Annotated in this window: 35 protein-coding genes and 2 pseudogenes; 16 read left to right on the forward strand and 21 right to left on the reverse strand. The window is 56.4% G+C overall.

From position 1 onward, the window contains the following. Positions 1-103 precede the first annotated feature (103 nt). Positions 104-1,096, forward strand: coding sequence for an IS110 family transposase (locus tag ACERI1_RS18090; protein WP_373619859.1), 993 nt, complete (start codon positions 104-106; stop codon positions 1,094-1,096). Between the two features lie 399 nt (positions 1,097-1,495). Here ACERI1_RS18090 and ACERI1_RS18095 read toward each other — a convergent pair whose 3' ends face one another. The 3 genes from ACERI1_RS18095 to ACERI1_RS18105 form a co-directional block, all read right to left on the reverse strand. Then, positions 1,496-1,834, reverse strand: coding sequence for a thioredoxin family protein (locus ACERI1_RS18095; protein ID WP_373619860.1), 339 nt, complete (start codon positions 1,832-1,834; stop codon positions 1,496-1,498). A 633-nt stretch (positions 1,835-2,467) separates the two neighbouring features. Continuing rightward, positions 2,468-2,707: a glutathione S-transferase N-terminal domain-containing protein gene (locus ACERI1_RS18100; RefSeq protein WP_373619861.1), complete on the reverse strand. Its 240-nt coding sequence runs from the start codon at positions 2,705-2,707 to the stop codon at positions 2,468-2,470. Positions 2,708-2,831: 124 nt separating this feature from the next. Further along, the gene (locus tag ACERI1_RS18105) at positions 2,832-3,950 is read right to left on the reverse strand and encodes a Gfo/Idh/MocA family protein (protein ID WP_373619862.1); all 1,119 of its coding nucleotides are present in this window, start codon (positions 3,948-3,950) and stop codon (positions 2,832-2,834) included. Positions 3,951-4,306: 356 nt separating this feature from the next. Between ACERI1_RS18105 and ACERI1_RS18110 the strand changes: the two genes are divergently transcribed. The 3 genes from ACERI1_RS18110 to ACERI1_RS18120 all read left to right on the forward strand — a co-directional run bounded on the left by ACERI1_RS18110 (position 4,307) and on the right by ACERI1_RS18120 (position 7,481). Beyond that, positions 4,307-5,620, forward strand: coding sequence for a hypothetical protein (locus ACERI1_RS18110; protein WP_373619863.1), 1,314 nt, complete (start codon positions 4,307-4,309; stop codon positions 5,618-5,620). Positions 5,621-5,839: 219 nt separating this feature from the next. Continuing rightward, positions 5,840-6,733, forward strand: coding sequence for a hypothetical protein (locus ACERI1_RS18115; protein WP_373619864.1), 894 nt, complete (start codon positions 5,840-5,842; stop codon positions 6,731-6,733). Then, the gene (locus ACERI1_RS18120; RefSeq protein WP_373619866.1) at positions 6,696-7,481 is read left to right on the forward strand and encodes a hypothetical protein; all 786 of its coding nucleotides are present in this window, start codon (positions 6,696-6,698) and stop codon (positions 7,479-7,481) included. Before ACERI1_RS18115 ends, ACERI1_RS18120 begins: the two co-directional genes overlap by 38 nt. A 105-nt stretch (positions 7,482-7,586) precedes the next feature. On the opposite strand, the gene ACERI1_RS18125 is transcribed toward ACERI1_RS18120, so the two are convergent. From ACERI1_RS18125 to ACERI1_RS18135, 3 genes are all read right to left on the reverse strand, one after another. Further along, positions 7,587-7,805, reverse strand: coding sequence for a hypothetical protein (locus ACERI1_RS18125; protein ID WP_373619867.1), 219 nt, complete (start codon positions 7,803-7,805; stop codon positions 7,587-7,589). Between the two features lie 276 nt (positions 7,806-8,081). Then, entirely contained in the window at positions 8,082-8,807 is a 726-nt protein-coding gene (locus ACERI1_RS18130; protein ID WP_373619868.1) for a helix-turn-helix domain-containing protein, read from the reverse strand. A gap of 336 nt (positions 8,808-9,143) precedes the next feature. Beyond that, positions 9,144-9,398, reverse strand: coding sequence for a universal stress protein (locus ACERI1_RS18135; RefSeq protein WP_373619869.1), 255 nt, complete (start codon positions 9,396-9,398; stop codon positions 9,144-9,146). Between the two features lie 205 nt (positions 9,399-9,603). On the opposite strand from ACERI1_RS18135, the gene ACERI1_RS18140 reads away from it, so the two are divergent. Next, positions 9,604-10,818 (forward strand): AI-2E family transporter, encoded by a 1,215-nt coding sequence (locus tag ACERI1_RS18140; RefSeq protein WP_373619871.1) that lies wholly within the window; start codon positions 9,604-9,606, stop codon positions 10,816-10,818. Between the two features lie 251 nt (positions 10,819-11,069). On the opposite strand, the gene ACERI1_RS18145 is transcribed toward ACERI1_RS18140, so the two are convergent. Together ACERI1_RS18145 and ACERI1_RS18150 are read right to left on the reverse strand one after the other, a co-directional pair. After that, the gene (locus tag ACERI1_RS18145) at positions 11,070-11,441 is read right to left on the reverse strand and encodes a cupin domain-containing protein (RefSeq protein WP_373619872.1); all 372 of its coding nucleotides are present in this window, start codon (positions 11,439-11,441) and stop codon (positions 11,070-11,072) included. Positions 11,442-11,486: 45 nt separating this feature from the next. Then, the gene (locus ACERI1_RS18150) at positions 11,487-12,725 is read right to left on the reverse strand and encodes an RNA-guided endonuclease InsQ/TnpB family protein (protein ID WP_373619873.1); all 1,239 of its coding nucleotides are present in this window, start codon (positions 12,723-12,725) and stop codon (positions 11,487-11,489) included. A gap of 135 nt (positions 12,726-12,860) precedes the next feature. On the opposite strand from ACERI1_RS18150, the pseudogene ACERI1_RS18155 reads away from it, so the two are divergent. Continuing rightward, positions 12,861-13,534 (forward strand): annotated as a pseudogene (locus ACERI1_RS18155) (IS6 family transposase). 245 nt (positions 13,535-13,779) lie between these two features. Here the strand turns inward: ACERI1_RS18155 and ACERI1_RS18160 are convergent. Next, the gene (locus tag ACERI1_RS18160) at positions 13,780-15,033 is read right to left on the reverse strand and encodes a saccharopine dehydrogenase family protein (RefSeq protein WP_373619874.1); all 1,254 of its coding nucleotides are present in this window, start codon (positions 15,031-15,033) and stop codon (positions 13,780-13,782) included. A 126-nt stretch (positions 15,034-15,159) separates the two neighbouring features. Here ACERI1_RS18160 and ACERI1_RS18165 point away from each other — a divergent pair, with 126 nt between their 5' ends. From ACERI1_RS18165 to ACERI1_RS18175, 3 genes are all read left to right on the forward strand, one after another. Further along, positions 15,160-15,570 carry an EamA family transporter gene (locus ACERI1_RS18165; protein WP_373619875.1) on the forward strand — a complete coding sequence of 137 codons (411 nt, stop codon included), beginning with the start codon at positions 15,160-15,162 and terminating at the stop codon, positions 15,568-15,570. A gap of 108 nt (positions 15,571-15,678) precedes the next feature. Beyond that, positions 15,679-16,842 (forward strand): MFS transporter, encoded by a 1,164-nt coding sequence (locus ACERI1_RS18170; protein ID WP_373619877.1) that lies wholly within the window; start codon positions 15,679-15,681, stop codon positions 16,840-16,842. Positions 16,843-17,013: 171 nt separating this feature from the next. Then, positions 17,014-17,442 carry a universal stress protein gene (locus tag ACERI1_RS18175; RefSeq protein ID WP_373619878.1) on the forward strand — a complete coding sequence of 143 codons (429 nt, stop codon included), beginning with the start codon at positions 17,014-17,016 and terminating at the stop codon, positions 17,440-17,442. A 200-nt stretch (positions 17,443-17,642) separates the two neighbouring features. Here the strand turns inward: ACERI1_RS18175 and ACERI1_RS18180 are convergent, their stop codons facing one another. Genes ACERI1_RS18180 through ACERI1_RS18190 form a run of 3 tightly spaced genes read right to left on the reverse strand, consistent with a single transcriptional unit; the run spans position 17,643 to position 20,865 of the window. Next, on the reverse strand, positions 17,643-19,286 hold the full coding sequence (locus ACERI1_RS18180) for a BCCT family transporter (protein ID WP_373619879.1): 1,644 nt from the start codon (positions 19,284-19,286) through the stop codon (positions 17,643-17,645). Further along, positions 19,283-19,747, reverse strand: a complete 465-nt coding sequence (locus tag ACERI1_RS18185) for a Rieske (2Fe-2S) protein (RefSeq protein WP_373619881.1) — start codon at positions 19,745-19,747, stop codon at positions 19,283-19,285. The genes ACERI1_RS18180 and ACERI1_RS18185 overlap by 4 nt, the downstream gene beginning before the upstream one ends. Before the next feature lie 5 nt (positions 19,748-19,752). Continuing rightward, positions 19,753-20,865: an amidohydrolase family protein gene (locus tag ACERI1_RS18190; RefSeq protein ID WP_373619882.1), complete on the reverse strand. Its 1,113-nt coding sequence runs from the start codon at positions 20,863-20,865 to the stop codon at positions 19,753-19,755. Between the two features lie 278 nt (positions 20,866-21,143). On the opposite strand from ACERI1_RS18190, the gene ACERI1_RS18195 reads away from it, so the two are divergent. From ACERI1_RS18195 to ACERI1_RS18205, 3 genes are all read left to right on the forward strand, one after another. Further along, the gene (locus ACERI1_RS18195) at positions 21,144-21,914 is read left to right on the forward strand and encodes an IclR family transcriptional regulator (RefSeq protein ID WP_373619884.1); all 771 of its coding nucleotides are present in this window, start codon (positions 21,144-21,146) and stop codon (positions 21,912-21,914) included. Positions 21,915-22,005: 91 nt separating this feature from the next. Then, positions 22,006-23,448 carry an aldehyde dehydrogenase family protein gene (locus ACERI1_RS18200; protein WP_373619886.1) on the forward strand — a complete coding sequence of 481 codons (1,443 nt, stop codon included), beginning with the start codon at positions 22,006-22,008 and terminating at the stop codon, positions 23,446-23,448. Positions 23,449-24,130: 682 nt separating this feature from the next. Further along, positions 24,131-24,892, forward strand: a complete 762-nt coding sequence (locus tag ACERI1_RS18205; RefSeq protein ID WP_373619887.1) for an IclR family transcriptional regulator — start codon at positions 24,131-24,133, stop codon at positions 24,890-24,892. Positions 24,893-25,201: 309 nt separating this feature from the next. Here ACERI1_RS18205 and ACERI1_RS18210 read toward each other — a convergent pair whose 3' ends face one another. From ACERI1_RS18210 to ACERI1_RS18235, 6 genes are all read right to left on the reverse strand, one after another. Further along, the gene (locus ACERI1_RS18210; protein ID WP_373619888.1) at positions 25,202-26,794 is read right to left on the reverse strand and encodes a zinc-binding dehydrogenase; all 1,593 of its coding nucleotides are present in this window, start codon (positions 26,792-26,794) and stop codon (positions 25,202-25,204) included. Further along, entirely contained in the window at positions 26,766-27,095 is a 330-nt protein-coding gene (locus ACERI1_RS18215) for a hypothetical protein (RefSeq protein WP_373619890.1), read from the reverse strand. The genes ACERI1_RS18210 and ACERI1_RS18215 overlap by 29 nt, the downstream gene beginning before the upstream one ends. A gap of 237 nt (positions 27,096-27,332) precedes the next feature. Then, a complete protein-coding gene (locus tag ACERI1_RS18220; protein WP_373619892.1) occupies positions 27,333-28,916 on the reverse strand; it encodes a BCCT family transporter in 1,584 nt (527 codons plus the stop codon). Between the two features lie 141 nt (positions 28,917-29,057). Beyond that, complete coding sequence (locus ACERI1_RS18225; RefSeq protein WP_373619893.1) at positions 29,058-31,226, reverse strand: acetate--CoA ligase family protein; 2,169 nt, start codon at positions 31,224-31,226, stop codon at positions 29,058-29,060. Positions 31,227-31,361: 135 nt separating this feature from the next. Then, positions 31,362-32,171, reverse strand: a complete 810-nt coding sequence (locus ACERI1_RS18230) for an IclR family transcriptional regulator (protein ID WP_373619894.1) — start codon at positions 32,169-32,171, stop codon at positions 31,362-31,364. 505 nt (positions 32,172-32,676) lie between these two features. Beyond that, positions 32,677-32,838 (reverse strand): hypothetical protein, encoded by a 162-nt coding sequence (locus ACERI1_RS18235; protein WP_373619895.1) that lies wholly within the window; start codon positions 32,836-32,838, stop codon positions 32,677-32,679. A 562-nt stretch (positions 32,839-33,400) separates the two neighbouring features. Here ACERI1_RS18235 and ACERI1_RS18240 point away from each other — a divergent pair. The 4 genes from ACERI1_RS18240 (at position 33,401) to ACERI1_RS18255 (ending at position 38,494) form a co-directional block, all read left to right on the forward strand. Next, positions 33,401-34,519 (forward strand): amidohydrolase family protein, encoded by a 1,119-nt coding sequence (locus tag ACERI1_RS18240; RefSeq protein WP_373619896.1) that lies wholly within the window; start codon positions 33,401-33,403, stop codon positions 34,517-34,519. Between the two features lie 5 nt (positions 34,520-34,524). Next, positions 34,525-34,911, forward strand: a complete 387-nt coding sequence (locus ACERI1_RS18245) for a Rieske (2Fe-2S) protein (protein ID WP_130501850.1) — start codon at positions 34,525-34,527, stop codon at positions 34,909-34,911. A 124-nt stretch (positions 34,912-35,035) separates the two neighbouring features. Continuing rightward, positions 35,036-35,452 (forward strand): hypothetical protein, encoded by a 417-nt coding sequence (locus ACERI1_RS18250; RefSeq protein ID WP_130501851.1) that lies wholly within the window; start codon positions 35,036-35,038, stop codon positions 35,450-35,452. Between the two features lie 162 nt (positions 35,453-35,614). Continuing rightward, a complete protein-coding gene (locus ACERI1_RS18255; RefSeq protein WP_373619898.1) occupies positions 35,615-38,494 on the forward strand; it encodes an anaerobic glycerol-3-phosphate dehydrogenase subunit C in 2,880 nt (959 codons plus the stop codon). Between the two features lie 38 nt (positions 38,495-38,532). On the opposite strand, the gene ACERI1_RS18260 is transcribed toward ACERI1_RS18255, so the two are convergent. From ACERI1_RS18260 to ACERI1_RS18270, 3 genes and pseudogenes are all read right to left on the reverse strand, one after another. After that, positions 38,533-40,503 carry a hydantoinase B/oxoprolinase family protein gene (locus tag ACERI1_RS18260; RefSeq protein ID WP_373619899.1) on the reverse strand — a complete coding sequence of 657 codons (1,971 nt, stop codon included), beginning with the start codon at positions 40,501-40,503 and terminating at the stop codon, positions 38,533-38,535. Positions 40,504-40,505: 2 nt separating this feature from the next. Then, entirely contained in the window at positions 40,506-42,530 is a 2,025-nt protein-coding gene (locus tag ACERI1_RS18265; RefSeq protein ID WP_373619901.1) for a hydantoinase/oxoprolinase family protein, read from the reverse strand. Between the two features lie 652 nt (positions 42,531-43,182). Continuing rightward, a pseudogene (locus ACERI1_RS18270) lies at positions 43,183-43,569 on the reverse strand (ISH3 family transposase); the annotation flags it as partial.

Here is a 43,569-nt window from a genome sequence, read left to right on the forward strand (position 1 = left end):
AATGACCGGTCCTAGCCCGTGGAAGGAAGAAGAACACTGTGCCACAGAGCACGTATAGGTGCCTTTCCGATTCACGCGCTATCAGCCCCAACGGAGGCGTTCAATGTACCTTGGAATCGACACCCACAAACGGTATTCGCAGGTTGCCATCGTTGACGGCGACGGCAACCTGCAAGACGAGATTCGCTTGCCAAACGACCGTCTTGCCGAACTCGCCGAACAGTATTCTGGTGGTGAAGCTGCTATTGAAGCGTCGGGCAATTATCGCCCGATCTACGAGATGCTCGACGAGCATCTCGACGTTACCCTTGAGAATCCTTCTAAGAACCGGATCATCGCCGACGCGACGGTCAAGACCGATCGCGTCGACGCTAAGCGACTTGCTCAGATGCTTCGGGCAGATATGCTCGCTGAAAGTTACGTTCCACCGGACGAGATCCGCACACTGCGGGATCTCGTCCGGACACGCAAGTCGCTCGTCGAATCACGGACTGCCGAGAAAAACCGCGTCAGAGCAGTCCTCACGCGTACGGACAACACGTACGATAGCGAGCTATTCGGTCCAACTGGGCGAGAGTTCCTCGCAGAACTCTCGCTCAGTCATCCCGATCGGACAATCATTGAGGCACACCTCTCGGTGATCGACGCCTACGACGAACAGATCGAGGCAGTTGAAGAGAAGATCGAACAAGAGGTTCTGGAATCGCCAGCAGCCCAGCGGCTGCTGTCGATTCCGGGAGTTGGGCAGTATACTGCCGCTGTTATCGTTGCTGAAGTCGGTGAGGTCGATCGCTTCGACAACGACAAGCAACTCGTGAGCTATGCCGGACTTGATCCAATGGTTCACCAGTCTGGCGACAAGGAAATACGCGGCAGCATCAGTAAAGAGGGCTCAGCGCCGTTGCGCTGGGCCCTCGTTCAGTGTGCAAACATCGCAGTACGGTGTGATGACTACTTCGGGAACTTCTATACTCGGCTAAAACAACGGAAGAACCACCAGGTAGCGATTGTTGCAACAGCTCGGAAAATGCTTGTCTCAATCTTCTACATGCTCACACGAAAGGAAATGTACGATCCACCGGGGGTGAGCGCCTGAGAGGCGGCCAGCATCTCAGGCGCGACCTGCTCGCGCTCTCAACAGCAACGGCACCGCAAACAAGAAGTCCCCCGCCTGCCGGGTGTTTCACTTCTCGAAGTCACTGCTTTCCAGCGGTTCTCACCCCTTGTTCGGGTGAGCGCAGCGCCCACCCGAACAACTATCACCGATCAAGTGGAAAATTCGCTTGCAGGATTTTCATAGGTGCAGGATTTTCATAGGTAGTCTCAACAGGCATTATTCGCGGCATCAATCTTGAACAAAACCAATGACTGGCAAAACTACAGGCTCATACGCGAATTGAGAGCTGTATAATCGTCAGGTAGAGGGTGTGAGACGTATTTTATGACACGCTGACGGTCTGCAAGTGAATGCTCGTAGCGACTGTGTCACATCTTATCAGACGACGAGTTGTTGTACCGAGTCAGCGTCTTGCACACCGATAAGACGGCCAGCGGGTTCTCCCTGCTCGAATCCGATAACAGTTGGAATCGAACTGACGTTGAAGCGAGCAGCGATCTGCGGGAACGCATCGATGTCGACTTTGACCACGGGAGCATCGATAGCGTTCGAAACCGCCTCCATCGTCGGCTCCATCATCTGACACGGTCCACACCAGTCAGCGTAAAAATCGACGAGCACTCGAGCCTCACTTTCGAGGATACTGTCGAATTCGGATTCTCCCTCGATTTCGCGAACTGCTGTCGCCGTTTCGGTCGATTCTGTCTGGTTAGCCATATCTGACAGTCGCACTATTCCATTATAACGCTGAGCGAACCGTTCAGTTAGGAGGTTACGAACACGTAATCGGCCCCTGTAGACAGAGTCAATCTCCAGCCTAAGGTCCGGTAGTCAATAATGCCGGCATCTTGTCCAAGTCGGAGTAGCTATATAACCCATCGCCTGGCCGCTTTACCTCGCTTCTGAAGCATCGCGCTGAGAGATGGCTCGCGACGCAATAGTTATTTGATTTCCTTGACTACCAAACGAAATATTCCTATGCGAAGGCAATAGGTGGACGGTAGTGTGAGCGTTGTGCACGCCCGGATGTGATTTGTATTGCTGTCTCTCCACAAAACGAGACGAGGAATCAATCATGCCTGACTGCCGTTCCTGCGGGAAGTTCGTAACGCCCAGATTTGCACGAGTGTTTGGTAACAATGATCACGAAGTCTACGGCTGTCGCCAGTGTTTGCCAGTTGCCGACCTTGTCGACGGTAGTATCGCAAAGCCAGACGACGCGTGATACTGGCGGACAAAACGAATGGTCAATGGACCGCTCGGGTTCGACCGTCTCCGGTGGAGAAATCGTGCGATCAGGACGTAGCGACAGCCGACCGAATCAAACCGCTTCTATTCGAGAGAGCACGTTCAGCCGTATGTTCGTTCGAGGTACGCCACGATATCGGCGCTTTCCGCCATGCCAGTCACACCGTTTTCGGGATCGACAAGCACAGGAACCCCGGATTGACCGCTTACTTCCTTTACTTCTGAACGACGGAATCGAAGCAGTGAGACGCTGTAGCGTTCGTATTCCAGGTCGAGTGCATCGAGCTTCCGCTCGACTTTTGCGCAGTATGGACATTCAGTAAGGCTGTAAAGCTTCAACATTGGTCTCTCTGCTATCCGATTCGAACGTGGGGCAGAAAAAACACGGCCAGAGCTATTGGTAACGTAGTTACGACTTGGTTATCGACCAATCGTCGGAAGTGAGTATAGTTGGCCCCGGACACCGCTAGACCGGTGTTTCTTCGTCCACAGGAGCAAGTGAGACCGGGTAACCGGCCTCCTCAGAGCGGTAGACGGTGTCGACGATCTTCTGGACGGTCAGCGCCTGGTCGAACGTATTACATGCTGGTGGTTCATCGGTAGCGACGGCCTCGAGGAACATCTCGAGTTGTGTTTCATGCGGCGTCCGATGTGGCGTGGCCGTGATCTCGGATGTTCGATAGTGAGGCGTTCCACGAGTACTCGTGTGGTGGATCGTAAGCGAATCGCCGCCGAGTTCGAACGCTGCGCCACCGTCTGTTCCTCGGACGATAACGTCGTTACGCGACGTTTGCGAGGCCGCCCACGCTACTTCGACGCTGATCGTACGGTCATCTGCGGTTCTGATGAACGCGCTGGCGGAGTCGTCCACCGCGAAGGTCGTCTCATCGACGTCCCAGTCGCTGGATTCAGGATGGTCGGGATCGACGTACTGTGGCCGCCAGCCGAATTCGGAGCGGCTGATCCCTGTCGCCTCAACGGCTCGAGGGAATCCAAGCACGTAGAGGGCAAGATCGATCGCGTGAACACCGATATCGATCAGTGCACCGCCACCGGCGAGTTCTGGGTCCGTAAACCAGGAATCTCGCCCGGGAATGCCGCGACGTCGAACGTAATTAACCTGTACGTGCGTTACGTCGCCGAATGCGCCGTTGGCCTGGTACTCCTTGAACACGGTCGTCGCTGGCGAAAATCGGTTGTGGAAGCCGACCATTCCGAATCCGTCGGTCGTCTGTTCCGTCTGGGCGATCCGCTTGGCGCTCTCGAGCGTGTGTGCGAGGGGCTTCTCGATGAGCACATCTAATCCGCGTTCGAGTGCCGCCACGGCCGTCGGCTCGTGGAACTTGTTCGGCGTCGCAATGAGCACGGCGTCTAGCTCCTCACCTTCGTACAGCGCCTCGTGAGTTTCGTACGTCCGCGCGGCGAACTCCTCGCCAAATCGGTCTCGCGTCTCCGGATCGATATCCGCTCCGCCAACGACACGATGTCCGAGGGAATCGACCGATCGGGCGTGTTGCACTCCCATGCCACCGAGACCGACGACGCCGACGCGAGTCGGTTCGTTCGTCGTTGCTGTTTCTGTCATGGTTACTATCCACCACCTACTTACGTCTAGTTGGCTAAAAGAGTTAGCGCACCACACGGTAAGTGGGTTACGTTGTCCTCAGTTCACTGCCCCGTACCTTCCAATCCGGTCATACCAGTCATCCTCACCGTTCCTCGAGCCCTTCTTGGGTCAGCTCCGTCTACTGCATAAAAAGAGATCCGCAGTCATGTATCCTCGGCGAACGGTCGAGATCGAACACACCGTGGCGAGTTGTTTCGGTTTTCCGTCGTGTGTGACTCTTGGAAAGACTATCTCCTTAACGAGCAGACGTCGATAGTGTGTTTTCGACACACGGGCGCTTTCATTATTTGTTTTCGCAGAGTCAGTACTCGAGTGTGGGCAATCGCAACAACGGGAAAACCAGTTACGAGAACGACCGGTCTCGCACGAATCCGGCAGCGACGAACCCGTTCCGGAACGGGATCGATCGACGGCGAGTACTGCGATCGTCGGCTGCTATTGGTACGACTGCGACGCTAGCCGGCTGTCTGTCCGATACGAACGGGGAGCGAGCCCCGACGGTATACGTATTCAACAACGGTGATCGAACACTGAGCATCATCGACGCAACCACTGACGAACTGATCGAGACGGTCTTTATCGAGACGACTGCGTCGTTCCCGGCCAATCAGTACGGCACCGGCGTTGATTCGGAGTACGATACCCTCTGGCTCAACGTCTCCGGCGGCGTCAAAGCTCTCGATCAGCACACGTTAGACGAGGTTACGGAAATCGAGACCGGCTTCGGACCGAACTATCCCAACTTGACACCGGCTTCGGACTCCTTGCTCGTCGCTGCCGGTGGAACGACAACCCTCGAACCCAATCTGGACGACCCCGACGATCACGTCCTCGTCCGAATCGACGCTGATCGTGAGAGCGACACGTTCGGCGAGGTTACGGGCGAAATCGAGGTCGGGTATTCCGGGCCGTGTGATATGACGCTCGGCCCGGACGGTGAGTACGGATTCGTGGCTGACATCGCCAACGAGACACTGACCGTGCTTCGCGTTGACCCGTTCGAAATCGCCGCCCGGATCGACGTCGGCGAACCGGCAGGCGACGGACACGTTCTCCCGTTCATGTGTACGGCATCGTTCGATGGGGACCTGCTCCTGGTCGAAAACGGCGAAGGAGAACTCGGCTCTGATCCGGATATTCCGCGCGAGGGATCTGAGAGTATCTGGGATATTTCCGACCCCGAGAATCCAGTCGAACTCGAGCGGATCACCCGTGACGACGGGTTATCCGCACCGCCGATTACGAGTGAGATCGGTCCAGGTTCCGACGTCGCATACGTTTTCACACCCGACATCGACGCCGTCACGGTGATCGATCTCGAGGAACGAGTTGTCGACCGCGAACTCGAGATCGGCGGGAGTGCAATCGCTGGTGCGTGGGGACCTGCTCGTGAGAAACTATACGTCCCGGTCCAGACTGCGAATCACGTCGCGGTGATCGATCACGCCCAGCGCGACGTACTCACGACCATCGAAACTGGCGAGTCTCCAACGGGTGCTGTCGGTGGGATGGTTCGACCCGAGACGACCACCGGCCAACGACTGCGGAGTTCACTGGCGACACTTGGGCTCTCAATCGGAGATCAGGAACCGACGTTCTGTCCAGACGACAACTGCTATTGTGGGTAAGGTCGGGCCTATCTTCGCTCGGGTTCAGTCTTCAGCTGTGGCAGCGATACTGTCTGTATTCAACCATAGTGATATGAACGAAGCAGACACGCACGTCGCGACGATACAGCGATGCTCACTAAACAAAACCACGCTACATACTAATTGTTCGGCGACCGTGTGCCGATTATCCACAGGCGAGGTATGGTCTTATCGTTCGTCGTCTATCGTCTACTCGTCATGGAATTTGACAGACGGCACGTACTTCGTCTCGGCGGTATCGCGACAACCGGAATGCTTGCGGGCTGCTTTGGCACGAGCAGCGAGCAAGACGGAAATGGGTCGGACGACGAGCAGGATGGTGATGATGGAACCACCGGCGGACGGTCGTACGGCTGGCAGGATGCAACCTGGGATTCCTACTGGTACTCCCTTTACAACATGAGTACCAACATCTCGATGAGTGGAAACGGCGTCTTGTTCCCACACAACGACGAGCAGCAAGCCCAGTTCGATCAGCGGTTCCCGGCGATGCTCGAGGCGGCTGGACAAGAGCAGCCGCCAGTCGCGAACGCCAACCTGAACATGGCTGCGTTCACCGAAGGCGATCCGTCGTTCACCCAGCAGCCGGTGCTCGAAGACGAAAGTGGGCGACCGGATGCGAGCACGCTCGAATGGGACAAATCACAGTCCTCCGGCGTGGTCAGTCCGTCCTCATTGGCCTGGACTCATCTGAAAGGCGTTACGTGGGCGAAAAACTTCGAGGCTCACTTCGACGTACTGCCGGACGACCTCGCAGCGGAGTTTCGCTCGGAAGTCCTCTCGACGCTCGCCCAGATCGGGATCAACGCGGCACTCATCGCCGGCGGGCCACAGGAGAACGGTGCCTTGACGACCGGTGACGATTCGCTCGAGTTAGTTTCGGGTTTCCGGCCGAGCGGTCCGGAAATCACCGATGCGACGCCGCGCGTCCACCATCACTCGGCGATGCTCTGGTTCCTCTCGGAGATGGTCAGCCTCGCTCAAGGAGGCTGGTTCGGCTACGAAAACCCCGAACCGCTCATCCTGCAGAGAAATTCAACAGCTCACCGACGGGATGTTCCAGGCGACTCGCTCCCAATTCTCCCCGGCTGACATCGCATCACAGTCGACGCGACAGCTCGGACAGACGCTCGGGGCAGTTGGATGGTACGGCACCCAGGCCGGTAGTGGCGAGTTGCAGTCGAACGCCGTCGAATACGCGAACGCCCTCGCAGAGCAGGTTGACGCGAACCTCGACGACAACGGGCTCGTTAACAACGGCTCTACAAATCAGGCTGCAACGCAGGGGATCATTGGGCAGGGACTGCTGTGGGCATCCGAACTCGACAGTGTCGATCACACTGATACTGCCACAGACGTGCTCGGATACATGACTGACGAACTCTGGGACGGTGATGCGGGAACGTTCAAATCAGGATCGAACGCAGATACGTACACGATCACCGCTCGGGACGCTGGCGACATCACCGGCGGCCTCAATGCAGCGGACGCCGTGCTCGAGCTAAGCGGCGTGAAAGATACGTTCGCCCGCTTTTTTAACCAGACCTTCAATCGCGGCCGACTGCAGCGTGCCGAGCGTCCACAGTCTCGAGACGAGAACGCGGAATACACGCTTCCGTTACCACCCGAGGCCGGTGGCGAATACGGACAGGCAGCCGTCTACAACACTGCAGTCGAGTACGATCCCGCCGCTGACGAGTGGTCCGTGACCGATGATCGCTTCAATACCGAGTGGGCGCTGTACCTCGCGAACCAGGATATCTGGATCGGACAGTGGGCCGGTGACTTCTACCAGGGTCGTGGCCGGCCGTGGCACTCCGATTCACCCCCAAGCGAGTGACACCGATGGGTTTTCTTGGCGTTTCTCGCTAGCTTGCGATCGGATCTCGAGGATAGCTTGTGAACAACCACTCAGTAGACGTGTAAATCTGACGATACGACTCGATCAACAACAACCGCTTTCGTCGGGTACCCATTTGCATGCGTCGCCCGTTGTCACGTCGTTCTCGTCGATGTAGGCCGAGAGACACGCGTAGTTGCAAAAGTACGTCGGCGATCCACAGTCGTCAGTACAGTCACGGACGCAGATCGGGTCGTGGTCGAAGAGACGCGAGCCACAATACGCACACTCCTCCTCGGCGTCGGGTGCAACGGTCGTGGACATACCCGAGCTACGAGACAGGTCCGGAAAACATTTTTCAGACCGCTCTTGTAAACGAAGAAAGCGGCTTTCGAATTCACGTTGGTGAGTACGATCGGAGTCCGGAGCCAGCCCCAGAACAGTTACGACTCCTGCGCGAGGAGATCGATCCACGAGGTATCATTCGCTGAACCCACCTCCGAGTGTCGGATACGGACTCCTGTCAGTCAGTTCGGGTGCAACCGCGACCGCCCTGCGGGTGCGCCCGTAAATGGTTACGGCAGACCGTATGGGACCCCTTCACTCTTGCCGGTCGCTCGATGTTTCGTCCTGTAACTCCATCTGCGCTTCGACGTCGTTCAGTACGCGAACAACTCGGCGGAGAACCTTTCGTTGGCTCCGACGAAGGTTCTTCGAGGCACCCATCCTCGAGATGTCGAACTCTCCGGCAACGTCGTCGAGGGTCGCTCCCCGCGGCGTCGAAAAGTACCCCTTCTCGACTGCGGCCTCGAGGGTCTCGCGCTCCCTGTCGGTGAGATTCTGGAGCGCCCGAAGCATCGCACCGAGGGACTCGACGTTCTGAAGAATATCGAAGAAGTCGTCGATGTGGACCGAGTCGTCACCCTTAACCGTGAATTCGTTCGAGGAATCGAGTTCCGAGAGAGCGTCGTCAGCAAACGTCTCTCTATCGAAACCGACGTTCCAGATCTCACTTCCGTTTCGAATCACGAACGGGCCCGTCACATACCCATCGTTTTCACGGATCGTCTGCATGGCGTCAGTTTCGTCGATTCGCGACCGGATGAGCGCCGTGTTCTGTTTCCGAGAGAGGAGTTCATACCCCTGAAGCATCTCGTAGCCGTTGAGCGTCTCGAGTGCACCGTGTAGCTCTTTCGAGTTCCCCCCGATCGCAAGCAGTCGCGTCTCGAGAGTCCGATCCGCCTGGTTGAAGTCCCAATGTTGGGTGTGAAAGGCGACATCATGTTCTCGAGTGGTCCTGATGTACGGGCAATCGTACTGGACCATGTCAAGCTTTAACATGTTCATCTTGCAGAAATCTTGTGATCCAGCCGTATAGCGTTTTCTAAACCCGAATTGTACTGCCAATCGTTCGTGGGAGACGACGATCAAGCAGGAACTCTCGAATGGATAGAGCCAGATATCGAGGCTAGCTACCGGCTCTCGAACGGAGCCTTGCGACAACGTCGATACAAGATGCAGGTGGTTCGGTTGTTGTATGTCGTGGTGGGTATACAGTTACAGAACGTATGGTGGCATCTGTACTGTCGACGTACCCTGACGCGGAGATATCGAGCAACAACAGGCCGAGGACGAGAACATCCCATCTCTCGTTAAATCCAGTCAGACCGAACTCAGTACTGCCACTGGACAGGGCACGTTGTTGATCACGTATTCGACGTAGGGGCGGAAGAACGCTCGCTGGAAAATGGGCCTGGTGTTCGTCCCCATCACGATCACGGCAGCACCGTTTCGATCCGCGATGTCGACGAGTTCCACACCGGGTTTGTCTGATACCGTGACCGTGGTGACGACCTTCGGCCCGAGTTGTCTCCCGAGTTCTGCATCACGGTCGCCGATTCGATCGCTGATGTCCAACGTTGGCTACGTCGTATAATAGTTCATCCTTTGAGGGAGTAGTTGACAATTGTGGGATAGTATAAATAGGTCGACACGCTCCCGCGGCACGATTCAACGGTCGACCGTACACAGCTCCGCCATTGTGCCATCTCGAAGTCCGTTTCCCAGTAATTCAGGACGAGGGCACAATTTCGTTAATAATAGTCCCGTGGTATTACAGCCCATGGACGAAACCGATTCACCGATGCGGAACGTCCGCATCTGGGCAGCGCACGAACACCTCGGGTGGTGGATTCTGGGGATTGTGTTACTGGCCGTGTTGGGACTCGTCGTCGACCAGTACCTCCCATGGCTCGTCTCCGGGTTGTTCATCTACTACGTCGCACGTCCCATCACGCAGCGACTCGAGCAGCGGATCGCCTCGCCGACCCTCGTCGCGGTGCTGACGCTACTCCTGATCGTCGTCCCGATCGTGGTGATGATCGGCGCGATCCTATTGGTCGCGCTGGGGCAACTCGTAACCGCGGTCGCGGATCTGCCGGTCGACAGGATTCTCGCGCAGCTGCCGGTTCAGATCTCGGAGCTCCCGAACACGCCCTCTGAGGTGTACGACACGACAGTCGTGTTGATCCAGGACCCATCGGTGCAGAACCTGCTCGGATCCGTCGGTGGCGCGGTCGGCGCCATCGGTGCGACACTGTTCAATATGTTCATCTCGCTGCTGATCGCGTTCTTCCTGCTGGTCAGCGACCGGAACATCGCCGACTGGTTCGAATCGAACGTGTTCGGTGAGGATAGCTTGGCGACCAACTACCTCTCGACCGTCGACCGAGGACTGGGTTCGATCTACTTCGGCTACACGATGACGATCTTCGCGGTGATCATCCTCTCGGCGGTCATCTACACGGTGTTTAATCTCTTTGCGCCCGGCGGACTGGCGATCCCCTCGGCGGTGCTGTTCGCCGTCGTTACCGGCCTCTTTACACTCGTACCGCTCGTGGGCCGGTCGATCGTCTATTTCGCGATCGCCGCGACGCTCGCGGTTCAGGCGGCGGCGGTCGATCCGCGATTGCTGTGGTTCCCGCTCGTGTTCCTCGCGGTCATGATCGTCGCGTTCGACAACCTCGTCCGGACGTACATCCGGCCGTATCTCTCCGGGCGACTGCTCAACACCGGGCTGGTCATGTTCGCGTACCTCTTCGGGCCGCCGCTGTTCGGCTGGTACGGAATCTTCCTCGGGCCGTTCCTGATGGTATTCATCGTGACGTTCGTCCGAATGATCCTCCCGGTGCTGGCCAATCCGGAGCGCGAACGGGTCGACGCCGACTCAGAGCACACGCTCGACGAGTTTTCCGAGAGCATCGCCGGTCGGGAAGGGGAGCAACCGTCCGAAACGGATCACTCCGACCTTGGGCCCGAGGGAGATCCGACTGTGTGATACGGCCTGCTACCACTACTCCATCCAAAATGGACTCTATCTTCCGGGTTCGAAGCATGAAACACTGATTCCAGACTAATCGGCAACCCGAGATGGGTAAGAGGATCCGTGGTTGTGACATCCTTCAGGCGGTGAACGGTGCGATTTCCTCCGTGGGAGTCCCAGCCAGTCTACAGAAAAATACAGCCGAGTGCCTCGGGCGTGACCCTAAGGGAGATCACACGCAAGAAGTAAAAAACGAAGAGAGGTTTTTAGGAACTCTCCCCCATTTTCTGCTGAACGTGGTCGAGGACCTCACCGTGCTCGTGTTGTGGACTGAAGAGAACGAAGTCCGTGTCCTCGTCGGCTCGGACCGTGTGTCCGGGTGGCCAGTAGAACAGATCGCCACTCTCGTCAGTTTCTTCGTTGCCGTCGGCGTAGGTGACGGTCAGCGTCCCACTCACCACGTATCCCCAGTGTGGCGATTGACAGAGATCGTCTTCTAGCCCCTCAAGAAGCGAAGAGAGGTCGGTCCCTTTCGTCATGATGAAATGTTCCGCAGCGATGTTTCCGTAGTCGGTCGCGTCGCCGAAGTCTGGTTGGTGCTGAGCCACAGCGTTCGGGCTGTCGATCTTGGTAGGCATGTCTGCTTTTGCTATTTTCATCGGCTTCCTGTTTCCACGACGTTGTCAGACTCTGTCTGACAGCCTGTCGAGGTTCCCTCGACAAACGCGCTTTGCAGACACCGAGGTGGTGTCCGTAGGGAGCGCTGTCTCCACAGGCGTGTCTTCGGGCCATCCCAGCCCTAGTTCAGAAAAGCCGCGTTGTAACACGTTCATTGCCGCATTCGCGTCACGGTCACACTCGAACCCACACGACGGGCAGGAGTGTTCCCTGACCCAGATGGGCTTCGCCGTCTCTCCACCGCACGACGCGCACTCTTTCGTCGTTCCTGCCGCTTCGACCTGCACGACGTGGCAACCGTACAGGTCGGCCTTGTATTCGAGCAGAGTGATGAACTGTCGCCACGCCGCATCCTGCTTGTTCCGGGCGTTGTGCGACTGTTCGAGCATCCCTTTCACGTCCAAGTCCTCGACGAATACGGCGTCGTACTCGCGGACGAGCCACGTCGTAATCTTGTGCTGATAGTCCAACACCTTCCGGCGGATGTGGCGCTTGACCTTGGCGACCTGCTTGCGTTGTTTCTCGTAGTTGTTCGAACCTTGCTCCTTCCGCGAGAGTTTGCGCTGTTCGCGGCGTAATCGCTCGTACTCGTCTTCGAGGTTGAGCCAATCCACAGTCTTGCCGTCCGACGTGTGGATGTAATTGAGGATGCCGAGGTCAACCCCAACGCTGTTACTCGCGTTGAGCGAGTCCACGTCGGGTTTCTCAGGCAGGTCGTCCTCATCGGTTTCCAGTCCGAAGGAGACGAACCAATCGCCGGTCGTTTCCTTCTTGACCGTGGCTTCCTTGATGTCTGCTTCGTCGGGGATGTTGCGGTGGTAGCGGATTTTGATGTCGCCGATTTTGGAGAGCCAGAGTGTCGCATGTCGGCCACTCGTGTTTTTGAGTTCGAAGCCAGACTGCGAATACGTCATACTCTGGAACTCCCGTGGTGACTTCCACGTGAGTTTCCCTACCTTGTTCCCGTTCGCCTTCTGGTCAGAGAGGTTCGAGAGGTTCTGGTAGAATCGCGTGACAGTTCGTTGTAGGGCCTTCGGATTGACCCCTGAGAAGACGGGAAACTCGTCTTTCCAGCCGGGAAGTCGGGAGTGGTGTTTGTATGCAGACCCGATGTTATCGGCGTCAACGTGGGCGTACTCGTACAAAGTGTAGTTGTATGCTTGGCGATGAACGTCGATGTGGTATTCCAGTTCAGCCGCTACCTCTTGTGTCGGGTATACAGGGTAGCGGTGACTGTATTCCATCGCTGTCTCTTGATTAGAGATGTGTTAACTTAATGGTTTGTACCCCTGCCTATCGGATTCAACCCCGAGGTCAAGCCCCGGGGCATTCTCCTATACCGCTTGTAAAGCACTCGAGCCAACGCGACAGCATCACGTCTGCATGACCTCACCTCGAGTACTCTAAGTGCAGTTCAACGTGTTCCTACATCAGTCAGTATCACTGTGTACGCAAGGATGGCATTCGCCGTCAGTTTTCATGCGACCGGGTGTTCGCTCCGAGAGACACAAGCGACTCTTCGCCTGGTGGTCATTGAACACTCTCAGCAAGCGATCTGGCGAGAGGTACATCGGCTAGCTGGCAGCGTGCCAGATCCGTCGATGTCCACGAGATCAACAGCCTCGTGTTACATACCAGAATCCAGACATTCTGAAGACGGCGATGCCGTCGCGGTCTACCACAGGTCAGATTTCTATTAAGGTGGGGGGGCGATCAGTCTTGAATTTATACTGCAATAAAGCTCGAGTCAAAGCTGATTCGTGATGTCGCAGTCGTTGGACGACGAGGAACCGTCCAGCCGCCGCATTCCTGCATCGAGTAACCGAGAAACACGGTCTCACCGACGCTATATTCCCAGTCGATCGCTACGGCTATCTGACAGCCCTCTCTCGAGTAGAATCAGCGGTCAGTTCGACTACACTGACCGTACTCTGATCGAAAGTGCTTTGATACCTTCAAAATGCGTGTTGACCGATTCCACAATTCGTGGATGATCAGTCGGGCGAGCGTCAGAGAGTATCTTGAACGATATGTGAATTACTACAATACGTAACGAACACACTGATCACTCAACAGACACACGCTATCGAAGGTGCTAAACTAAACAGAACTTTCATCAATAGCTTATCAAATCCACACATTACGACACCCATCCGAGAGCGAAGCAGACACTCGAGAGCGGAACGCTATAGTAATTACTAAACCAAGAGACACACCGATCGAACAGCCGTCGTGCGATCGGGTGTGCAGTGACGGTCAGTGGTTACTATCGCTGACGTGGTGCTAAACGAGACAGCGTCACTTCTTATTCTGTGCTCGAATTGTCATTTCGGGTGTCTGCTCGGCAACAAGATCGAACCCTCGAGCTTCCATCTCCTCGAAGTAACGGTCCACGTCAATACCACTCGTCTCGGTGATAAAGATACCCTCTTCATCAACATCGCCGTCAGCCATGAGCTGGAGCGTCACGGATAGCGGAACACCAACGTAACAGCCGTATTCACGCATCAGCGTGATATCATTACCGTCGAAGAACGGGAACGGCTGCTTGAAGTGGAAGACGGCACGGTCGTCCTGACCGTCGACCGAACCAGTTACCTCAGCCGAGAGGATCGTTTGGGGTGTCCACTCTGTCTCCGGTGACAACTCCGCAGGCGGCTTCCACTCCGTTTCGCGTTCCTGGCCCTTGGCTTTCACCTGCTCTTGCATCACTTCAACCGGATCGACTGCTGTCCCGTCAACCTCGAGCCGATCCGTCTCGAAGGCATTCGCTGCGTGAAGTGTTCGTTCGTAGCGCTTCCACTCGTCGTGCCAGGCACCGCGTGTGATAATGCGGTCGACGTTTTTTTCTTGGGCAATTGGAGACTTTGGGAACGTGATGGGTTCGGGATGTGAGATAACGTACGTTTCTTCCTCCCCGATCGGGTCCGGGAACTCGAACGTCCGCTGCTCGTCGAATGCCGGGAGATCGTTGATGACTTCGCCGTCTTCCCATTTCGCCCGCTCATCGACGTTCGGATCGTGTTCATAGGTAACTGTATCCGTTAATCCAGGTGTCGTCTGGGTAAGGAGTCGCCACATTCCCCAATAGAAATTGACGTCCGAAACGTCGTCGAAGCGGTCACAGGCGACCATTCCGAGCGCGATGGTACTCACGAGGCCGCCGTTGGCGAACCAGAGTGCATTCCCCGCGTCGGCGAACTCCTCAGAGCGGTCGAGGACATCGTCGAAGTCGAACGCGTTCAGGTCGACACCCGTGAGGTCACCGACCTGTTGCATCGCGTCGAGGACGTTCTCTTCGAACGGATACGGCAAGCCGTTGACGACGTACTCCGCATCCTCGAGAACGCGTACGAGGTCGTCCGTGTCGGTCGCATCGACTGATTCGAACCGAAATCGGTCGTCATCGATGAGCTCAACGAGGCGGCGCGCGTTTTCCTCGTCGGCATCCGCCACGACGATTTCGTCGAAGTCACTTGTCTGATAGAGGTCATAAACGCACCCCGATGTCATTGCACCAGAACCGCCTAGTACGACAGTCTTGCTACTCATCTGCCGATTAGAGGACCACTCTCCACTCCCTTAAAACCACGGGTCAGTCACGGGGATTACAGTCGACTCACAGACTCGGTGTCAGCGAAAAGGCTATTTTCCGCGACCGAGAGTAGCAAGATGCCAATGGAAAAGACAGTCACTTTTGCAGTCGGAGCTATGCTTCTGTACACCGGATGGGCGTTTCTCGCAAAAGTTGCGATGGGTGGTCTCCCCGCGGAGCAAGCAGTCGTCTACACGTACACGGCCGGAATCGGGGTCGCCGTGACCTACGTCACCGTCACCGGAGACAAACTCGTTGCTGCGCCCGGCAGTATTGGTATCGCGCTTGTCGCTGGGGTCTTTCTCGGGGGTGGGACGATCGCGTACTACGTGGCACTCGGATCCGGCTCTGCCGCCATTGCAACCGGTATCAGCGGCATGTACATCCTCGGAACGGCGGTTCTGGCAATCACGGTCCTCAATGAATCGCTCACCAGGGTCGAGTTGGCGGGCCTCGGCTGTGCAGTCATCGCCGTTATCTTACTCTCGAGATAGATAATTGAGACCACTGCCCGCGTGAGACAGCGTGGAGACACTGCAAGTGATGCCTGTCACGATAGATCACTGAAGATGAACACCGGGACAACCAGGGATCGAAGCTAAATGCTCGAGACGTTTCAGGACTACAACGGGAAGCAACTGAATGTCCACGCTCTCGGGATCGTCGTCTCGCTGTCCGGCGTCCTCGTTATCGCGCCGCTCCTTCCCGAGATTATCGACGACTTCGGCATCACGCCCGCTGCGGCGGGGGCTTCCATCACGTTCATGTGGGCGTGTAACGCGCTTGCACAGTATCCCGGTGGCCGTTACTCCGAAGACCTCTCGTCGAACGTCGTCTTACTCGCGAGCCAGGGGTTGATGATCACTGGCTTCCTTTTGGTGGTCCTCTCGAATCTGTTCCCACTGTTTGTTGCTGGTCTCGGGCTCATCGGATTCGGCTACGGGATGTTCGAGCCGGCTGGTATCGTTCTCCTTCAGGACCTCTTCGACGAGAACCGTGGCCGTGCATTCGGTATCAGAGATGCCGCTATCAATCTTGGCAGCGCGCTTTCGGCGGTGCTGGCCATCACAGTTATCGGTGTTGCCGCATGGCGGAACGCGTTCGTGCCGGTTATCGTGTTACTCGCCCTCGTGGCTGTTAGTGGTCACCGACTCAACCGCGATTCGTATCACATCTCGATGGTCGCCCTCGATATCCAGTCGGTCTGCTCTCGGCTGTTCCGCTCCCGAGAGACGTACGCTATCCTATTCGTGCTGTCCGTCTTCAACTTCATCTGGCAGGGAAGTGCCAGTTTCCTCCCAACGTTTCTCCGAGTCGAGAAGTCGTTTACCTCGTTCGAGGCAACGGTTGCGTTTGCCAGCGTGTTCGTCACGGGGATGCTTGTGACACCGATAGCCGGCATGCTCTGTGAGCGGCGACCCCCGATCACTCTCGGGCTCGGAGCAACAGGGCTCGGTATTGTCGGCCTCGTTGGTCTAATGAGAGCGGATTCCGTTGTTGGACTTGGCGTCGGATTGCTCACCTTTGCCGTCGGCTTGACGACTATTTGGCCGGTCATGTACATCTATCTGGTTGATGTTCTAGCTGACGAGACGATTGGTAGCGATCTCGGCGCACTCCGGGCAGTCTACTTCGCCGTCGGCAGCCTCGGTCCGGTGTACATCGGAACGGTGGCCACACGATTCACGTACATGGGCTCGTTTGCGAGCCTGTTGCTTTGCTTCGGCCTCGCTGTACTTCCGTTGCTCTGGCTTGCACGCCGTTGAAACGCCCAGATAGCCAGCCGACGACTGCACGGCATGTTCGACCAGAAAGCGAGCATCCGTACGCCTTGACACTCTACGGCGAGCAACCCACCGCACGATGACTGCAACCTCGGTTCGACGATATCCTGATTCCGTCGGAACGACTTTCACGATCGACGCCGTCGACACAGTATGGCGATTGTAGCAGCAATCGACGACTCGGATAGAGCGACTCCTGTTCTCAGCGAAGCACAGACACTCGCGACCGACCTCGAGGAAGACCTGCACGTGGTTCACGTCCTCGAGCGGTCGGAACTCGTTGAAGTCCTCGAGAAGGACGTCGAGGGACAGGACCTGACCGACAACTACGAGGTCCAGCAGGTCGGGGAGAATATCGTGTCTCGGGCAATAGAAGAGCCGACACTCGCAGATCCCACGATCTCGGTACGTGTCGGCGATCCCGCAGCCGAGATCGTAGCGTACGCCGAGACACACGATGCACGATACATCGTCATCGGTGGACGACAGCGGTCGCCGACCGGGAAAGCGTTGTTCGGGAGTGTGACACAGAAGGCGATCTTTGACTCGCCCGTCCCGGTTGTGACTGTCGCTCTCGGGTGAGGACCTGAACCAGATGTCGTACGCGCATCGGAAGCAGAACCAACACACGGTGTCGGATCGAGACGGGAAGTCCCATGTCGTATCGACGGGCGTAGGCTCACACTCAATTGGCTGTGTGTTCTGAGAGGTGCCGACAGATACGTATAAAACGACGAGCGAGGATCGCTGGAACGACTCGAGAAACGATCACCGAACGGAAATCAATCGTCGGAGCCCCCCATCCAGCTGGGACGACGCTCCGAGAGGTAGCCTGCGACCGTTTTTTGGGTGGTGTTCTCGCGGTCTGTTTTCCCATAGCGCTCGGTCAACAAGACCGGATTGAGCTGCTCGAATTCGATGACGAGTCCGACGACACAGAGCCCGATGACAAACGCGATCGGGAAGCCAAGTAGGACGACGAAGTCCTTGAGTGCGGCGAGGCCACCGCTGATGAGCAGGAGAGAGGAGAGCAGTCCCACGAGCCCGCCCCAGGTGACACGATTGACAGTCGAGGGGTTTTCGCGTCCATCGGTGGTGAACATCGCGAGACTCAGCGTTGTCGAGTCGACAGTCGTGATGAGGAACGTAAGGACGAGTATGAGGTAGCCGACGGCGAAGACGCCGCCGAAGGGAATGAGCGTCTCGAACAGCGGGAAGCCAGCGACTTCACGCCCCTGCTCGAAGACGATCGAGAGGAGATCGAGGGATCCATTCGTCTGTACCCACAGCGAGGATCCGCCCATAACGATGAACCAGGGGAACGAGGCTGCAGTAGTTCCGACCAGTCCGGCGAAGACGACCTGACGGATGGTTCGACCACGGCAGATGCGTGTAATGAAGATGCCGATCATGGGCGCAAAGGAGAACCACCAGGCCCAGTAGAAGACGGTCCAGCCACCGACCCACTCGACGCCGTTCGCCGCGTTCATGTAGAGACTCATGCCGATGAAGTTGTTCACGTATCCGCCGAGTGCCTCCGTTCCGGTAGTGAGCAGGAACGCCGTCGGGCCGAACACGAACGCAACCACGAGCAGGGTGACGAAGAGATACATATTGAACGTCGAGACGCGACGAATGCCGCGTTTGACACCCAGCGCTGCAGAGGCCGTAAATCCGACCGTGAGACCGACAGTTACCAGTATCGTCCCAAGGTCACCGACCTCGACGCCGTAATTGTAGGACATCCCTGCGAGGAACTGCGTGACGACGAAGCCGAGCGAGACGGCAACACCGCCAACCGAGATTACCACCATCAGGAGGTCGAGCGGTTTCACCCAGTTCTCGTCGAGATTTTCAACGCCGATGAAGGGTGCAAACACGGTCGACGGTTTGATCGGCGCACCCTTGCGGTGGACGTAGTAGGCGATCGTCACGCCGACCACGAGATACGCCGACCACGGGGAGATCCCCCAGTGGAGCATCGTATACTGGACCGCGTCGGGAACGATAGCGGTACTCTCTGCTTCGGATCCGAAAAACGGCAGTCCCGAGGAGTAATGGAATAATGCTTCCGCTGGTCCGTAGAAGACCAGGCCGGTCGAGAGCCCCGCGGAGAACAACATCGCGAGGAACGAGAAGTACGAGAATTCCGGTTCCTCGTCGGGACCGCCGAACTTGATGTTGCCCCACGGCCCGATCAAGAGCCACAGACAGAAGGCGACGGCGAGAAACATCGCCCAGAGGAACAGCCAGCCGAGTTCGCTCCAGAGGAAGTTATTGGCGTTCGTAAGCGATTCCGCTGCGGCGTCCGGGCGAGCGGCGATGTAGCCGATCGCGAGGATCGTGACGATCGCTCCGCCGATGAAGACGAACGGATCGATCTCGCTGCGGAAGGATTCGATAGCGCTCTCCGAATCAGTACTCATAGGTATACCACAACCGTTCCGTGCTCGACTTCCACGTCGTACGTTTCGACCGGAGGCTCGTCTCCCTCGAGGGCGACGTCACAGCCATCACAGCCACCATCGGCAGCTGCTTCCTCGTCTCTGGACGGCTCGACTCGCGCCTCGAACGTTTTGGCTTTCACCTTGTGTGGATTGAACACCGACTCTCCCGTTTTGACGTCGAACTCCCAGCCATGCCATGGACAGCGAACGACCTGCCCCGGTCGGACCCAGTCGTACTCACCGGGACTGTCAGATTCCGTCGTCCCTCCGAGCTTGCCCTCACAGAGCGGTGCACGCTGGTGAGGACAGTCGTTTTTCATCGCATAGTACTCCCCGTCGACGTTGAAGACGCCGACTGAGAATCCGTCTAGGGTGACGATACGTCGCTCACCCGCGTCGAATTCGGTAGCCGGGCAGATCTCGAATCGTTTTTCCGTCATGGATATCACTTCAGTTCGCTTCCGTCCGTGGGCAGGTCCCAGAGCTCGGCTGCGTTCTCGTGTTTGATCGCACGTTCCATGTCGTCGTCCATCGGCGGCAGTCCCCACGTTGGATCGTCGCCATCCCAGTGAGGGTAGTCCGACGCGTAGATGAGTATCTCGTCTGCATGCATCATCTCAAGGATCTGGTCGTGGTATTCCGGTCGCTCGGGTTCCTCGACCGGTTGGCTTGCGAACCAGACGTTGTTCCGAATATAGTGACTCGGCTTCTCTTCGAGCCACGGCACTTGCGAGCGGAGCCCCTTCCAGTTCTTATCGAGCCGCCACATGAAGTGAGGAAGCCAGCCGTAGCCACCTTCGATGAACGCCCATCGGAGATCGGGGTACTCGACGAGGACTCCCTCGGTGACGATCGAGGCGAGTTGTCCCATGTAGTACGCGCCCAGGAGGGTGTGCCACTCGATGTAATTGTTCGGATGGCCGGCACCGGTCGGCGGGTTACTCGTTCCGTGTCCCTCCGAGAACGGGTGGATCGCCATCGCGAGGTTCTGCTCTTCGGCAGCCTCGTACATCGGCCAGTACTGCGGTCGACCGTATGGCACTTCGGCTCCGCCGGGGAGCAACACTTGTCTGACTTGCGGGTGATCGCCGTACTCGCGAATGAGGTCGGCCGCTTTCTCCGGTGCCTTCGGCGCGACATACAGCGATCCCATGAATCGGTCATCGACTGGCAGCACGTCGTTGACTAGCCACTCGTTGTACGCTCGAGCGAGTTCGTTGGCGTAATCGCGGTTCGGCAACGCTGCGAGATTGAACCACGAGTTGCCAGTCAGCATCGCGTAGTCGATGTCGTGTTCATCTAGATGATCGTCGACGATTTTCTGGAGGTCCGTTCCCGGTTTGTTCCCGTCGCCCGTCTTTTCGTCCTGACGAAGGAACTCACCCGGATTCCGGTAAAGCAGTTCCGGCAGTACCAGCCCGTCGTCTTTGTATCGCTCGGGAAGATACTGAGCGACTTCCGCATCATCTACCCACCGCTGGTGTATGTCCGCATCGACTAACGTGAGTTCCGACGTGGAACGCTGTTCTGTCGACGCTCCCTGCGTATCTTGTGCCATAGTTCCACATAGATATACAATCACAACCCCACATAAAGGTTATCCTAATCGAGATGACGAAATCGCATGCAGAACGCTTCTAAATCGTGTATTCGGCGGAATAAACTCACAGCTGCTATTTAAACACCAGTCATTTGATTCGGTATTATCGAATGAATAGTCTGTGTTCTGGCCACTGCCCTCGTCAGTGCGGCGAATCTCCTCGATACTGGCAACCACTTCATCTCCGCGTTCGACAATTCCGAACGTATATGTGCAATGCCATTGACTAACACACTATGGATACCGAAGCCAATCGTCCGATCAAGGCGTTACTGACAATGGACGAGATCGTGACTGTACTCGAGCGAGAGGGTGCCCAGAGCGTTACATCGGTGGCTGAAGAAATCGAGAGAGCACGGAGTGTGGTCCACGACTACCTGAGTACGCTTCGGCAACTGGGATACGTGATACAAGACGACAGCGGTGCGTACAAGCTCAGCCTTCGATACATGGAACTCGGAGGACGCGTCCGTAACGATGTGCCCCTCTACGACGTGGCGAAGCCAGAAGTGGACCGTCTCGCGGAAAAATCTAGCAGTGAGCTCGTTACCCTGTCAGTCGAACAAAACGGGATGTGCGTCGCACTCGATGTCGTTCAGAGTGGACAAAACATCTCGTACGATTTTACCGACGGGACGCACTTTCATATGCACTCTTCGGCTGTTGGAAAGGCGATCCTTGCACAGTACTCGGACGAACGCGTCACGGAAATACTCGACAAACACGGGATGCCCGCCCGCACGGAAAACACGATCACCGACCGCGACGAACTCGAGGACGAGTTCGAGCGAATTCGTGAGACCGGCGTCTCGTTTGACCGCGAAGAGTACCGGATGGGGATGACGACGATTTCGGCAGCGATAGAGGAGACGGCTGGGAACGTGTTGGGCGGTCTCAGCGTTACTGGTCCCGCCCATCGACTGGAAGAACCCGACGTCGAAGAGGAACTTCGAAGCAAGCTCTTATCAGCTGTTAATATAATCGAGCTGAACTACAGCGCTCAGTAATGCGCCCGCAGCCCTCGTTGTGGAACGAAATCTCGATTACACCGTCAGAGGGACAATCTATTTGTATGGGAAACCGGGATTGTAATCATAGATGGCTGCCCAACAGCGCATGAACTACTGTAACGGAGAATGGACCGAATCGGAATCAGCAGCGACCTTTACCGTGACCAATCCTGCCGACGGGTCAGTTGTCGCGCACTTCCCGAAGTCGACTGAAGCCGATACCGAGCGGGCGATTCAGGCGGCGGTCGACGCCCAAGACGTCTGGGCAGAGACGCCCGGACCGGAGCGTGGTGCTGTCCTTCGGCGCGCTGCCGGACTGCTGGAAGACCGCGCCGACGATGTCGCCGAGACACTGACTCGTGAGGAAGGAAAAGCACTCACGGAAGCGACCGGCGAGGTCCAGCGTGCCGTCGACATTCTCTACTACTACGCGGAGAAAGCGAGCGACCTCGCAGGCGAGGCGAAGGCCCCGAGTGGTCAGAACAGTCGCCTCCGGACCGTCACGGAACCCGTCGGCGTCGTCGGACTCATCACGCCCTGGAACTATCCGATCGCCATTCCGGCATGGAAGACCGCACCTGCACTGGCAGCCGGGAACGCCGTCGTGCTCAAACCAGCATCCCAGGCACCGACCGTCGTTCACGAACTCACTGAATGTCTGGATGAAGCCGGACTCCCCGATGGCGTCCTCAACGTCGTGACCGGATCTGGAAGCGAGGTCGGTGCGACGATCACCTCCCACGAGGCGGTCGACGCGATCTCGTTTACCGGAAGTTCGGCAGTCGGTGAACTCGTCCGGGAATCAGCCTCCGAAACCGGTGCGCGAATCCAACTCGAGATGGGCGGGAAGAACCCAGCCGTCGTGATGCCGAGCGCGGACATCGACGAGGCAATCGACATCGTCGGCTCCGGCGCATTCGGCGTTACCGGTCAGGCCTGTACCGCGACGTCTCGAGCCATCGTCCACGAATCGGTCTACGACGAGTTCGTCGATGGGCTCGTCGACTACGCAACCGATCTCGACATCGGTCCCGGACTCGAAGCCGACATGGGACCACAGGTCACAGAGTCAGAGCTCGAGGGGACGCTCGAGTACATCGAGGTCGGAAAGGAAGAAGGTGCAACGCTTGAAACGGGTGGCGGCGTCCCTGATACCGAAGACGACGGTCACTACGTCGAGCCGACCGTCTTCAGTGACGTCGAGTCAGAGATGCGGATCGCCCAGGAGGAAATCTTCGGTCCGGTCGTCGCAGTACTCCCAGTGTCCGACTTCGAGGAAGCAATCACCATCGCGAACGATAGCCAGTACGGTCTCTCCGCGAGCATCATCACGGAAGACCTCTCGGAAGCCAACCACTTCGTCGACGAGGTCGAAGCCGGCGTCGTGAAAATCAACGAGAAGACCACTGGTCTCGAACTGCACGTTCCGTTTGGCGGTACGAAAAACTCCTCCAGTGAGACGTGGCGCGAACAGGGTGACGCTGGTCTGGACTTCTTTACCACCTCCAAGACGGTGTACCTCAACTACTGATAAACATCGGCTACTGTCGTTCGAACTATCTCGGTGAATTCTTTCGAGAACAGTTTTTGCGAGTAGCTGGCAACGAACCTCATTTCCGCACTCAGAACAGTTGTTCTGTACTGCAGAACGAAAACGTATAACATTGCCGACCGTAAATAAAATGACATTCTCATGACTCGAAACGTATCGGCGACGCTACTCTATCCGATAATAGCTGCCTCTCGGATCCCAACAGTCGCCATCTTCCCTCTCCAGAACAGGCGTTCTGTAGAACAAAACAGAACAGTGCAGGGGCCCCGATCCACCGACTCATTACACGAGTACAAGTGTAATTCTCGGGGTGGTTCGACCACGACCATTACCCGATCGGTCACTCGAGTGCAGTGGTGATTCGCGCCTTCATCTTCGAGAAGATACCCTTTAGAGCCAGCTGGACCGGTCTCGCATCACCGATTATAGTGATAACTGAGACGATTTTCACACGGATCGCGCACTCCTTGTTCGATCAGGTGTACAGTGACGTTCTTCGATCACAGTACACTGCCATATGCTAACAAGAAATAGTGGTAATAATAGTACGTGTACTGCCCGAGGCCATCCACTTTGTTACTAGGGGGCAGGTACATCGTTCTGATAGATAGAACAATAGATCGAGAGTAACTACAAGTACCAAGAGTGAATCGTATCCATCATGGGCCGCGCGAACACCCCCGTCGAATCGGTCGAAACACTTCTCTCAGTGGTAGAGTTTCTTGAACAATCCGGAGAAGCAGGCGTAACGGAGATCGCCAAGGCCGTTGATGTCTCGAAAAGCACAGTTCATAATCACCTCACAACGCTCCGGCAAAGAGGCTACGTCGTCAACGAAGACGGTCAATACCGCCTTGGACTACGCTTCCTTCGCATTGGTGAAACGACGCGGATGCGGACAGACCTTTTCGAAATCGCACGTCCGCAAATCGAAACCCTTGTCGAGGGAACCGATCTAGTCGGCAATCTAGCTGTCGAAGAACTGGGAAGTGGGGTGTATCTGTATCGGTCTCGCGGAAGCGACGAGATCGAATTTTCGACGCGAGCCGGTGAGAGACACGACCTGCACTGTACAGCCACCGGGAAGTCGATTCTCGCTCATGTATCGCCTGAACGATTTGAAGCGCTCCTTGATTCGATCGACCTCGTTAGTTACACGGCACAAACGATCACTGAGAAAGGCGAACTGCTGGATGAGGTCGATCGGGTCCGTAACCGCGGTATCGCATTCGACGAGGAAGAGTATGGGCGAGGGCTTCGATGTGTTGGCGTTCCAATATTCGGCCCCGACGACACGGTGATCGGCGCAATCAGCCTTTCGGGGCCTGCGGCAGATATGAACGGGACCTGGTATCGAGAAACGCTCCCAGAGCGACTACAAGCGACAAAAAACCGAATTGAGGTGAATCTCCGCGATTATTGATAGAATCGATTGGCTAGCACCGTCTATAGTACAACTGAAACTGTTTACACACTGATCGCACAGTCCACATGCGATCAGGTTTGCAGTGACGGTCAGTGGCTACTATAGCGTGCTTCGAGCATTACGTGATACCGGTAAGCTACTGTGCGTCCTTTCGGACGTTCTTGTGGGTGGAAAGGAGTCTGTTGATCTGACTGACAAAGAGCGTGAAGAACATGAAGCACTCCTACGATCACATCGCTCTAGACGGCTGCTCCGAGAGTGCAATAAAGACTGAAAGCAGTTAGCTTGAAGACATACCGAGCAACGTTAGTTTACGCCCCATTCGTCGAAGAGTTCTTCTTTCGACTGAAGGCCATCATCTGGGAGAGCGTGATTGATTACATACGAGCCCTCTTCATGGTTGTTCTCCCACAGATCTTGATGGGCTTTCGGAGTATCTTCCCATGGTGTGAGATGTGTCCCTGGCACGTCGAACACGTCCAATTCTATTTCCTCGTTCATTTCAAGCACCTCGTAGGTGTTTTTCATATGTGTGCCAAAAATTTCGGTCGTCGGCATGTAGATCCGACGTTGGCGCATCCATACCTGTGGCGCATAGAACGAATGTCGTTGCCCTGACATGTCTTCCGAAAAGACGACTTTTCCCTCGAACGGTGCACAGAGCATCGTCGAGAGTGCCAGTGTGTTCTGGCTAGCACGTTCGAAGACGACTTCCGGATTGCCACGCGGGTTGTTCGGCGTCGCAAGGAGGTCACTGACCGCGATACCCATCGGCTTGAACATCTTCCCCATATACTCGCCGATGGTAGCGGCGAGTGCGTCAGGTTCGGATGGATCCGGGAGATGCGGCAGTGAGTCGAGATACTCGAACCCGTCACTCTCTTCGTTGAGTGTCTCGATGCTTACTGTTCCTTCGACATCGTACTCGGATTCGACGTACTCGGCCTGTTCATCAGTTGCCGTAACGACGGCAACACGAGCATTGTGCTCGAGCGCCGTTTGTACCGCCGCTTCAGCGACAGTATCGTGGGTACCATCGATGTCTTCCGGCGTCCCGTACCAAACGAGCGTTGGATCGCCGGCCTGAAGGTCAGCACGATGGAACACTGCCTCCGGGGTCGTTTGGCCCGACTTCCCCATAAATGCCATCTCGTAGCCAGTCGAGGCTCCGAAGAACGTCAATCGTCCACCCTCGTCCAACAGCTGGTACGATCGGGAGAAGGCGTGTGCACCTGCGTGAGAGACGACGTAGTCCGCGAGTTCGCCATCGTTCTTTTCCCGGTACTCCTCAAGGAGCGGCTCTCCAGCGGCTTCCCAGTCGTCCCATTCTTCGGGGTCGTTCGGAACCATCCGCATCGCGTCAACGAGTTCGGGACGCTTCCGGTCGATGTAGGCGTCAGCGCCATTGTCAAGTGCGCGTTCGCCGCGTTCGTCGCTCGAGACGAGGCCGGTAATGTTCATGTTTCGACTCGTCGCCATCTGGACGGCGTCACGTCCGGTCCCCGTCGAGGCACCCTCGACGAAGAGATTCGAACCGGGATCGACATCGAGCGTGTTGAACAGCGCCCGGTAGATGGTCCCCATCGTCAGAATACAACTGCCCGCTTTTGTGAGGTCGAGGTTCTCTGGCGGCTCAAAGAGTTGCGTTCCCTGGGCAATCATAAATTGCTGGTGAGAGCCATCCGGGGTCTGATACCCCTGAATGGTGAAGTCAGCATACATCGGGTCACGGCCGGCTTTTGGCGAGAGTGCGTCGAACTGCCCGGAATATACGTGAACCAGATCACCGACTTCGATTCGCCCTTGTTCCTCGAGTCCATCGCCAACGTCGGCGACGAGTGCGAGCCCGCCTGAGCCGGTCACGTGCCAGTCACGGTCGTGTTGCTCGAAGGTCGACACAGGGAGTGATAGCCCACGCATCGTTGTAGTTGACCTCCGAGGTGAGCATGTAGAGCAACGCGTCGTTCGGTCCGGGCTCCTCGACAGAGATGACAACCTCTTTTTCAGCACCATCTTCGAATGGTTCACCGTGGTCCGGATTCCCGTCCTCATCGCCGGTGACGGCCCACGCGAGTTGGTAGTCCGGAATCGGCGTTTCACCCGGTTGGAACGGCGCATCGTGTTCCAGGAGGTCGCCGCTCTCGATTAGTTCGCGTTTCTTTTCGTCGGTTACGTCGGTCAGTGGTAGCTCTTCGTTCATGTTATCGTATCGCTCTGAGTCGGCTTTCGCGTCTCTCCCAGTGTCCCAACTGTACACACCCATCGTTAGCGTGGAACGTACAACTGGACGTGTTCTCCATGATACGGTGGCCAGTAATAAAACTAATCATGCCGGAAATTACATGTTCCTGATTTAATCGGGTTTAGCAGCTCGTTCATGGAGTGTCCCATTGGCCCCTCAACTGAGGTATACATCGGTTGCTTTTCGTTCGAATTCTCAGTCGTCATCTTCTGCGAGGTCGGTTCGGTTAGCCGGTGCTCTCTGTTCTCTCGGGCTATACTCGACGAAGTTCGATTGATACCGTCTCCGTGCGGTGACGATCATCGCGTACACGATAACGAGGAAGAAAATCGTAAACGGGAGTCCGAGGACGACAGAGAACGACTCGAGTGCTCGAGTTCCCGGCAGACTGAGCGTCATTACGCCGAGCGCAGCAAGTACGAGGCCCCAGATAGCACGGTTCCGCGCGTTCGGCTCCTCGTTTCCCATTGCGATCGCAGCGAGCATGAACACTGCCGAGTCGAGTGACGTGATGACGTACCCAGTCAGTGCGAGGATAAAGAGCACCCCGAGGACGGACGTAAGGGGTGTGACGTTAATCGCTTCTGCAAGTGCTGCGGGAATTCCCTGTTCGCTCAGCGCGGTGGAAACGGGACCGTAGTTACTCGATGAAAGTGCCCATCCACCGAGGATGGCGTGCTGGACGAAGAGGAAGCCGGCAGGGACGATGCTGAGACCGATCGTCGTCTCGCGTACCGTCCGCCCCTTCGAGACCCGAGCGACGAAACTCCCGACGAAGAGGCCCCATGCAGCATACCAGGCCCACCAGAAACTAGTCCAATCCTGCGGCCACAAACTGCGATCGACCGGATCAGTGTACAGCATGAGTCGCGGCAGATTGTTGAGCCAGATACCGAGCGAGTCGAGACCGAGTTCAGCCATGAACATCGACGGGCCGACGAAGACGAGAATACTCATCAACACTGCGATCACGACCATCGTCGCACGTGCCATGTTCTGAATGCCGCTGCGCAGACCGAGCCACACGTCACCGAGGAATATCAGTCCGATAATACCGAACAGGCCGTAGGTCACGATTCCTGAGGAGAATCCGAACACGTTCGACATGATGGTCGACAACTGCTGGCCGATGAACCCAAGCGTCGTCGCAAGACCGCCGATCATCGTCACGAGTGCCATGAGGTCCGTCACCCAGTAGAGCGCGCCCCAGCGCTCTTCATCGAGAATCGGCTTCAACATCGAACTGAACTTGAATTCGTCGTCGTTCCAAACGATGAGTCCGAACGCGAGCGAGACCGGTAAGTACCACGCCATAATCGCCGGGAAGATGTCATGCATGTACATGAACGCGAGTGCGACGCTCTCGACCGGTGCGCCCTGTACCGGCAGCGGGTTCGGCGGGCTGCTGACGATATAGATGGGCTCTGCGACACCCCAGAAGATGACCGCCGAGGCGAAGCCCACGGTAAATATCATCGAGATCCACGAGAAGTAGCTGAACTCCGGTTCAGCGTCCTGTCCCCCGATTCGAAGCCGTCCGTACCGAGAGAACGAGAAGACAATCATCGCGACCGTGAGCACGAGTGACAGTAGAATGAACCACCAGCCGAAGTAATTCAGTACGAAGTCATACGCACTGGTCATTGTCGAGTTGAGCAAACTCGGTGAAACTATTCCTACTACCGCGAGCCCGACTACGAGCCCGATCGAGAGGAAGAAGAGTGATTTCTCCGATCTATTCGTGTCCTCTAAGCCGAGGAGGTACCAGCCATCTACCATGCTAACAAGTAACGCTTACAACCTATCCCCTTAAAGATTGTGTTAATTGATAGTCACCATCACGAGAATGTTGTTACCAGTCATGAAAGACCGACCTCGTCGCGGACAACGCTCCGCCGAAGTTCTACTGACGAGGCCGATTTACTCGTCAGTATCGAGAATGATACTTGCGTCGGCGATGACGGTACCGTCAGGCGAGGCAAACACCGGATTCAGATCAAGTTCGGTAATCGATGGGTTTGCCGTTGCGATCTCCGAAACATCCACGAGGAGATCGACGAGCGCTTCGCGGTCAATACCTGCATTACCACGAACGCCGTCGAGGAGCTCCTGTGCGTCGATCTCGTTCACCAGGGATCGGGCGTCGTGCTCCGTGAGCGGAAGTGCTCGAAACGCGACGTCGCGCATCACCTCCACGAAAATTCCGCCGACACCGAACATGAGCACCGACCCTACTTCTTCGTCACGTAGTACGCCGACGATAAGTTCGACAGCGGGATCAAGCATCGGAGAGACTAAAACGCCGTCGACGACACAGTTGGGATCGTACGATTTCGCATTGTCGACGAGCGTAGTGAAGTTCTCTCTGACTGCAGCTTCGGTGTCGACATCCAGAGCGACGCAGTCCGCTTCCGTCTTATGTACGATATCGTCGCTCACCGCCTTCATTGCAACTGGCCCCTCGTACTCCGCCGCGGCATCGGCGGCCTCGGCGGCCGTGGTCACGAGGTCGAATGGTGCCACTGGAAGTCCTTCTGCGTCGAGCAACTGCTTTGAGTGAAATTCCGACAGTTGTCGTTTCCCCGCGTCGAGTGCGTCGCGAACGAGGCTGTGTTGTTCGTGGCCGCCCCCAAGCTGGAAGGTAGATTTGGTGTCGGCGGTCGACAGATGCGCGCCGTATTGAGAGAGCTTTTCGAGGCTCGCGATGGCGACATCGAGTGATCCGTAGGTAGGAACGCCCGCCTCCTCGAGCGCATCAAGTGCAGGGGATCCCTGCGTTCCGTAGATACAGTGGACTGCAATGGATGTGTCGTACTCCTCGACGAGTGAAGCGATCCGGCGTGCGACATCGGGTTCCTGCCCTGTGTCCCCATCTCCAGGGCCACGAGATTCGTACGCGCCGAACACCCCCGTCAGTAATAACGAATCAACTGCAGGGTCGGCAACGAGTGCTTCTGCACAGTCATAGAAGATCGATAGGTCACCGTCGCCCTGTAGTCCCATCATGTCGACTGGATTCGTGACATTTGGAGCATCAGGGACGAGTTCACGCAGTCGTTCTCGAGTCGACTCGCTAAGCGCCGTCACCGACAGCCCACGGTTGCTGAGACTGTCCGCCGCGAGCGTCGCGTTCCCGCCACCATCGGTGAGAATAGCCACGTTATCACCGGCTGCTGGTGGCAGTTTGGCGAGCGCATCGGCCACTGGTACCACGTGGTCAGATCGGTTGACCTGAATGACTCCTGCCTGTTCGTAGGCAGCGTCGAGTACGTCACTGTCACCCGCCAGTGAAGCAGTGTGTGACTGGACGGACTGTTTACCTTCCTCTGTCAGCCCACCTTTGAGGACGACGATCGGTGTGGTTTGGACCACCTCACGTGCCGTCTGAAGGAACGCACGCCCATCCGACATGCCATCGACGTAGAGTGCGATCGCATCAGTGTGTTCGTCGTCGTCAAGGAACTCGAGATAGTCGTGAAACTCGAGATCCGTTTCGTTGCCGACGCCGATATTAAAACTGAATCCCGTCGAATTCCGACCTTCAGCGTGGGAGCCGAACTCCAGCCCGATGTTGCCGCTCTGGGCCAACAGCGCGATGTTTCCCTTGGGCATCTCGTACCCGCCGAGAAGGTTCAGGCCGGTGTGGAGGTTATAGATACCCTGAATGTTTGGCCCAATAAGTGCGACCCCGCAGTCGCGGGCAGTGTCCCGAATCGCCGCTTCAAGCCCCTCCTCACCGGCCTCGCTGAAGCCAGCGGCGATGACGACAGCGCCGGCGGCACCGGCATCACCACACTCTTCAACGATATCAGGAATCGTCTCAGCCGGCGTCGCGATGAACGCCAGGTCGATCGTACCTGGCGTCGCTGCGACGCTGTCATACACTGTGAGTCCTCGAATCTCGCTATCGTATTTCGGGTTGACTGGGTAAATCTCGCCGTCGTAGCCGCTTTCTTGCAGGTCTTTGATCGTCTGATTGCCGCGTTTGCTCGTGTCTTTCGATGCGCCGATTACCGCCACTGTCTCGGGGTTGAACACCCGTTCTAACTGCAACGACGGGTGTTCAGCCGAATTGTTGAGCGTGCTCATGGTGATCCTCTGGTCTCAAGCCACTGTGAGGTGTGTCATGATATTCGCAGACATCAGTATATAAAACCTCACAACTGAATAATGGCTTACAATTAAGTCAGTTCAGTAAGACACAGTTCGATAGAGTCGAACTCGCTACCCCATCGACTCGATTACTGTTGTAGCGAGTTGTTCTTCTAGTTCGTCAACTGCAGTCACGAGGAGATCGGGGACCTCATCAGTGAAAATCTCCCCCTGCATCCGATATTTGGGCGCAGAGACTGCGAGCGAGCCGAGAACACTTCCGTCAGAGCTCAATATACGACGACCGACAGCACGGAGTCCGTCCGCATACTCCTCGTCAGAGAGTGCGATTCCACGCTCGCGAATTTGCTCGAGGTCCTGGAATAGTGCTTCTCTTGACGTAATCGTGTTTTCTGTTCGCTTTGGGAGCCCCCACTGATCGATGATACGGTCGAGTTCATCGTCCTCTAATTCGGCTAAGAGTGCCTTCCCTCCGGCGATACAATGCATGTGATAGCATGTCCCCGCATGACGTGCCGTCTCGGTCGGATGAAGGACTTCGTCCTGATATGTATTATCAGGATGATACGACTCGTAGACAGTAATTGCCCGGCCATCGTTAGCAACGAGGAAGTCTACCTCCTCATTCGTCGTGTCTGCAATGTCTTGTACGGCCTCGACAGCGAGTTGATATGATTGTTTTCGTGACCGAGCGTACTCTCCGCGATTATAGAATTTGAGTCCGAGATGGTACTGTTCACCCTCCTTGACGATGTACCCGTGGTGGCGAAGTGTCGTCAAGTGGCGGTGAATCGTACTCCTTGCAAGGTCAAAGTGATCAACGAGTTCCGCTAACGTCGCTCCGTTGAACGATTGAACCGCATCGATTATCTGTAATGACTGTTCTGTGGTGCGGACACGGTCGGAATCTTTCTTTGTCATTAGCGGTTTAGACGCGGCCATGAGACATAGTAGTTCGGAACAATCAAACTGGTTTATCAGGGATGGCCTGGTTCCGTATGTTCGAACTGGAATTCGGTACAGGCTTTCGTCCAACGAACAGCAGTCCTCTGTACGCCCGTAAGCCAGTAGATCACTAAAGAACAGTTCTATTTACAATTGTATGTCTGTAATCCGCAGGCGGTGGTGCTGGCTGGGTTTACACGACTCTATCGGAGTTACTGTGTTATATCCAGCTTCGGGTCGTCTACGTATTAACTCACCATTGTGTGGTATGCGATCTCGTTCCAATAAACCGAATTATCAACTTACTTGACAGACTAAAAGTTGTTCACCAACCATTCAAAAGAAAGTGAGTGACCTTCATTGTATTGATCAAATCGCAAGACAAGATGCCTAATTCTTCTCAAGAGTGTGGGATTTTACTGGATTATGACTTCGATCCACTCCATGCCAGACAGTGTGAGAAGAGCGCACCCGAGCCTGTTTAGAGGTCCGTAATCGTGCTGTGAGGCGCTTCGATCGCCTGTGCGTCCTCTTCCAGCAGTGCTACGACGAGATACGGGACGTACGATTCGAAGTATTCGGAGAGCGCCTGTGGAAAAATAATCGACCGCTGGAGGCTCCATTCGGTGACGGAGAGGTACATTCGTGCGTCTGTAAAACAGTCTAACCTGCGTCAGTGCAAAATCTATTTTCGCATCGTCGAAATGCACGTAGTACGCGGAATCACGATGAACGTTACAGTTGTACCTGACTTGGGACCGGAATAGCCACTCTAAGAGAATTCCCACCATTGCATTTCGACTCTGTCGAAATGAGACTGAGGGAAATAACGTTCCGTCCAGCATGTGTCTGGATCATAAAATCGGTCAGTAACTGCTGAGGATACCAGAGTACACGCCACAGGTACCTCACCAACCGGACGGACAGAGTTACTGACGATCTATGTCGGCAATCACCCTCTTCGATTACATTCGTACGCCTGTAAACATTACAATCCGTGTCAGCGAGAGATCTATTTCGCTATTGTCGAAATAGCCGTGATATCTAGAAACACAAGAAATGTCGCAGTTATACTATCAGCTGTGACTGAGCTCATGAACCGTTGTGGCTGGTCCGGTAACCTGTCACAGGATCGTTGATGATACCAGTCGAACGACTATGGAAAATGGTAATGTTTATCAGGGGTCGTTGAAAATAGGCAAGTGATGAGTTCGCAATCGACAGAATCAGCTGCTGTTCGGTCACTAGATGATTTAGACGTCATCGTCGACACTGACTTTCATCTTACAGAGCGACAGGAAGACATCTTTCCGTATCTCGAGGATCCGTTCTACAGCCTGCTAAACAGCCAGAGTGACGGTGACGACTACGGCTATCTGGGACGGGTGTACCCGTCACACGGAATGTTGTACTCGGTGACGGTCGGGAAGGCCGACTCACCGACGGTGCGGACATCGGAAGACATCCAGAAGGGCAAAGACCTCATCGGGTGGGATAAAGCGATTGCCACCCCAACCCAGAATCTCTATCTCGGTGCCGTCCACCACGACGACCTTGCGGCTGCACTTGCGAAGGCGTACAACAGGTGGCTGCTCGACAATATTATCGACACGGATAACGGTGTCTACGGTGCCGCTCTCGTCGCACCACAGAAACCGCTCAAGGCTGCCGAAGAGGTCGACGACCTCGCCGACGAGCCGGGTATCGCCGCCGTGATGATCCCGAGCGGATCGGTCGATCCGACTCTGGGCAACGAGATCTACTATCCACTCTACGAGGCGTGTGAGCGTGCTGGACTGCCTATCAAGATGCACAACGCAGCTGGGACGATGATGACCCGGTTCCCAACGCAGTGGCGGTCGCTGAATCGGGCACTCCCCGTTCACGCCACCTCGCATAACATGATGCATCAGGTGAACCTGGCAGACATGCTGACGCAGGGCGTTCCCGTTCGCTTCCCTGACCTCGACTTTGTTGTCCAGGAGTCCGGTCTCGGCTGGTATCCGTACTTCATGCGTCGGTTCGATCACGACTATATGGGTGCGAAGTTCGACGCACCAATGCTGGAGAAGAAGCCAAGCGAATATCTCCGTGATCAGTTCTACCTGACCAGCCAACCCGTCGAAGGTGCAGACGACCCAGAGTACCTCAATCAGATCATCCGCCTCTTCGAAGGCGAGAACAGTCTGATGTTCTCGTCGGACTACCCCCACTTCGACTTCGACTACACTGACGCGCTGATGAAGATCATGCGCTCGGAGTTCAACGGTGACGAGATCAAGAACATCTACGGCGAGACCGCAGACCAACTCTACCAATTCTAACGAACATGGCAACAAACACAGACCCACAGAACGCCGACGCTGATAACCTACACCACGTCACAGCGGCCGACGACATCGAAGACGGAGAACGAGTCGTCGTCGACATCAAAGGCCGTGAGATTGCCGTCTTCTACTCGAACGACGAGTATCACGCACTCTCGAACTACTGTACACACCAGGGCGGACCAGCCTGTGAGGGGCTCCTGTCCGGAACGATCGACGTTGACGAGGACGACGAGCTGGTCTGGGCGTGTGATGACGAAATCGTCTCCTGTCCGTGGCACGGCTGGGAGTTCGATATCACGTCCGGAGAACACCTCGCAAGCGACGAGTACCGCCTTCCGTCCTACGACGTACACGTTATCGACGGCGACCTCTACGTCGAGTTCTGATGGCCATCGCACCCGACGATGGTGATTGCGGCCAGCGCCGGGTGTGGCCAGTTACCGACGTTTTCATACGGGAGACGTCCCAAGACGCCTGTAACGGATTTTGTCAGTACAACACACGCAACTCATGACGAATACACGAGACGATCACGAGTCCAACGCTGTGGAACAACACTGTGACCTCGAAACGGAAGCGCCGTACGAGGAAACCGCCGTCGAACAGCTTCCAGTCTGGTGGTCTGACGCTGTCGAAGAGTTCCAGGAGCACGACCTGCCTGCCTATCGGCCGCCGCGGTTCGCCGATGATGTCATCACCCCTCCAGTTGTCGACCGGTTACAATCGGAGTACAACGCCGAGATTCGCTTCATGGGCGTTGGTGTCGAATACCGCGATTCTTGGGGTGTCTACGTCGATGACGAACAGATATTCACCGTCGACCGTGAGCGCGAACCCGCAGGATACACCCGTTATCAGGTGACAAGCGATGCGTTCGAACAAAACGTTCGAAACCACTTTGCAGACACAGGAGATGAAACTACGTGAGTCCGCTACATCCGAATCGTAACCGGCCAGAGAACAGTATCGCGCCCTCGAGTCGTCCGACCCGAACGAACGACTGGATGGGAGACAGTCCAGTCGCGGTCGAGTTTGAACCGAACCCCAGAGAGCAGACGAGTGCCCACCAGCACCTGAACGTCGCTGATCATGAGTACTGATATCTCCCAAACCACGTCTCCGTCGCTCAGCGAACAGCTCGACGGCGAGATTGACTTCGGCGAGACCACACGCACCCTCTACTCGACGGATGCGAGTATCTATCAGCAACGACCTGCAGGTGTCGCCTTCCCTCGGAACCGCGAAGATACTCAGCGAGTTGTCAACTTCGCTCGCCGACACGGATCAAGTGTCACGGCCCGTGGTGCAGGCTCGAGTCTGACCGGCAATGCCATTGGTGAAGGGATCGTCCTGGACTGTTCACGATACATGGACGAGATCGTCGACGTCGACCCCGACGCGAAGACTGTGACCGTCCAGCCGGGTGTCGTTCTCGACGAGTTGAACGACTTTCTCGAGAAGGACGGTCTTTACCTCGCTCCCGATCCGTCGACCTCGAGTACGTGTACCATCGGCGGAATGATCGCCAACAACGCCGCGGGTCCGCACTCGGTCAAGCACGGTACGACTCGAGAGTATGTTCAGCGACTCGAGTGCGTGCTTGCAGACGGATCTCTCGTTGAGTTTCACCGGCGGGACGGCGGGGAACTCGAGGCAGTCTGTGAACACGACGACCGGGTCGGAGAGGTCCATCGCGTGGTCCGCCAGCTTGCACGCGAACACGCCGACGAAATCGAGACACAGTATCCGGATGTCGATCGAAACTCCAGTGGGTACGATCTCGAGACTAGCGCTGCGCCGGACGGTTCGTGGGTCGACCTCTCGCGGCTCGTCTCCGGGAGCGAAGGGACGCTTGCGATTATCACCGAAGCGACGTTACAGCTTACCGATCGTCCCGAGACACGTGCCGTCTCGCTCGTCTTCTATGACGATCTGATCGCCGCTGCCGACGCTGTGACTGCCGTGCTTGAGACGGATCCGAGTGCAGTCGAACTCATCGACGACGCCGTCCTCGGCTACGCTCGAGACGCCTGGGGGTTCGATATCGTGCCCGAGGATGCTGAAGCCGCGCTCCTACTGGAAATCGAGACCACCCATGCAGAGCAGCGTGACGACCTCGAGACGGTCGTGTCGGCTGCCCAGACACCCGAAACGATCGACGTCGAACGTGCGTTCGACGGGGAGGAGATGGCCGATCTCTGGAAGGTGCGCAAAGCTTCCAATCCGCTTTTGAACCGACAGCCCGGCGACGAACAGGCGCTGTCGTTCATCGAAGATGCGGCGGTCCCACCCGCCCGTCTCCCGACGTATCTCGAGCGCGTGGGTGATGTTCTCCGCGAGCACGATCTTCAGGCGAGCGTCTTCGGTCACGCTGGACAGGGTGTGCTCCACATCAAACCGTTCCTGAATCTGAAGACGGAACATGACCGTGAGCGACTCCGATCTGTTTCGGAGGCCGTCCACGAGATCGTCCTCGAGGTCGGCGGCTCCGTCTCCGGGGAACACGGTGACGGACGACTTCGTTCCGAGCATCTCCCAGAGATGTACGGTGACGAACTCTACAGTGCGTTCTGTGAGATCAAACGCGCCTTCGATCCCGACGACGTGTTCAATCCGGCAAAGGTCGTCCCCGCTTCGGACGGCAACCTCGCGAAAGTCGACGAAAACCTGCGGTACGAAGGATACGACCCGGAGACTGTCGATACGGCGCTCGATTTCAGTGACGAAGAAGGGTTCGGATCGCTCGTCGAGCAGTGCAACGGGTGTTCGAAGTGTCGAACGTCGGACGGCGGCGTCATGTGTCCGACCTTCCGTGGAACGGACGACGAGATTGCCAGCACACGAGGGCGGGCGAACATGCTCAGAGCAGCAATAAACGGTGATCTCGACGAGGAGACGCTCACGAGCGATCACTTCCAAGAGGAGGTACTCGATCTGTGTATCTCCTGTAAAGCATGTGAAACTGAGTGTCCGACTGGCGTCGACATGGCCAAACTGAAAACGGAGGCGAAACACCAACAGCACCGGACGAGCGGCGTTCCGCTTCGCGCACGCCTGTTCGGGAACGTCCGCACGCTCAACCGTCTCGGGTCCACGTTTTCGCCGATCGCAAACCGGCTCAAGGAGTTCGGCCCCGGCCGTCGCGTTGCCGAGGCCGTCCTGGGGATCGATCGACGACGGACGCTGCCGGATTTCGCAGCCGAGCCCTTCCCCGACTGGTTTGCCGCTCACGAGCCACATCCAAACGCCGGCGAGAACGGAACGGTCGCGCTCTTTCCGGACTGTTATATGGGATACAACCATCCAGCGGTCGGTAAAGCGTCCGTTCACCTTCTCGAGGCGCTCGGGTACGCAGTCGAAGTCCCGGACGTGGCCTGTTGTGGGCGAGCACCGCTCTCACAGGGACTCGTCGAGAAGGCTCGCGGCTATGCACGACAGAACGTCGAGACGCTTGCCGAGTACGTCGAGCGAGACGTGCCGATCATCGGCGTCGAACCATCCTGCGTGAGCGCGTTCAAAGAGTACGACGACTTACTCGAGGACACCGTGAACATCCCTGAGACAACGGAAACGGTGCCCGCGTTCCTCGCCGATCGCATCCGCGCTGGCGAGATCGAACTCCCTGACAGCGGCGAGGCCACCGTCGCCTTCCACGGACACTGCCACTCGAAGGCCAAAGGCTGGGATAGTACCCCGGTCGAACTGCTCCGCGAAGCCGGCTACGACGTCCAGCCGCTGGATACGACCTGCTGCGGGATGGCCGGCGCGTTCGGCTACGAGACCGAACACTACGAACTCTCGATGGCGATCGGCGACGACCTCGAGTCGAAAATCGACGCCGCTGAGGCGGATCTCATCGTCACGACTGGTGCCTCCTGTAGCCAGCAGCTCGCAGACAGGGACATCGAGACACACCACCCCCTCGAGGTGCTGGCAGCGTTACTCGAGCGGTCTAACAGCAACGACTGATGCACCACGTTCAGGGAAGAAATTATTCTCTACTTCTACTATTCCCACTCGGACCTGGCCCGCTCGTGCAGCATATCCCGGTACTGGGCTGTTGTTCGTTCCAGCAATTCACCGCTGGCCCAATCCAGAATAACGCCGTACCGACGAACGAGATCGAGTGTGTTCAACTCCCCATCTCGGTATCGAGTGGCGATCTCCTGTGGATCTTTCTCGAGCCAATCAGCTCGGTTCTCCCGGATGTACGCTCGCGTCTCTTCGGTCGCTTCGTGGTCGATCTCGTACGCACAGACGTCTGGATCGATCGCCTCGATAACGACGCCGTAGTCTTTTTCAGCACGCTCAATGGAGACATATTCGTCTTTTACGTCTTCGAGAACGGCTTCGGGATCACGCTCGAGTGGATCACCGAACCCACCGCCGCCCGAGGACGGCCGAACAAATTCATTACACTCTTCGATCGGATGATTCGAAAAGACGGTCCCCATCTCCTCAGTATCGCCATTTCGTGTCAGGGACACACCGTGTGGAATTCCTGGCAGCCCGCCGTTGATCCCCCACGTGACCGATCGAGACCGGTCTGAGCAATAGGAAATCACACTGTTTTCACATTCGAGGAGGGTCCCTCCTTTTCTGACTCCACATCCGCCCCGGAACTCGCCGGGACCGGCTGAGTCAGTCACGATCGTGTGTTCTTTTGTCAACAGCGGCGTATCGCGCTCCTGTCCTTCGAGTGACTGAACTGCGAGCCCGGCACCGAAGACCGGCGCAGTTGCATCTGAGCCATCCTTGCCGTTTCGACCACCCCAGCCACCGGCCATCCAGTCATACCACATGAACTCCTGCCCATCACGATTCGGGCGACGATCTGTTCCACCAGCAAGCAGATACTCGAGGTTGAACGCACAGGCCATCGCCCGTTCTGGAAGCACTTCGGACCACAGCTCGAAAATTGCGTTCATCACCTTCTCGTATGCACCAGCCACTGAGCCGGTCACAGCGACAGGTTCTGGCGCGTTTACCACGGTTCCCTCAGGGAGGTCTGCACTGATGACTCGGTACATTCCCGAATTAAGTGGGACATCGGGGAAGAACATCTTCGTTCCGGCGATCAGCGCGGAGAAAGACGTTCCGAACGTGGAGTTCAGGAAGTTCCCAACGTATTCATCAGAACCGGAGAGATCGTAGTGAACCTCGTCCCCATTGATAGTCATCTCGACATCGATCGTGACCAGCCCTTCTTCCTTATTGGGATCGGCATCGATGTGATCTTTCGTACGCCACGTGCCGTCCGGAAGCTCACTGATCCGCTCGCGCATTATTCGCTCGACGTACGACTTCGATTCATCGAAGGCAGCCTTGACTGTTTCAAGACCGTACTTTTCGACGAGTTCTAGAAGCCGCTCTTCGGCGATCCGAGTCGCTTCAGCCTGTGCCCGCATATCGCCAAGCCGATCCTCGGAGAGGCGCATATTGGTCGTCAATAAGTTAGCGACATCCGCTTGGAACTCACCACTGTCCCAGATTTTTAGCGGAGGGATCCGCATTCCCTCAGCAAAGTGGCTTTGCGCCTCGATATTGAACGACCCGGGTGCAGGTCCACCGACGTCTGCCCAGTGACCGTTCGACTGTGTGACGGCGATGAGCTCGTCTTCATAGAAGACGGGACGCATGATACGGACGTCGTTGATGTGTGTTCCGCCGGCGTACGGATCGTTGATAATGTAGACATCACCAGGATTGATATTCCCCTCGAAGTACTCCAGCGTCTCCTTACATGTGTAATGGAGCGTTCCGACGTGAACGGCAATGTCTTTGGACCCTTGCATCACCGTGTTCCCATCAGCATCGTTGATACAGTTGCTGAAGTCACGGTTGTAAATCACGAACGAGTAGCACGTTCGCTGGATCTGTTCGGCCATTCGATCGACGAGGTTCGTAAACGAACTCCGAAGAACCTCGAAGGTGACTGGATCGAGATCAACGTCGTTCTGTGGTTGTGACTGTGACATGGTTACACTGTGATGATGAGGTTGCCCGTCTCCTCAACTTCCGCCTTGGCGTTCGGTGGCACGACGGTCGTCGAATCCATCTGCTCGACGATCGCTGGACCCGAGAACGATGCTCCAGCACCGAGTTTCCCTCGGTTGTAAACGTCGGTCTCGACATATTCCCCAACCTCTTCGAAATAGGCTTCGCGAGTCCCCTTGTGAGCGTCATTGAGCCCTTCGGACTCAAGCTCGGGGAACGACGGTTTCTCGACGATCCCTCGTCCGGTCACGCGAAGACCGTAGAATTCGATCGACTGCTCCTCGTCGGAATAGGCGTATACGCGCTCGTGTTCTCTGTGGAATTTGTCTCGGATGGCATCCATACTCTCTATCGGTCGTGAACAAGGGACACTCAGCGAACGCCACTGGCCTGTGTAGCGCATTTTGAGTTCGTGATCCATTCGGGTTCGGTTCCTGTCGATCCCCTCCTCGTCGAGACGTTCTTCGATTTCAGCCTCCATCTCTGCAAAGGCGGTCTCGATGTCCTCGGTGACATCCTCGGTTGCGTCTGCGATGAACGTCCGGGAGAGGTCGTGTTCGACGTCGACGAGCAAACAACCCAGTGCAGAGTTGATGCCCGGATACGGTGGCACGATGACTTTCGGGATATTCATATTCCGAGCGACAGAGGCCGCGTGTAACGGCCCGGCACCACCGAACGCGACGAGAGCGAATTCCCGTGGATCATACCCCTTACTTGTCGAGACGAGACGGACTGCGTTACACATGTTCGCGATCGCAATCCGTTCGATAGCCGACGCTGCGTCCGTCAGACTCAAATCGAGCGGATCTGCGATGTCTCGGCTGATTACCTCTCTAGACGGCTTCGACGTTGCTTTCATGTCCCCTCCGAGGAAGTTGTCCGGATCAACCCAGCCGAGAACGACGTTTGCATCGGTCGTTGTCGGTTTATCCCCTCCCCGCATGTAACAGGCAGGGCCCGGATCAGCTCCCTGGCTTTTAGGACCAACACGAAGCGATCCACCTTCGTCGATCCAAGCCACGGAGCCACCACCGGAACCGATCGTCTCGATGTCAGTCGTCGGAAACATGATCGGATATCCGTACTCGACAGCCCACTCATCAGTCGTCTCGACATCGCCCTGGTAGGTGAGCGAAACGTCCGCGCTCGTCCCGCCCATGTCGAACCCGATCGCGTTCTCGAACCCACATTGCTCAGCGATATATTGGCCTGCGATCGCGCCTGCGGTCGGCCCCGAGTTGGCGATACGTGCAGCATAGTATGCGATGGCGTCCGTCGTCATGACACCGCCACCTGAATGCATTGCGAGGACATCGCCGTCGTATCCGCGTTCACTCAGTTGGGACGAAAGATCGACCAGGTACTCCTGGACGACTGGAACGAGTGCTGCATTGATCACAGTGGTACTCGTTCGCTCGTGCTCGAACATTTCAGGCAGAATCTCGTGGGACGTACACACGAAGGCGTCCGGATGCTCCTCGGCGACAATCTCCTCGAGTCGCCTCTCGTGGTCGCCGTTAGCATAGGCGTTGATCAGCGAAATGGCGATCGTGTCGATTCCACGTCTTTTGAAGATACGAACCACCTCTCGCGCCTCTTCCTCATCGAGTGGTTCGACGACAGTCCCGTTGTAATCGATCCGTTCAGATACCTCAAGCCGATCTCGTCGCTTGACATACGGATCAGCTACGTCTTCGTAGGTGTCCCAGATATCCTCTTTCGTTCCATCTCGGATCTCAAGAACGTCTCGGAACCCCTCGGTTGTGATCAAGCCAACTCGTGGCAGTTCTCGCTCGATTAATGCGTTCATCCCAACAGTCGATCCGTGGGAAAAGAAATCGAGCGCGCTGACGTCCAGTTCGGATTTCGTCAAGCCGTTTATCACACCCTCCGCTGGATTGGCTGGTGTCGATGGTGTTTTTTCGATTTCGATGTCTCCTGTTTCCTCATCGAAGACGATCACATCTGTAAACGTGCCACCAATGTCCACGCCAGAGCGTTTCATGTTACCATCACACCAGCATAGTGTAGAACAGAGTATATTAATCTTCCGGGGAATGCAGTTCTAGTTTAAGAAGCGGCTCCAATACGGGACGAGATCCAACACAGTGTTAGATATCAGAACTAGATCCTTATCGACTCTGTCTGATTATACACTGGGATACACATACGTCATCTATGAATTGAACTGTGATAAATTATAGTAACCTGACTAATTTCGCCAGACGAAAAAACCACAAGTATGGATGTTGTGTATGATCTATAATCGGAACTAAACCGAATGACACACCGATACAGGATCAGCGGTGCTCGCTCACAGTACGCTCCGAACCGCGCTCCCGTCGTACGACCGGGTGTGCGCTGACGGTCGATGGCTACTATAGCCGACGGTGGTTGGACAGCGCCAGCCCATACTGCGGAGTGAATATGTCGCTCACACTCCACTCAGAGATGGAAGCCTAAAATCGGTACTTCCCGAGCGTCGCTTCGTGAGCTGTGCTGAGTCTCGGATGACCGGAGTGAACGCTGGTGTGGTAGCTGAGTGTAGGAGAAACAGAGTCCACAGATGGAGAGAACCGAACTGAGAAAGCTAAGATACGCCGTTTTAGACGAATGCTGTTGCTCGTCAGGTGCCTGCCCAAGGCCGCGAGCTGGCGTCAGCCCGCGGCCGATGCATACGTTTCTGGCACACCGACGCCGTTCATCTTGATCTCCCAACGCCGTTCTAGCTCTTCTTCCAATGCATGTCTAATCCAGTCAGAGAAGGTCTTGAACGTGAATTCCTGGGGGAGGTCGCGCCCGCCCCGACGCGGGCGGGCGACGACCGCCCACCGAAGCACGAGCCAGAGGTTCTCCAGCAAGAACCCGACCAAGACGAATGCAAAGCGGACGACTGGATCTTGTGTCGTCGTTATCACTCGTGCTTGGCGAAACACCCGGTAGCTTGTTTCAATCGCTGACCGTTTCCGGTACAGCTGCTCGACCTGCTTGGGCGTGCGATCTGCCAGATCGCACGCCACATACCCTCGCACAACCTCCCCGCC

Origin of the sequence: Natrinema sp. HArc-T2, from assembly GCF_041821085.1 — an archaeon.
GTDB lineage: Archaea > Halobacteriota > Halobacteria > Halobacteriales > Natrialbaceae > Natrinema.

Coding starts and splice junctions, on each gene's coding strand:
- ACERI1_RS18225 (WP_373619893.1), bottom strand. CDS start 31,226: ATGAGCACGCTCAACAATTCGGCTGAACACCCGTCGTTGCAGTTAGAA.
- ACERI1_RS18195 (WP_373619884.1), top strand. CDS start 21,144: ATGGATACCGAAGCCAATCGTCCGATCAAGGCGTTACTGACAATGGAC.
- ACERI1_RS18115 (WP_373619864.1), top strand. CDS start 5,840: ATGGAATTTGACAGACGGCACGTACTTCGTCTCGGCGGTATCGCGACA.
- ACERI1_RS18105 (WP_373619862.1), bottom strand. CDS start 3,950: ATGACAGAAACAGCAACGACGAACGAACCGACTCGCGTCGGCGTCGTC.
- ACERI1_RS18265 (WP_373619901.1), bottom strand. CDS start 42,530: ATGAAACGCTCTGGCGTGGACATTGGTGGCACGTTTACAGATGTGATC.
- ACERI1_RS18125 (WP_373619867.1), bottom strand. CDS start 7,805: ATGTCCACGACCGTTGCACCCGACGCCGAGGAGGAGTGTGCGTATTGT.
- ACERI1_RS18240 (WP_373619896.1), top strand. CDS start 33,401: ATGAGTTCGCAATCGACAGAATCAGCTGCTGTTCGGTCACTAGATGAT.
- ACERI1_RS18205 (WP_373619887.1), top strand. CDS start 24,131: ATGGGCCGCGCGAACACCCCCGTCGAATCGGTCGAAACACTTCTCTCA.
- ACERI1_RS18130 (WP_373619868.1), bottom strand. CDS start 8,807: ATGGTCCAGTACGATTGCCCGTACATCAGGACCACTCGAGAACATGAT.
- ACERI1_RS18165 (WP_373619875.1), top strand. CDS start 15,160: ATGGAAAAGACAGTCACTTTTGCAGTCGGAGCTATGCTTCTGTACACC.
- ACERI1_RS18220 (WP_373619892.1), bottom strand. CDS start 28,916: ATGGTAGATGGCTGGTACCTCCTCGGCTTAGAGGACACGAATAGATCG.
- ACERI1_RS18250 (WP_130501851.1), top strand. CDS start 35,036: ATGACGAATACACGAGACGATCACGAGTCCAACGCTGTGGAACAACAC.
- ACERI1_RS18260 (WP_373619899.1), bottom strand. CDS start 40,503: ATGTCACAGTCACAACCACAGAACGACGTTGATCTCGATCCAGTCACC.
- ACERI1_RS18145 (WP_373619872.1), bottom strand. CDS start 11,441: ATGCCTACCAAGATCGACAGCCCGAACGCTGTGGCTCAGCACCAACCA.
- ACERI1_RS18245 (WP_130501850.1), top strand. CDS start 34,525: ATGGCAACAAACACAGACCCACAGAACGCCGACGCTGATAACCTACAC.
- ACERI1_RS18185 (WP_373619881.1), bottom strand. CDS start 19,747: ATGACGGAAAAACGATTCGAGATCTGCCCGGCTACCGAATTCGACGCG.
- ACERI1_RS18100 (WP_373619861.1), bottom strand. CDS start 2,707: ATGTTGAAGCTTTACAGCCTTACTGAATGTCCATACTGCGCAAAAGTC.
- ACERI1_RS18200 (WP_373619886.1), top strand. CDS start 22,006: ATGGCTGCCCAACAGCGCATGAACTACTGTAACGGAGAATGGACCGAA.
- ACERI1_RS18255 (WP_373619898.1), top strand. CDS start 35,615: ATGAGTACTGATATCTCCCAAACCACGTCTCCGTCGCTCAGCGAACAG.
- ACERI1_RS18190 (WP_373619882.1), bottom strand. CDS start 20,865: ATGGCACAAGATACGCAGGGAGCGTCGACAGAACAGCGTTCCACGTCG.
- ACERI1_RS18160 (WP_373619874.1), bottom strand. CDS start 15,033: ATGAGTAGCAAGACTGTCGTACTAGGCGGTTCTGGTGCAATGACATCG.
- ACERI1_RS18150 (WP_373619873.1), bottom strand. CDS start 12,725: ATGGAATACAGTCACCGCTACCCTGTATACCCGACACAAGAGGTAGCG.
- ACERI1_RS18140 (WP_373619871.1), top strand. CDS start 9,604: ATGGACGAAACCGATTCACCGATGCGGAACGTCCGCATCTGGGCAGCG.
- ACERI1_RS18215 (WP_373619890.1), bottom strand. CDS start 27,095: ATGAACGAAGAGCTACCACTGACCGACGTAACCGACGAAAAGAAACGC.
- ACERI1_RS18170 (WP_373619877.1), top strand. CDS start 15,679: ATGCTCGAGACGTTTCAGGACTACAACGGGAAGCAACTGAATGTCCAC.
- ACERI1_RS18175 (WP_373619878.1), top strand. CDS start 17,014: ATGGCGATTGTAGCAGCAATCGACGACTCGGATAGAGCGACTCCTGTT.
- ACERI1_RS18095 (WP_373619860.1), bottom strand. CDS start 1,834: ATGGCTAACCAGACAGAATCGACCGAAACGGCGACAGCAGTTCGCGAA.
- ACERI1_RS18235 (WP_373619895.1), bottom strand. CDS start 32,838: ATGTACCTCTCCGTCACCGAATGGAGCCTCCAGCGGTCGATTATTTTT.
- ACERI1_RS18230 (WP_373619894.1), bottom strand. CDS start 32,171: ATGACAAAGAAAGATTCCGACCGTGTCCGCACCACAGAACAGTCATTA.
- ACERI1_RS18180 (WP_373619879.1), bottom strand. CDS start 19,286: ATGAGTACTGATTCGGAGAGCGCTATCGAATCCTTCCGCAGCGAGATC.
- ACERI1_RS18120 (WP_373619866.1), top strand. CDS start 6,696: ATGTTCCAGGCGACTCGCTCCCAATTCTCCCCGGCTGACATCGCATCA.
- ACERI1_RS18090 (WP_373619859.1), top strand. CDS start 104: ATGTACCTTGGAATCGACACCCACAAACGGTATTCGCAGGTTGCCATC.